This is a genomic window from Vibrio sp. BS-M-Sm-2 (assembly GCF_041504345.1).
Taxonomy (GTDB): Bacteria; Pseudomonadota; Gammaproteobacteria; order Enterobacterales; family Vibrionaceae; genus Vibrio; species Vibrio satsumensis.
The window spans coordinates 3,287,270-3,344,940 of sequence record NZ_CP167894.1 but is presented as its reverse complement, the minus strand read 5'-3'; the positions used below and the strand labels follow the sequence as shown (position 1 = coordinate 3,344,940).

Here is a 57,671-nt window from a genome sequence, read left to right as displayed (position 1 = left end):
TACATAGTTGTATTCATAATCAACCGAATTATCTGTAGCGATTGATTTGACTACAAGGTTGGTCACAGGATCTCCAACCACCCTACCGCTTATATGTCCATTTCTAAGCTTGTATATGGATGACTCCATATCTCTAAGATCGTGTAACACTACTTCGACATTTTCTCCCAAAAAGTCAGCAAGCATATCAACAATCGGTTCATACGGGACTAAGTAGTTCATTAAATCGCTCCATTTCTTTATTTAATAAAAAATTATCACAAAAATTGATCTAATACATTAAATTATAAAAAATTATCCACAAATACCACTTTAGAGATCAGAATCACTGTTTTGGTATAATTTTTTCTCCATAATCACTCCAAATTCAAGTGTCCGTATAATTAATTATTAATCACAATTACTAACAAGAGTGAAACATTATGTTAAAAAAGCTAGAGCCTTACCGCTCATCAATAGTCTTACTATTGGCGCTTATTATTGGCGCAATCTTTGGAATAACCGCACCAGAACTTGCACTTAAGGTAAAACCAATCGGTCAAGTTTTTCTTAACCTTCTATTCATGGTCATCGTTCCTTTAGTTTCACTTAGTGTAATGTCTTCAATTGCGGGCATGACTGATTTAAAGAAACTTGGCAAGATTCTAGGCTTAGTACTGACGATTTCAATTGCAATGGCATTTTTCCCATCACTGGGAATTGTTGGTATCGCTCAGCTATTTGACCTATCTCAAGGTGTGACCATCGACTTAAGCCAAGAATTTACAGGCAGTGCTGGTGGCATGGACTTTGTCAGCATGTTTACGACCAATGACTTTGTGGGCTTATTATCTAAATCGAACATTCTTGCGCTTATTATCATGTCTGTACTGGCGGGAATTGCGATTAGCCAAGCCGGTGAGCAAGGTAAGAAAATTGCTGAGTTAGTTGATGCAGCTAACGCTATAGTGATGAACATCGTTGGCCTTATTATGAAACTCGCTCCTGTCGGCCTTGGCGCATTCTTTGCTGCAACAATGGCATCTCAAGACAGTTCAATCTTAGCTCCTCTTGCTACAGTTATCGGCCTACTCTGCGGATATATGGTTGTTTATTACGCAGTTGGCGCAACTGTCTACTCATACATCGGTGGTGGCACTAATGGCGTTAAGCAGTTCTGGAAATACGCAGCTGCCCCATCAATTACAGCACTAGGCACATGTTCTTCTCTTGGCACTCTACCAGTCACTATCAAAGCGGCTGACAGCATGGGTATCAAAAAAGAAATATACGATATCTGTATCCCACTCTTCGTAAACCTTAATAAATCAGGCGTTGCTATTACTGCGGCAATCAAAGTGGTCTTTATCTACGCAGTTTTAGGGCTTCCGTTTAGTTTTGATGTATTCGTTATGACCATGGTTATTGCTGTGCTATCGGCAATCATCATCGGTGGTGTACCGGGCGGCGCTTTCTTAGGTGAGATTTTCATTGTCACTACGCTCGGCCTTCCACTTGAAGTAATTCCAGTACTCGTAGTAATCGGCACTATATGTGATGCGCCTGCAACAGTACTCAACGTTGTGCACGACATTAACGCAACACAAATCGTAGAACGCTTCATGGGTAAAGAGAAACAGCCTCAAGAACTATCACAACCTGCTGAACAATTGGCATAGGATAAAAAAATGACTAGTAAACATATCGAAACAAAATTAGTTACCGCAGGCCGCAAACCTCGTTTTCAACAAGGTTCTGTAAACGCTGTAGTTCAACGTGCATCGTCACTTGTGTTTAACAGTGTTAAAGAGAAGAAAGACGCAACAGCAAACCGTGCAAAAGGTGAATTATTCTATGGACGTCGCGGCACTCTGACTCACTTCTCTCTACAGGATGCTATGTGCGAGCTAGAAAATGGAGCGGGTTGCGCGCTATACCCATGTGGTGCAGCTGCTGTAACAAATTCTATATTGTCATTCGTTGCCTCGGGCGATCACGTTCTTATGACGGGTGCCGCTTATGAGCCAACTCAAGATTTCTGCAATATCATTCTTAAAGACATGGCTGTAGAAACAACATACTACGACCCAACAATTGGTTCTGAAATTGCTGATTTAGTAAAACCTAATACAAAAGTAGTTTTCTTAGAGTCGCCAAGTTCAGTAACCATGGAAGTTCAAGACATTCCAGCTATTGTCAAAGCGGTTCGCGCTGTATCTGAAGATGTCGTTATTATGATCGACAACACTTGGGCTGCAGGTATTCTATTCCCTGCACTGGAATTCGGTATCGATATTTCAATTCAAGCGGGCACTAAATACATCGTTGGCCACTCAGACGCAATGTTGGGTACGGCCGTAAGCAACGAGCGTTGTTGGGATCGTTTACGTGAGCGTTCTTACCTTATGGGTCAGATGGTCGATGCAGATACAGCTTACACCGCTTCACGTGGTTTACGTACTATGGGAATTCGTTTAGCTCAACACGAGAAAGCTAGTATCGAAGTGGCTAAATGGTTAACGGAGCGCCCAGAAGTTGCAACAGTTAACCATCCTGCACTACCAAGCTGTAAAGGTCATGAATTCTACGTTCGCGATTTCAAAGGCTGTAATGGTCTATTCAGCTTCGTCCTAAATAAAAGACTCAGCCAAGAAGAACTTGAAGAATATTTAGACAACTTTAAGCATTTCTCAATGGCATATTCATGGGGCGGTTACGAGTCGTTGATTCTTGCTAATCAACCTGAAGAGCTGAATGCTATTCGCCCTGCAAACCCTGTTGATTTTGAAGGTACTTTAGTTCGAATCCATGTAGGTCTCGAAAACGTATCTGATCTTATTGAAGATCTAGAAAACGGCTTCACGCGCATTTACTAATTATTTTTCACATCATCACACGATGATATTTTGGAGTTTTCATGGAAATTGTATTCTCGACACAAGCACCTGCAGCAGTTGGCCCTTTTTCTCAAGCTATCAAGTCTAACAGTATGCTTTACCTTTCTGGTCAGCTACCTCTAGACTCAGAAACAATGAAGTTTTCTGCTAGTAACGTGACGGGGCAAGCTGAGCAAATCTTCCGTAATATAAGTTCCGTTATTGCGGAAGCTGGCTGCGAAAAAGAGAGCATTGTTAAAACGACGGTATTCTTGTCTGATATGAATAATTTTGCAGAGTTCAATGCCGCTTACTCTGAGTTTTTTGGCGAACATAAACCGGCTCGTTCATGCGTAGAGGTTGCTCGTTTACCATTAGATGCTCTAGTAGAAATAGAATTGATCGCAGAGCTTTAATTATCATTGGTAACAGAAGATTCATAGCCTCGCAAATGCGAGGCTTTTTCAATCTAGCTGTCTGCTTTACACCATGTCAACACAAGTAACTCGACAACAAAGTTTAGTCCTATCCCCTTACGTTCTAAAATTTCTTGGTTAAGGCAGATTTCACCGCAATAGGCCACTATATGTCCATGCGACATTAAGACTCACTCAACGCATTAATAATGCAACATCCCTTGATGTACCTAAGTTCCTAAAAATAGCTTATGTTCTAACCTATAACGATTAATTACACTTCAGCCCTTGTTTACACTTTTATTGCCTCCATATTTTCCATACAATCCTAAGCGATTATAAATAAAAACAAATTCAATTTCGGAGTCCTCATGAGCGACGTAAAGCACTGTAATTTATTGATTCTTGGTTCTGGCCCTGCTGGCTATACAGCTGCAGTTTACGCTGCTCGTGCAAACCTAAACCCAGTTCTGGTTACTGGTATGCAGCAAGGTGGTCAGCTTACAACCACAACAGAAGTGGAAAACTGGCCGGGTGATGCTGAAGGTTTAACGGGTCCAGCTCTAATGGATCGCATGAAAGAGCACGCAGAGCGCTTTGAAACAGAGATCCTGTTCGACCACATTAACGAAGTCGACCTTTCAAACCGCCCTTTCCGTCTTAAAGGCGATTCTGGCGAGTACACGTGTGATGCGTTGATCATCTCAACGGGTGCATCGGCTAAGTACTTAGGTTTAGAGTCTGAAGAAGCATTCAAAGGCCGCGGCGTTTCTGCTTGTGCAACGTGTGACGGTTTCTTCTACCGCAACCAAAAAGTAGCGGTTGTTGGTGGTGGTAACACAGCAGTTGAAGAAGCACTTTACCTATCTAACATCGCGTCTGAAGTTCACCTAATTCACCGCCGTGACACGTTCCGCGCTGAAAAGATCCTAGTGAAGCGTTTAATGGACAAAGTAGAGAACGGCAACATTGTTCTTCACACTGACCGCACGCTAGACGAAGTTCTAGGTGACGATATGGGCGTAACGGGCGTTCGTATTAAAGATACTCAGTCTGACAAGACAGAAGATATCGACGTAATGGGCGCGTTCATCGCTATCGGTCACCAACCGAACACTGAAATCTTCAAAGGCCAAGTGGATATGAAAGACGATTACATCATCGTTCAGTCTGGTCTGGAAGGTAACGCGACACAAACCAGCATCCCTGGCGTATTCGCTGCGGGTGATGTGATGGACCACAACTACCGCCAAGCAATCACTTCTGCTGGTACAGGTTGTATGGCTGCACTGGATGCTGAACGCTTCCTAGATGGCCTTAACGATAAGTAAATCTGAGATTGCAGATTTGATTATCGGTGCTCTCGCCTCAGTAGATGCAGGGCGTCATCACATTTTGTTGTAAATCCCTAGAGCCCAGTGGTATATCCACTGGGCTTTCTTTTGTATACTAGCCGCCCTCAACAAATAATAATTATCATTAAGCCTTCATAATGGATAAGAAAAAACAACGCAGCTTGAACAAGTGGCTTAAGCAACAGAGTAAGTTAGCGAAACGCTGGCTTATGATTGCGATTAGCCTTGGCGTACTTTCAAGCGTGTTTTTAATTGCTCAAGCAGCTCTTCTCGCCTCTATTCTTCACCAACTGATCATCGAGAATGTCGATAAATCTGAACTGGTTGGTCATTTCGCAGGCTTGGCATTATCGGTCGTTGGCCGTGCGGGCTGTACATGGGGACGTGAAATCGCAGGTTATCGCTGTGGTGAACAGATCCGTGTCTACATCAGGCAACTCATCCTTGATAAGTTACGCGAGTTAGGCCCTGCTTACATTAAAGGTAAACCTGCCGGTACGTGGGCAACGCTGTTGTTAGAACAAGTAGAAGACATGCAAGATTTCTTCTCTCGTTATTTACCTCAGATGTCTCTATCGGTAATGATTCCGTTCATTATTTTGGTCGTAGTATTCCCTGTAAACTGGGCAGCAGGACTGATTTTCTTGATTACTGCTCCACTGGTGCCGATGTTCATGGCACTTGTTGGTATGAAAGCAGCCGATGCAAACCGTAAAAACTTCAAAGCACTGCAACGTCTTTCTGGTCACTTCTATGACCGTTTGCAGTCAATGACAACCATCCGTCTTTTCGACCGTACTAGCGCTGAAACAGAAGTATTGAAAAGTGCATCTGAAGTGTTCAGAACGCGTACCATGGATGTATTGAAGATCGCTTTCTTGTCTTCTGCTGTGCTTGAATTCTTCACGTCTATCTCTATTGCGATGACGGCAGTTTACTTTGGTTTCACCTACATTGGTGAGCTTAACTTCGGTCACTACGGTGCAGGCATTACGCTATTCGCTGGTTTGTTTATCCTTATCTTAGCGCCAGAGTTTTACCAACCTCTGCGTGACTTAGGTACGTTCTACCACGCGAAGCAACAAGCGGTTGGCGCAGCCGAAAGTATTGTCGAGTTCCTAGAAACCGACATCACTAAGGTTAAATCAGGCGACACTCAACTCGATCCGGCTCAAGGCATCAATATTGAAGCTCAAGAGCTGAAAGTGTTGAGCCCTGAAGGTGTTCAATTGGTTGGCCCTATCTCGTTTGCACTGAACACTCGCCAGTCAACTGCGTTAGTTGGCCCAAGTGGTGCGGGTAAAACAAGTTTGATCAATGCGATTCTTGGTTTCATGCCTTATGAAGGAAGCTTGAAAATCAATGGTGTTGAATTACGTGACCTCGACTTAGCCTCTTGGCGTAAAACGATTAGTTGGGTTGGTCAAAACCCATTGTTGTTGCACGGCAGCATTCGTGACAACGTCACTCTAGGTAAACATGATATCACTGACCAAGTTGTCCAAAACGCGCTTGAGCAATCATTTGCTAACGAATTCGTAAACGAGCATGGTTTAGATTACATGATTTCTGATCGCTCAGGTGGCCTGTCTGTTGGTCAATCTCAACGTTTGGCACTCGCTCGCGCAATGATTCAAGACGGCCAATTCTGGTTGCTCGATGAACCCACTGCCAGCCTAGATACTCGCAGTGAGCAGTTAGTGATGAAAGGCATTAATAGCAATATCGAAAGCCGCACAGCCCTGCTTGTGACGCACCAACTTGCTCCTCTTCAATCGGTCGATAACATTCTGGTTATGCGCGATGGTGGTCTTGTGGAACAAGGTCATTACTCTCAGCTTTCAACTGCGGGTGGTTTATTCGAAGAGATGCTAAACGCGAACTTAGCTCAACAAGATAATAAGGGTAATTTAGATGCGTGATTTACTGCCTTACCTGAAACTCTATAAAAAGCATTGGTTTGGCCTATCGCTAGGCATGCTACTGGCTTTTGCTACTCTGTCGGCTTCTATCGGCTTGTTAACGCTATCGGGTTGGTTTATTTCAGCTTCTGCAGTTGCAGGCCTTACGATTGCGCGTGAAACCTTCAACTACATGCTGCCGGGCGGTGGTGTTCGTGGTTTAGCAATGAGCCGTACTGCGGGTCGTTGGGGTGAACGTGTTGTTAGCCACAATGCAACATTCAAACTATTAACTGATCTGCGTATCTTCTTCTTCAAGAAGCTGGCTCCGCTGATCCCAGGTCGTATTTCAAACCTTCGTGACGCTGACCTACTTAACCGCTTGGTTGCTGATGTCGACGCAATGGATCACGTTTACTTGCGCTTAGTAAGCCCTGTGACGGTTGGTGTATTGGGTATCTTCTTCCTGACGCTGTTCTTGATGTGGTTTGATACCTCGCTAGGCCTGATCTTAGGTTCTATCCTTCTGATCATGCTGTTAATTTGGCCTGTCTTGTTCTACAAGCTGGGTAAACGTAACGGTGGCGAGCTTACACAAAACAAAGCAGACCTTCGTGTAACGACACTAGATTGGATTGAAGGCTACAGCGAACTGACTCTATTCGGTGCAGAAGAACGTTACCGTAATGCGATTCTAGAAACCCAACACAAGCTAATGGCGAACCAGTTTGTAAACGCTAACCTAACCGGTATGGCTTCAGCTGCGCTAATGCTGTTCAACGGTTTAACGCTGGTTCTAATGCTTTGGCTTGCGGCTGATGGCGTGGGTGGCAATGCACCAGACCCGTTCATCGCGCTAATGGCGTTCGCAACTATGGCAAGTTTTGAATTGTTAATGCCAATCGCAGGCGCATTCCAGCATTTAGGTCAAACTCTGTCTTCAGCGCGTCGCTTGAATGAAGTCATTCTGTCAGAGCCTGAAGTTCAGTTCGCGGACGAGAAGCTCGACATCAACAAGCCGCTTGATATTACGTTCTCAAACGTGACGTTCAACTACCCTGATTCTGAGCGCAGTGTTCTGAACGCTGTTGACCTAACGATCCCTGCAACGAACAAGATCGCAATTGTTGGTCAAACGGGTTCTGGTAAATCAACTCTGATTCAACTGCTGACTCGTTACTGGGACCCTAAAAAGGGTTACATCTCTATCGCAGGCATTGAGCTGACACAATGGAACGAGTCACAACTGCGTGAATCGATCAGTGTGGTAAGCCAGCGTGTCGACATTCTAAATGGTACTTTGCGTGACAACTTGTTGATTGCAAGACCAGAAGCAACCGATGATCACTTAGCAAATATCCTAAGAGATGTTGGTCTAGAAAAGCTGCTTGAGAATACTGCACTTGATAGCTGGTTGGGTGACGGTGGCCGTCAACTGTCTGGTGGTGAGAAGCGCCGTATTGGTATCGCACGTGCGATTCTTCATGATGCCCCTATTCTGCTTCTCGATGAGCCAACAGAAGGCTTAGATAAGCAAACTGAACAGAGCATCATGGCACTGTTTGAGAAGCATTTTGAAGGCAAGACGGTTATCTTCATTACGCACCGTTTGATTGGTCTGGAATCGATGGATTCGATTGTTCTGATTGAACAAGGCGAGATTGTTGAACACGGCTCCCATGAGAAGCTGTTAAACGAAGAAGGACGTTACTTCCAACTTCGCCAGGCAATCTAGCTCCTTCATAAGTTATAAAAAAAACCATTCAAAGCCCGAGTCCATGCTCGGGCTTTTTTATTGTCTGTGATTCGAGTATCAAGCAGCTGCCGAATGATAACCCTAATAAATAACACCCCAGTCATTTGTAAGCACAATCAATACACAACTTACAATAGCTTACCAAGAGCAAACGCCATTTCTTGTAACATGCAGGCTTTATAGCTTGCAGATAACGTGGTCTCCTATGGTACACAAACTCACTATTCCAACTCTTGTTTTTACAGCGATGCTTACCGCTTGTGGCGGAAGCAACGACGGTAATAACACCAACGCATCAAAGAATGTCATCGACGCATCAAGCGCTAGCTCAGTGGTTAACTTAGGAAGTAATTACTCACTGCAATTCAGCGTAAAATCGATTGCTGCGGGTACAGACAAAAACGTGAACATTGATATTACTCAGTATGGTAATACACAAAAAGCGAGCGGCAATTTCGCGCAAGTTCACGGTATTCCTGAGCGCAATTACAAAACCCAAAACGATGCTGATATTACCTTTTCAGTAACGGCAACAAACTCTGCAGGAAAAACGTTTAGCGTTGAAAACTTCGATATTTACTACGAAAACTTTAACTCAACAACGACACCTGAAATGCTTGCTATCGCAGAGGTCGAAAACAACATAAACAACGTCATTCGATGGAAAAAAGCGGATACAGTGACTATCAATAAGCAGTTCATTATTGATAACAGTGGCATCAAATTTAATATCGACCAAATGAGACCTATGAACCTTTATGTTCGTGTCGGTAACACTTTAAGTAATGGCATTCAATTTGTACCGTACTTCGCTCAAAGTAATTCTGAGGTGTTCGCTCGTGTACCAACTAACGACTGTTCTGTTATCACAAATACCACAGGTGATTTGCTCGCCAATGGCATCAAGCAACGCACATGCGTAGAAGCACACGGTTATAAGATTCCACTGTTGATTGAAGACCAGTCAAAAAATAACGGTGCAGCAAAAGTCGCTCACGTTAAGAACATCATGCAGTACTACCTAGATAGCTTCCCAGCAGAAGTAACTAAGGCTATTTACGACAGTAAAGCTACCATGGGATTCTTTTACGATGATGAGTGGTCTGACAGAGATGGAGGTGACTTCTTAGATGAACATTACCGTTTCCAAGATCTGTTTGCGACAGAAACAACTGACACATCGACTGGCGAAAACAAGCCTGACTTAGTGACTCAAAGAGACGCTGCGTTCGAAGAGATTATTCACTTTGTTCACGATTACGGTGTGATGAACTTAGCGGTACAATCATCTTCATCGAAATGGGGAATAATGCAAAAAGAACTCGATGAGCTCAATGAAAAAGCGATTCTTGCAGACTCTTACTTTCCTAACGGTAAAGACTCAACGATTGTCGAAGCTGATTTAGACGCTGAGTCATACGACCAAGAGTACCTAGCCTACTCTCTTTATGCCTACTACGACCTGAACTATAAGGGTTACAGCGCCCAAGAATTAAGTTCTGCAACTTTCACAGAGCTACAAGCTAATGACCCTGCGATGGTTACATTTATGGAGCAGTACTTCCCTACTCGTGCGGCCCTTAAAGCTAAGTTCCCAGGTTACCCGAACAACTAGCTGGGGTTCATAACTCTGACTAGCACACACAAAAAAGCCGAATGTGGTATTCACATTCGGCTTTTAAATAACGTTCTCGCGGATTAACTTAGTACGTTTTAGGGACCAAATTAATCACTGTTCGCTAAGCGCTTACAGCTTGAAGCGGCTGATTTCGCTTTCTAGCTCGTGAGACAGTTCAGAAAGCTGCGCAGCTTGCTCTGCAGCTTGGTGTGCTTCGTCCGCTAGCTCGTTAGATACGTCACGGATTCCCTCAGTGTTACGAGTGATCTCAGACGTTACAGACGCTTGCTCTTCTGCAGCTGAAGCAATCTGTGTCGCCATGTCGCTGATGCGTTCAACAGCAGCATGGATTTGCGTCAGGCTTGCAGCCGCTGAGTTCGCGTCATCAACACTTGTTTCAGCAAGTGTACGGCTATCGTTCATGATGTTAACCGCTTTGCCTGTTGTACCTTGTAGCAACTCAATCGTTTGTTGAATTTCTTGCGTTGAACCGTGTGTACGTTGGCTCAGAACACGAACTTCATCCGCTACTACCGCGAAACCACGACCTTGCTCACCGGCACGCGCTGCTTCAATAGCGGCGTTAAGTGCAAGTAGGTTCGTTTGTTCAGCGATACCTTGAATGTTAGACAGGATAGCGTTGATGCTGTTGCCGTGCTCTTCAAGTTCTAGAATCACGTTGGTTGCAATTTGAACTTCTTGAGCAAGGTTTTGGATAGAGCTTTGCGTCTGTGTCACCTGACCAGTACCGTGCTCACACGCACCAACCGCTTCAGATGAATTCTGAGCTGTGTGGTCAGCGTTGCCTGCGATTTCTTGTGTTGCAGCAGCCATTTCGTTAACGGCTGTTGCTACCATGTTGATCTCGTCTTGTTGCATTTGGATACGAGCACTACGTTCTTCAGCTTGAGAAGCCGTTTGACGTGCTTGGTTGCCTAGCGCAGCAGATACTTCGCTTAGTTTGATCACCATGGTGTGCATATTGCCCACAAAACGGTTGAAGTTTGCAGCAAGCTGACCAATTTCGTCGTCGCTCTTAGGCTCAAGACGTTGAGTAAGGTCGCCCTCACCTGAAGCAATTTCTTCAAGAGCAGCTGAAACACGGTTTAGGTCGCGGAATAGGAAGCTCACTAACCAAGACACAAGTACGATTACAATTAGCGTGATAATTACAGCAGTGATGATCAGCTGAGTAAGTAGCGTTGAGTGGTTCGCTTCTTCTGTTGCTTTGTCCATCTGAACCGCGAAGATCCAGTTACTGTTAGGTACCTTCGTGAAGTAAAGCAGCTTCTCAGCACCGCGCTCTTTGATGATCTCGATACTACCCGTACGCACTGCGTTCTCGATAATAGGCATAGAGATGTCATTAGAAAGTTGGCTTACCGGCTTCAAGCTTAATGCTGAATCTGGGTGAGCTAGGAATGTGCCGTCAGAGGCATCAATTAGCATTGCGTATGCATTGTCACCAACATCAAGACTGATTACATCGTTAACCAATTGGTCAATAAGTACGTCTGCACCAACAACACCAACAAGTTGGCCGTTGTGGCGAACAGGTTCTGCAATCGTTACTAGAAGCGCTTTAGTAATCGCATCTTGGTAAGCAGTGGTGATGATTTGCTTACCTGCAGCGTTTGCTTCTTGGTACCAAGGACGTTGACGAGGATCGTAATCTGCACGATTACGTTCAGGGTGTGAACGGTACATCCCGCCTTCTGGAGTACCTAAAAAGATATCGTCAAAGCCACCCGCTACACGAGCTTGCTTGAGGAAAGGAACAACATCACTTTCTCGTGAAAACTCATTAAATGCTGATGCGATATCGGTACGGATATCAATCCAGTTCTTAATACCTTCAGATGCTGCTTCAGATACGCTTTCAGCTCGTAGGTATACGCCATTACGAGTCTGTTCAAATAATTGGTTTGCTGACAACCAAGTCAACGCTGTAGCCATAACGACAACAGCAGATAGGCTAGCACCTATCAACTTCTGCTTTAGTGTTAGTTTCATGTCAAAGTTTCACGAGTGGTGGGAAATCCCGCGCATACTACCCAATATCAGTATTAAATTCGAGCGATTTCACAATTTAATATCGGAATATAATTTTAAGCAAACCATAAGCTTACCTAATGTCAATTCCTTGGCTTGTCGCCAAATTTAAGGCGCTATTTACTATGTGATTATTAGAAATAATGTCAGATTTAGTACGGTAAAAAAACAAAAAGGCAGAAGAGTTTCCTCTTCTGCCTTCATATTATTTACCGCTCTACTGCGTATAAATTGCAGTAGATTTTAGCTTAGAAAGCCTAGCGTTTTTCTGTACGCATACCCATTAGCAAGCTCACACACATCAGTAATAGAATGATGGTGAATGGCAATGCCGTCGAGATTGCACCCGCTTGTAGAGCTTGTACTGCTTCAGTACCACCAACCCACAATAGAGCGACAGCAATCGCACCTTCAAGGAACGCCCAGAACACACGTTGAGGCACAGGCGTATCAACTTTACCACCCGCGGTGATGCTATCGATTACTAGAGAGCCTGAGTCAGACGATGTAATGAAGAAGACTAAAACCAATACAACCGCAATGATTGAAAGCAGAGTACCAAATGGTAATACATCAAACATTTGGAACATCGCTAGCGATACATCGGTTAAACCTTCTTGACCAAGAATACCAATGTTATTCACGATTTGGTCAATCGCCATACCACCAAACACTGACATCCAAATGATAGTCACGGTAGTCGGTACAATCAGTACTGCTGTGATGAACTCACGAACCGTACGACCTTTAGAAACACGAGCGATAAACATACCTACGAATGGTGACCATGAGATCCACCAAGCCCAGTAGAATACAGTCCAACCGTGTAGCCAAGCTTCATCTTCACGGCCGTGAGGGTTACTCAGCGGAATGATGTTTTCGATATATGCCATCAATGTTGTTGGGATTGAACCCAGCGTCACTGCATAACCGATTAGCGCAACTAAGATCAGCAGTAAGAAAGCTACTAGCATATTGATATTACTGATAACTTTAACGCCACCATCAATACCACGAAGTACGGAGACAACCGCTAATAAAGTCACCACTGTAATAACAATGACTTGCAGCCCTAAGCCCGCTTCAATACCGAATACATGCTGAATACCACTTGCCGCTTGTTGTGCACCTAGGCCAAGCGATGTCGCCAAACCGAATAGGGTTGCAAGAACTGCAAGAATATCAACAATGTGACCTGCCCAGCCCCAAGCTCTATCACCTAAGATTGGGTAAAAGATAGAACGAATTGAAAGAGGTAATCCCTTGTTGTAAGAGAAGAAAGCAAGTGACAATGCCACTACACCATAAATCGCCCAAGGGTGCAGTCCCCAGTGATACATGGTTGCACCTAGTGCTAGCTTAGCCGCTTCTGGTGTATTCGCTTCAACACCTAACGGCGTTTCATACCAACCTGTGTAGTAAGCAGCTGGCTCCGCCACACTCCAGAACATCAAACCGATACCCATACCTGCAGCGAACAGCATGGACAACCAAGACATGAATGAGTAATCAGCGGTTGCATCAACGCCACCTAGGCGGATTTTACCAAATGGAGAAACAATCAAGCCCAAGCAAAAAATAACGAAAATGTTACCGGACCAGATGAACAGCCAATCAAATGAATTGATAATTTGCCATTTAACACCATCTAGTGCTGCCTTTGCTGAAGCGGTATCTGTAAGTAGAACACCGATCAAGAATAAGGCGATAAGTCCCGCACTGATACCAAATACTGGGTTATGAACATCAAAACCCCATTTTTGGACGTTATCTTGACCAACAGTGTAATCCGTACTGTCGATACTGTATTTATCTATACCTTTAGTCATTATCCCTCTCTACGGAATACTAATAGGGTCTATTGACCTCGTATCCCTTACTTACCTGCGACTTAATTACAAACTCGAACATACAATCCAAGTAGTACAAGTTGTTGTCACAATAATTCAAATACTTGGATGTCTGAAGTTTAGCAGGTTAACTTGTTGTTTTCAGTAAACCAGAATCGGTTCGATGAAATTACAAACAAAATTCACGTAATTACTCAAGTTTATGACGAAAAAAAGGCCGACTATGCCGACCTTTTTATCAAAAATACTTTTAACTCAAAGCATTTTGATGCTTAACCAATTGATTTTCAGTTCGTAAACCTAACAATAAGCTTAGGCACATAAGCAATAATATGAAAGCAAATGGTAGCGCCATTGATACCGTTCCAGCTTGTAATGCTTGAATAGATTCCGTGCCACCAACCCACAATAGAACCGCTGCAATCGCACCGCCCATCAACGCCCAAAATACGCGTTGTGGAACAGGGGCATCGACTTTACCGCCAGAGGTAATACTATCGATAACCAATGAACCTGAATCAGACGAGGTGATAAAGAACACCATAATCAACCCAATCGATACCACTGAAAGCACAGAGCTCATTGGCAGTGCATCGTAAGTATGGAAAAGAGAAAGTGTAATATCTTGCAGACCATTCACACCAATCTCACCCACCTTGTTCGCCACTTGATCAATCGCGATACCACCAAAAATAGCCATCCAGATGATGATTACGGTCGTTGGGATGAACAATACAGCAACGATGAATTCACGAATCGTACGACCTTTAGAGATACGAGCGATGAACATGCCTACGAATGGAGACCAAGACATCCACCACGCCCAGTAGAATACCGTCCAACCTTGCATCCACGTTTCATCATCACGACCATGAGGATTACTTAAAGGAATGAAGTTTTCAATGTAGCCCATTAGAGCGGTTGGGATAGCTTTAATACCCGCCATGCCACCAGCGATGGTTACGAAGATAAGCAAGCCCAAAGCAACCAGCATGTTGACGTTACTTAGTACTTTTACGCCACCATTGATGCCACGAACAACGGACATTGTTGCTAAGAAAGTGACCACTGCGATAACAACCAGTTGCATGCCAATACCGCCATCGGTACCAAATACATGGTTAATACCACTTGTTGCTTGTTGAGCACCTAAACCCAATGAAGTCGCAAGACCAAACAGTGTTGCAAGCACAGCAACGATATCAACAATATGACCAAACCAACCCCAAGTTCTATCACCTAAGATAGGGTAGAAAATAGAGCGGATTGATAGAGGTAAACCTTTATTGAAGGTGAAGAAGGCAAGCGCCAAAGCAACAACAGCGTAAATCGCCCAACCGTGAAGACCCCAGTTGTAGATGGTCGCGCCGAGCGCTAACTTCGCCGCTTCAGGAGAGTAAGCTTCAACACCTAATGGCGTTTCATACCAGCCAGTGAAGTAAGCCACTGGTTCAGCAACACCCCAGAACATTAGGCCAATACCCATTCCCGCGGCGAATAACATCGACATCCAAGATAGGTTTGAGTGCTCTGCTTTGGCATCATTGCCACCAATACGTATCTTGCCATACGGGGAGACAATGAGGGCAAAACAGAAAATAACGAAGATGTTTGCTGCCCACATGAAGAAACCATCGAAGTTACCGATGACTTTCCATTTGATTCCATCAAGCGCCGCTTTTGCGGTTTCAGGGTCTGAGACTAGAAGTGCCAATAGGAAGATAATGATCGCCCCTGCACTGATTCCAAATACTGGGTTATGAACATCAAAACCCCATTTCTGAACGTTATCTTGTCCTACTGTATAATCGGTATTTTCAATACTATACCTATCTTTTACAGGCTCCATGCTTCCTCTCTAATTTGCAGCGCACTGTTTGCAACATTGCATTCGGCGCTTAAATTTCGAAATGAAGAATATCAACCTGTCGCAAAAATACTAAAAAAACCTCCATAAAGGAGGCCTAAATTGCACATTTAGTAATTAAATTACACATTTAATGTAATTTAGCGTAAGATCAGTCCACAAGCCCGGAGCTGACTGCGTATTTAGCAAGCTCTGCTGTAGAGTGAATGTCCAGCTTATGCTTAATATTCTGTCTATGGGTTTCGACCGTTCGATAGCTGATATTCAGTGCCTTCGCGACCTCTTTACTGCTCTCCCCTTTTGCGACTAATTTCAGCACAGCCTCTTCACGTCTGCTCAATGGATTCTTCACAGATGGCGTCGGAGTAATCGGCTGAGTAAACAAATTCTGCGTTACTTTTTCACAGAAATAGGTTGAGCCTTGATTGACCGTTTTGATTGCCTGCACCATTTTTTCAGCCGAAATCTCTTTCAACATATAGCCGACCGCACCCGACTGCATCACCTTCATAATGTATTCACGGTTGTTATGCATGGTCAGCATCAACACCTTGGCTTCAGGGTCTTCTTCTTTAATCAGGTGGGTCGCATCAATACCATTCATGATGGGCATGCTGATATCCATCAACACCACATCAGGGCGCAGCGTTTTCACCATCTCAACCGCTTCTAATCCGTTACTGGCTGTGCCTATCACGCTAATATCAGGCTCGAGTTCTAATCTCGCCATAAAGCCATCCAGTACGACTTGGTGATCGTCAGCAATCACAACTCGAATAACTTCACTCATTCACTAATCCTTCTAGTGTCAGTAACACCGTAATTTCCGTTCCGAAACCAATCTCACTCATCAACTCAAAATCACCGCCAATGAACTCCACTCGCTCTCTCATGTTACGCAGCCCGATCCCTCGTTTTTCCATCGCTTTATAGGTATTGAAACCGACACCATTATCTTGGATAAGCAGTTGCAACACGTTACCAATTTGCTGGGCGATAACCGTTACTTTGGTCGCTTGTGCGTGTTTCTCTATGTTATTCAGGGACTCTTGTACCACTCGATACAAGGTCGTTGCAGCTTCTGATTTTAACTTACCCGGTTGAGTGCTAAATAAAGTTTCCACCTCAATGCCGGAGTGCGCCTGAAAATCTAATAACAACGAAGACAATGCCGCTTCTAAGCCTATGTCATCCAGTGAACTTGGGCGAAGTTGATGTGAAATGTGCCTCACCTCTTCAATCGCTCGCATCAGTGAGTGCTGTGACTTATTCAAATGTGCTTTAAGGTCTTCGCTTTGTAGCTTATTACCGAGTAGCTCTAAGTGGCAACGACTCGACACTAATAATTGATTAATACCATCATGTAACTCACGCGCTAAGTGTTTCTTTTCGTCCTCTTGAAACATCACCGTTTTATGTGCCAGTTCCTTCAAATTGTTATCGGCAATGCGATGTTCATGCATGTTGATGGCTAAGGTAAGCACGATAATAACGGCGACCGTCACGCTCAAAATCACCACAATCGAAAAGAACGTGGTTTCAATGTTCTTGTTTATTGCGGCCTGCATCGAAGCCACTTCTTGATGCACATCTTCGATATACAAACCGGTGCCAATCATCCAGTCCCAACGCTCTAGCCAAGCGGCGTAGCTCAACTTAGACACCACCTCACCCGTCGAAGGCTTTTGCCACAAATATTGGTGAAAACCACCTCCGGTTTGCGCCTCTCTTAACAGAGCTTCTATCAGAAAGTCGCCATCCTCATCTTGCAGTTGCAGTAAGTTTTGACCTATCAACTCTGGCTGTATTGGATGAACCAAGTTGGTCCCGTGGCGATCATAGGCGAAGAAATACCCATCAGAGCCATATCTAAGTTTAGACAATATGGTTCGAACTTCTTTTTTGGCTTGAGCTTCTTGGATATTTGGATCGTTATAGATGTGTTCTATGGCATCGAACGCAAGGTCAACCGTGTCTTTGAGGGCGTTTTCGCGCGACTTGATTAGGCTATCTCTAAAGATCTCAACTTCTTTATCACCCAATGTCTTGGTTTGATGTAACGAGATCCAGCTGATACTCGCCGTTACGAGCAGCAACGGGAGCAGTGTCAGCAAAATCAGCTTGGCTTTTAGAGGCATTCCTTTCCCTCACAAAAAACGGCTTACTGAACATCAATAAGCCGTTTTACTTTATCAATTTATAGATAGTCGTTGAAACATATCATTCACATTCTAGGCTTCACTCACATTCCATAGAAAGAAGGGAAAGCGAGAAGTGATCCAAGTACGAGGATTTGAATCAGAATGAACGGCATCACGCCACGATAGATGTCCTTAGTCGTCACGCCTTTTGGTGCTACCCCTTTTAAATAGAACAGACTAAAACCAAATGGCGGCGTTAAGAAAGAGGTTTGTAGGTTCATCGCGATAAGGATAGCGAACCATGTCATGTTGATGCCCATCAGTTCAGCAACTGGCGCAATGATCGGCACGATGATGAAACAGATCTCTACGAAGTCGATAAAGAAACCCAAAATCAAAATCACCAACATAGTAATGATCAGGAAGCCCCATTTCTCACCTGGCAGTTGTAGCATCCACTCTTCAACCAGATAGTCACCACCCGTGTAGGTAAACGCCATCGAGAACGCTGTTGCACCCAACAAGATAGCGAATACCATCGCCGTGACTTTCACCGTCTCTTTAGACGCGTCATACACCATCGACCAACTGAATTGACCGTATAGCAAAGCAAGTACCATCGCACCTGCACCACCGAGAGCAGCAGACTCTGTTGGCGTAGCAACACCCGCAAAGATTGAACCCAGTACCACTATGATTAACGCGAGAGGTGGAAGAATCGCTTTAAGTGCATCTAACACTTCTTGCTTACGGCTGATTGAATCATCTCGCTCAATTGGTTGAGCCGCTTCAGGGTGGAGCTTAGCGTATATCAAGATATAAAGGATGTACGCGCCAACTAACATCACGCCCGGCCAAATTGCGGCTTGGAACAAGTCACCAACAGGCACGCCAAGAACATCGCCTAATAGAATCAACACGATAGATGGCGGGATGATTTGCCCTAACGTACCAGACGCACAAATAGTGCCGCAGGCTAAGCCTTTATCGTAATTGTATTTGAGCATTACCGGCAATGAGATAAGTCCCATTGCAACAACAGAAGCACCAACGACGCCAGTAGAAGCCGCAAGCAGTGAACCTACTAGTACGGTTGAAATCGCGATACCACCACGAACACCACCAAACAATCGCCCCATAGACTCAAGCAACTGCTCAGCAAGCTTGGTCTTTTGCAGAACAAGCCCCATGAAAACAAACAATGGAACGGCCATCAGCACCGTGTTTTCCATGATTGATTGAATTCGATATGGCATGAAGGCAAACATTTCGATGCCCTCAGCCCAAACACCAAAGATTAACGCGATACCACCAAAGGTAAACGCTACTGGGAAGCCAAGTAAAAGTGCAAACAAGGCTACGAAAAACATTACTATTCCAATCATGTTCAGCCTCTACTTGTTCTTTGTATGAATATTGTTTGCATGGATAAGGTGCGGATTAAAAATCTTGTTCAGTGAATGCAGGATCAAACCTACGCCACTGAGTGCCATTAAGAAGAATGACAACGGGATCATGGCTTTGATGATCCAGCGATACGGCAGGCCACCCGGATCGCCTGAGGTTTCACCAAGTTCATAGCTCTCTTTGGCCACATCAATACCAAACCAAGCTACCAGCAAACAAAACGGCAGTAGGAAGATAAGCGTACCTAACAGATCAATAATGGCTTGCGCTTTAAAGCTCAACTGCTCATAGAACACGTCGACTCGAACATGACCACCCGCTTTGATGGCATATGGCACACCTAATAGGAAAACGGCAGAGAACAGATGCCATTCCATCTCTTGGAAGGCGATAGAGACATCGTTGAATGCATATCTCATGACAACGTCATACACGACGTTGGCGATCAGTAAAATAAACAACATACTGGAAAGCCATCCCAGTGCATCACCGATACGATTAAACAGGCGTTCAATATAAATTAGACTTCGCATTCCCGACTCCATGGAATTTGAAAAGACATCGCGCAGTACAGCTAACCCAACTAAAAACGATTCAGTTTATAGCTAGCAATAGGCACGACGTAGAAAGGGTTCTTGGGCATTTAATTATTATATTTAAAATGAACCCTCGGCTTATTCGCTCTTAAATACTCAATAAGAAAAGCGTCGGGTTCATTTAGATTCAGTTCAACAAGGGGCGATTATTTCGCTTGGCTATTTAGGTAAGCTCTATGTGAAATATCCGTCCATGAGCGCACTTGCTCTAGGTAACTTGCTTGTGAAGCTTGGATCTCTTTCGCCAATTCATCTTTCTCAGCATGTGCAGCAAGTAGGCGATCGTTCGCTTCTTTCAGTGCAGACATAACCGCTGGCGGGAAGTCTTTCACTTGTACATCTGGGTACTCAGTCTTCATTGAAACCCAGTTCTTACCACTTTCGTGCGTAGCTTGTGTGTACATGTCGTAAGCCGCGGTACGCATTGCAACACGTAAGATTTCTTGTAGATCTTCAGGCAGCTTGTTCCAAGTGCGCTTGTTCACTAGGAATTGAAGCTCTGAGCCCGGCTCATGCCAACCTGTGTAGTAGTACGGCGCGATTTTGTGGAAACCCATACGCAGATCAAGTGATGGACCTACCCACTCTAGTGCATCAATCGTGCGACGCTCTAGAGACGTGTAAAGTTCACCTGGGGCAATATTCGTCGGTTTAGCACCTAGCTCAGCAAGAATCTCGCCGGCAAAGCCTGGGATTCGCATTTTCAGACCTTGTAGATCTTCAACGCTGTTGATCTCTTTTTGAAACCAACCACCCATCTGAATATCTGTGTTACCACCTGGGAACGACATCAAGTTGTGTGGAGAGTAAACTTGCTCCATCAACTCCATACCACCACCGTGATAGAACCACGCGTATTGTTCTGCTGGCGTCATACCGAAAGGCATAGAAGTGAAGTAAAGAGTGTTTGCAACTTTACCTTTCCAGTAGTAAGAGCCTGAGTGACCCATGTCGTATTGACCAGACTTAACCATGTCAAAAACGCCAAGAGGGGCTTTGTGTTTGTTTGCTGAATCGATTCTGATTTGAAGTCGACCATTCGACATCTTCTCAGCCATCGCTGCCATGTTCTTAGTTGCATCACCGAAAACTGGGAAGTTTGGTCCCCACGTTTCTGCAAGCTTTAAACGGTAAACCTTATCAGCGGCTGTAGCACCAGTAGCGACCAAAGCTAAACAAGCCGCAGCGGTTACTGCAACGTTTTTAAAAACTCGTGTGAGGGAGTTAGAAATGAGACTCATGTTCACGTCCTTTGTTGGGTTAACACTCTTTCTATGAGTATTTTTTATGATTCAACATAAGAGTGCACCGTGATGAGGTAACAAGATATCAGGGAGAGCACGCACGACAGGCGTACACAAACTGCGTATTAGACCAAAGGATTACGTAGAACTACGTAGGAGATGATTGAGTGATGTCGATTTTAAAGGAATCACCTTATTCACTAGAGGAATGTTTATTGATAAATACCTAAGTATTAATAATTAAATACCGTTAACAATTGATTGCCATTTCGTGATGAGGCTCTATTCTCACCACACTTCAAATACGCACCTAAATGCACTCAATCCGAGAAAATCATAATTTCAGGGAATCAGAAAACCTACTTTGATGCTTATTGATTTAAAACATAGGACTCGCGAAAGACAAACTAAAAACGTAAGGCGTCAGTCAATTGGAAATAAGGCTTCTGGGGTTGATTTTAATTTGGGTTTGAATGTGAATATGGGATTAGGATTAGGATTAGGATTGGCATAATCCGACAAATACAAAAAAGCCTCGAAAATCGAGGCTTAAAAACTTAACGAAGCGAATAGAATCCCAAAGGATTAGATAGCTTTGTAGATAACCTTGTTACCTGCTAGCTGCTCTTTCGCTACTAGGTTTTCTTCAAGAAGTTTTTTCAATGCGCCTGTTGCCCATGAAGCTGCTTTCGCGTCTTCTTGACCAGCTGCTAGGCCGATACCTTTAGGGTTAATGCCTTCAGCATTGCTAACAACGATGTCTAGAACTTGTTGTTGCTTAGGAGTCAGTGCTACTGCAACTTCTTTAGTTGCTGCTACTGCTTTTTCTACCGCTGGTTTTGCTGCTACAGTTTTTTCTGCTACAACTTTCTCTGCGACAGGCTTCGCTTTTTTCGGCGTTGCCACTGCTTTAACTACAGCCGCTTTAGTGCGTTTCTGCAGTTTAGCCTGCACCTTACGCTTATGAGCAAGTCTCATTGAATATTTCTCCAGTTCACTGCTCTTTTCGCAGTGGTGAAAATTTGAAGCGCGATTTATACCAAAAAACAGGAGCTATTTGTAGAGTGAAGCGTCGAAAGTCGACGAAAAATACCGATATTGTCTACTAGCGTCTATTATTTAAACATCGACTTATCAATTCAGGGTCATATACACTGGTTATCCATCCAGACAAAAATATGAAAACTTGGTGTTGCCTATGGACACTCGTCACCTTACTAATTTCTCTTTGCCTTCATTCACTCGCTCGTACCGTATCCTCGCCGTTATTTTAGGCTTCATTTGCTTGATCGTTGCGCTCTACAGTGACAACCCAAAGTTACTGATCGTGGGTGCTTTTTGCAGTATTGCCCTTCTGGGAACCGGCTACTATTTGATGCTGCGCAGCCGAGTGATGTTCACACTCACCCCGACTCATTTTCAGCAGCATTTTTATAAAGGGGGCTGGGTCTTAAAGTGGAACAACATCCAAAAAATTGGGCTTTGCACCTATGAACAAGATGGCTGGCACCAACCTTTGCCTTGGATTGGTATCAAGGTTAAAGATTACTCGCCCTACCTCGATTCGATCTGCCCCAAAATCACCTGTGAGTTATTACTCAGCCAACGAGCACTTTTGTATCTAGGAGCCAAACAAGCGGGTAAAGAGTCAAACTTTGAAGATATGGTTCTCGACTCATCGCATTACCATACGCGCTGCACTGAGAACGGTTGTGTGGAACTGAGCCGATATAAAGAGTTAAAAAATACTGAAGAGGTAAGCTTCAACGATAGCCAAACACAGACGACCTCAGAATCATCTGATGAAACGAACAATCAAAGCACGGTGATTAAAGACTATTCTGGATTACAGGCGATGCTTGCCAACAGGATGAAGTATCAAAGGGGCTTCCACGGTTATGATATTTTCATATCAACTCAAGATTTAAATATGAGTGGAGAAGAGTTTGTTGGACTGGCTCGACGCTACTTGGCTGCTGCTGAACGCCTTTCTGACTAAGGGTTGCCAGTAAATTCGCGCGCAATAAAAAAGCTTAGCTTTCACAACAAAAGCTAAGCTTCATTTTTCAATCAATCGACACGAACAACTGGTCTTTTAATCAAAGGCTTAATTAGTACAGAGGCATTTCATCTGCTACGAACGGGTTTGATGCGCGCTCGCGACCGAATGTCGATTCAGGACCATGACCCGGAACGAATGTTACGTCACTGCCTAGTGGCCAAAGCTTTGTCTTAATTGAAGCGATAAGTGTATTGAAATCACCTTGTGGGAAGTCAGTACGACCAATTGCGCCGTTAAACAATACATCACCCACAAACGCTAGACGTGCTTGCTCGCTGAACAGTACAACATGGCCTGGAGTGTGGCCCGGCGTGTGAATCACGTCGATCACTTGATTACCAAACGTGACTTTGTCACCCTCTTCTAACCAAGTGTTTGGTTCAAAGGCTTTACACAGTGGAAATCCAAACATTTGGCTTTGATTCTCTAGACCTTGAAGCCAGAAGTTATCGGCCTTATGTGGACCAACAATATTCACCTTTAAGATCTCAGCAAGTGGTACCGTACCACCAACATGATCTAAGTGACCGTGCGTCAGTACCAAGTTCACCACTTTAACACCTAGCTCTTCAATGATCGCAGCTAGTTGTTGAACATCACCGCCCGGATCGACAACGATGCCTTCCATTGTCTCATCACACCACACAATTGAGCAGTTTTGAGAGAAAGAGGTAACAGGTACAACTTGATACTTAAGAGACATATACAAACCTTAGAGGGCAAACTGAAATTTGGGCAAACTATGACATTGGATGTCTACTTTGACAAGTACCTAGCATTCGCTCGCAAACTCAACCTAACTCTACCAGCTACGTACTGGGCCAGTATCGATATGGATAAAGTTGCTACGTGCATAATAACCAACACCACCGGCATTCAGGCTTTTGGCTACGTCTCTTAGCTCTTTCAGATCGACACCATCGATACGAAAATCGATCGCTTTACCAAGCATGTGATAACTCTTCTTCGCCACGCCACTCGATTTTGAGCGCAATGCTTCATTGGTCGCTGGAGAACGGTAACCAGAGATGATCTGGACTTCTTTTTGAATACCTAACACGTTTTGAATCTGAGTGATCTGATCAAACAGGTTTTTATCCATTGGATGAATTTCATTGCGGCGGAAATCGCGACATAGCTTGCTAAGACGTGCCATCTCGTCACCAACATAGTTAGTACCATCGAAATAACAGGTCTCTAATCTTTCACCGGTGTGAAGGTTATTCATGCTAATCGTTCTTGGTTGATCCGGGTATGAAGCAAAAGCGATAGAAGGTGTAATTGAGGCGATAACAGCGGTACCACCAGCGTAAGTCAGAAACTGACGGCGAGAAAATAAACTTTGAGACATACAGCAAAAAAACCAATTAGATCGAACGAAAAATGCACGATACATAATGGAAATTGCTGCGTCAACGTACTAAAACCGCTCAAAAGGTTAGTATTTGTAACCTTTACGCGGTTAGTTATTGATCCACATTATAATTTTATCAATAGAGGCTTAGTTGTCATTTTTTAGTCAAGATCACCTTTATTGAACACATTTCAATCAACCACCCTCTTTATCATATTGGTAGATATCGCCACGGTACTGTATGCCCCCTTCTTCAAACAACACGGTTTGATAGATGATATGCACAGGAATTCGCTTTTTGAGGCGAACCTTAGTGTTCGGAGCAAGGTCATCATTTTGGTTCGGTACTTTCCTTACCTTAGTGGCAAACAATAACTCAGCAAGTTCTTCTGCATGTTCGACACGTATGCAACCTGAGCTATAAGCACGGAAGTCATCATTAAACAGACCTTTACTTGGCGTATCGTGCAGATAGATCGCTCTTTTGTTAGGTGTGTTGAACTTGTACAAACCTAATGCATTACTCGAACCCGCCTGTTGACGCATTCGATATGGGAATGAATTGAAATTGATGGTCTGCCAATCTATCTCGGTGGTATCGACCGTTTCCATGGTACGCCAGCCATCAATGACTTGGAAGTTGTGTGTCTCTAAATAGCTTTCGTCCGCTTTTACTTTGGGCAGGATATCTTTGACCATGATTTTCCATGGCACATTCCAAGTCGGGTTTAGAATGACAGAATCGAGGTTTATCTCTAAAAGCGGGGTTTTTCGCGATTTTCTTCCCACGACGACCTTAGACTCAAATACCTCTTCGCCGTCTTCCCAATACTTCATATCAAAGCTAGGCACGTTGACGACAATGAGAGAGTCTCTATTCCTTGGCCACAAGCGAACACGCTCTGCATTCAAAGCCAAAGAGCTCAATCGATCATCGAAGCTCATGTTGATCCACTGGATCGTGTCTGGCCCAATAATCCCATCCGCTGTTAGGCCGTGCATGCGCTGGAAGGACTGAATCGCCGCTTGCAGCTCTCGATCAAACACAGGGAAATCGACAGCAATCATAGAGGTATCTACGCCAACCAACGCAATGCGCTCAACAAGAACCGCTTTGTCTGAAAGCTTATCCCCCAAGCGTTTTAAGCCTTTCTGTCTGTACCGCTCAATATCGAGTTCAGACGCGGTTTCTAACACGGAATAGGTTGCTTTGAATTGGTCAAAATCCCCTACTGGCGGTGCGTAAGACAACACCATCTCCAATAAGTAATCATTGGCGACACTGCTTTTTAGTCTCATCAAAATATGGGGGGACGGTGGAGGTAATTTGGAATGCAGCTTACCTGAGAAATACCACTCCTTACCGGCAAATGGTGCGTTTTCAACATAGCTTAAATAGTAGATAAAGGTGTCGGTGAGTAAGATGTCCAACTCTTGCCATTGTGCATGGGATTGATAGTGACGGATTTGCTTGAGTTGTCGTTCAAAGAGTGGTGCCATTTGTGCTTGTTCGAGCAACGACAATTGAAATTCGAATGCCTTAACAAGTTCAGGCGAATCCCAAAGAATAGGGAGAGGTGAGTCTTGATAAATGCTCTGGGTTAGTTCGGGATAAATCAGCATGAAAGATAGCTCTGAATCAGCCGGAAAGAAACGACCTTCATCAGAACTCGTATAGCTCCATGTGTGCACAGAAACTAAAACTAATAACCCACAGAAGTATTTCGCGAACATGCTTAACTCCATCACCAACCATCCCATAAGTATGGCAAAGAAATGGGAGTAAGCATGTTATTTTTAAGAGGCTTTATGAATCAGATTGAGCTCCAATGGTTATCCCATTGGATCGATGATTGCTGAGTTGATTTCTCATAAGGCTTGCGCTGACTAACCACACTTCCCGCCCCAGAGCTTAATCTAAATTCCCCATCAAGAAGCACAGCACCGGAAGCATCAGACAATGCCGATAGCTCTACTAACTCTTTGGTTTCTTTAGACCAAATACCGTAGCAATTACCTCGTGGTGAGGTGGCGATAATCCAATCATCGGATGCTGCGATACTTGCAATGTAGTGATTAAATCGCGCCCATTGCTCCGGCTCCGCATTCAGTGATTCAAACTGCCCACCTTTGATGTGCATCGCCAAAAGTGAAGGATATTCATCCGGTTCGCCGCGATATTGCTGGCCACAAAGTACAGTCTCTGCCCCATCATGCGCTAAGTGTCGAATGCTTAACTTCTTATCCAACAATTCAACCTGATCAAGCAGCTCACCTTGCGATGAAACATAGCTCAAACTAGGCTGCATGGAATCCAAGTTTTTCGGTGTTCTGCCATCAGTATGAACACCACCAACGCCGATAGCAAGATTACCATCAGGCATGATAATCACCTCGTGAGGGCCAATACCAAAACCGGTAAATTCTTCGACCTTACGATACCCTTGTGCGACATCGTAGACGCCAATCACGCCTTGACTGGTGTCGGTTTTCCCTTCAGTGGCATACAATAGTGTGCCGTCTAATGAGTAAACGCCATGACCATAGAAGTGGCGGTTGTTACCTTTCACCACCATTTTGATCTGCTGACCGTTTTTGTAGTCAAACACCATAAAATAGTCACCAGGACGACGAGCAAAAACCACCGCATGTGATGAGGTTGGGCAGATTGCGACGCCATGGCCACGCTCAGGGATAGGTAGCTGGCTCAGTGGCATGCCATACTCATCAGCCACAACCGCGGAATACTGGCCTCGACCATTAAGCGCACAACCAATCAACTGAGGTTTATTCGATGCGCTTTCACCTGAACGGCTAGCACACCCGAACGGCAGCACAGGCACAGCAGCACACCCAAGTGCTGCTTTCAGTAAGGTTCTTCGTGTAGTATCAGTCACCATCGGTAGCATTAAATCCTATTACCACGCTCAGCTCTATCGCCACTTCTTCATGAATCAGGTACTTCAAACGTTCTAGTTTGTTGTATTGAGTCAGCACCTCGCGGTAGCCCTCTTTGCTCTGCAATAACTCAAACAAGCTTGAGTCTGTAGGCCAAGTATCTAGCGTCAATGTGAACTGGTCAGCAACGCGATCAGCTAGGTCGTTTAAGCCCTTCTCTCTCAACAAGCCGTCTAGGCCATTGCCACCGGCAAGGTACAAATTCTGAAGTGCTGCTACATTGGCTTTTAGTTGAGTCATCGAGGTTTGTGCACGCCATGATTCTGAGAAATAAGGACGAGGGTGACCGATTTTCGCCATCGGGCGACTCAGCTTCTTCATGCTGTAATCAAGTTGGTTGGTCAATAAAGCAATATATTCAGACTCCCAACGAGTCTCGTCTAGCGCTAACCAAGGGTTAACTTGCCAAGCCTCAGCGATAGAAGCAGATTTCATAGCCAAATTCTGTGCGATAGCTTGTGAGGATAGACAGCCTAATACTTTGTCTTGAAGCAGTGACGATTGCTCGTCATAAAGCGACCACTCTAACGCGCCTAGCCCTTGCACTGTCACACTCTGCTGAGCAATTTCGTCTTGAGACCAAACTTTATCTTGCTGAGTCAGCTGACGCATCTTAAGACCCGTCGTGTTCTTTTTGTCTGGCCAGAATTGAACATTCCAGCTCTCTTCAAGCGCTGCTGTTGGGCCTCTTTCTTGCCCTTGCAATGCCATCCAGCTGTTCATTGTGATCTGCCATTGATCTTTCAAAGCGTCTAACTCAACGTTATCCGTTTCACAGTAACCTTGCATCAGAGCTTCTAATTCGCTCGATTGCTTCGCGAATAGCACCGCAGAATCAAACTCTTGTCGATAAACACTGCGACTAATATGGGCTGTAGTGTCTGCTTGATAAGACACACCGTTAACCTCAGATGAAGCGGCTTGCTCACCCGATGATTGGCAGCCTGCCATAATTAATGCCGACAAAGGCATTAACAAAAATTTATGTGTCATGCTGTTACCTTACTTCCTAATTTTTCTTTTAATTATATGAGTTCATTAAATGCGAAACGACCGCTGGCCTCGTATTGCTACAAGTTCAGCGGTGCTAAGTGGTTTAATAGCGGCTTTCTTAAGTCATTAGCCGTTAACTAAACTGAATTCAACTCAGCTTATAACGAGTTTAAGAACGCCAATAGTGCTTCACGCTCGCTGCTACTAAGAGCTAAAACGTTTTGTTTCGCCATTTCTGCTTCTCCACCGTGCCAAAGCACCGCTTCCATAACGTTTCTTGCGCGACCGTCATGAAGTAAGAAGGTGTGACCATTCACTTCTTTGGTATAGCCTAATCCCCACAATGGCGTGGTGCGCCACTCTTGACCGTTTGCTAGATACTCTGGGCGATTGTCGGCTAAGCCTTCTCCCATATCGTGCAGTAACATATCGGTATATGGGCTGATTAGCTGTTTAGACAACGCAGGTAAGCCTTCACGTTCTGCTGTGCGAATTTCAGCTTGGTGGCAACTTTGGCAACCAATATCTTTAAACAGTTTTTTACCTTGAACAACCGCAGGCTTATCAACGTTACGACGAATTGGAACCGCCAAATGCTGCGAATAGAACTCAACAAAATCTAGGATATTATCGCTGACTTCAGGTTCACCACCATTTGGAAAATCATCACAGGTTGATTGAGCTGATGTGCAGTTTTCGTTCGGGAACAAGCTGCTTGTTAAGCCCAAATCGCCGTTAAATGCTGCAGCATTTTGTTGCATTAGGTTTGGCTGTCCGGCTTTCCAACCAAATCGACCCAACGCCATTTCGTTTGTTTGAACATCAAGAACGTAGTTGGCTTTGCCTGTTACGCCTTGGCTGTCCGCAGCTTGTTGCTTCGCGAAGCCAAGGATCGTTTCTTTTGAAATGCTCTCAAGCAGACCTAGGCCGATCATTGGTGGCGCAACACGAGCCGAAAATTCTGTTTTAGGGTGCATTTCACCAAACGCGAGTTCAGTGATTTTTAATGTTGGTTTACGTAGAGTAACAACCGTGCCGTCTTTGAATTCAACAGGAACATCGGTGTAGCTGATGTTCACTTTACCCTCTGGTTCCACACCTTGAAGCGCGAAATCTTGTAGCTGTCCACCGTAAGTCGGTTCTGGAATGCCACCATCGCGAATAAAGGCTTGTCTCTGCTCTGGTGTTTCAGCAGGAATACTCAAGCGAACCAGCATAGATACCGCGTTCTCATCGCCTTTTTCTGGCGCGTGGCCACGACCATCTTTGATGTGACAGTTTTGACAACCGTTGGTGTTGAACAATGGGCCCAATCCATCACGTGCATCGGTTGATGATGGTGCAGGAACCCAAGGGTTTCTGAAGAAGCTGTTACCTACGCTGAAATCTAAGCGTTTGCTCATTGGTAGGTTGGCAGCAGGAAGAGAAAAAGCGTTTGCTCCCTCTTTCTTCACGGTTGTTTTGCCACCTGAGTAGGTTTCATGGGCATGTAATGGAGCTAAGAAAAACAGTGCGGTTAATAGTGAGGCTGAGAGATACGACTTCATACATTGCCTTGCTGTGTTTTTGATTTTAGTTTTTATGTGGGAGTAACTTTCATGAGTAACAAACAATTAAGGGCTCAATGAGAGCCCTTTATGATTTTCGTCTCGGGTTCTTAGAACTCGTGATCAGCCGTGTCTGGGTTAAGGCTATCAATGCCAATCACACCAGCAGCACGCTCAATCGCAGCCGTTTGAGACACTAGCGCAACAATCGTTTTGTTTACTAGTGCGTTACCCGCAGCGTTGTCAGCAGCAATTAGCTGATCGAAATGCTGGTTGTTTTTCTCTGCAGAAACAACAAGCTGGCCAACTTGTGCACGTGCTAAGTCAAACTGCTTTTGGATCTCTTTCGCAGCTTGCTCATCTTTTTGCTCTACTAGGTCAAACAGGCTAGGACCTGAAAGCAGAGTACCGTCTTCACGCTTGTATAAACCCGTATAAACGTTGTAGATACCTTGCTCGTTGTAGTAGTGAGAGTTGTGCGTGTTATCAGAGAAGCAATCGTGCTCATCTTCAGTAGAGTTAGCTTCTAAAGCCACCTTCATACGCTCACCAGCAAGCTCACCAAGAGACAGTGAACCCATGCCGAATAACATTTTACGTAGGCCGTTTTCGCTAGATTCAGAAAGCAGTTCTTGACGGTAGTTACCTTTCTCGCCTTCAGCCCACTGCTTTTCCATCCACTCTAGGTCTTGGATAAGTAGCTCAGCAGATGCTTTTAGATATGCGCCACGACGGTCACAGTTGCCGTTAGTACACTCAGCACCAACAACGAAATCAGTGTAAGCACGCTCACCTGCACCGCTGTTTGTGCCGTTTAAATCTTGGCCCCAAAGTAGGAATTCAATTGCGTGGTAGCCAGACGCTACGTTCGCTTCAGAACCGCCGATCTCGTTCAAGTCAGCGATTAGCTCTGGAGTAATGTTAGTTGCATCAACAGTAGTCTGACCAATTTGGAAAGTCTTGTTAGCCACGATGTTTGCGCTAGCGCCTTCGTTACCAAGCTCATATTGGTAATCAGAAGATACGTAGTCAATCAGGCCTTCATCTAGTGGCCATGCGTTCAGTTGGCCTTCCCAATCATCAACAACAGCGTTGCCGAAGCGGAATACTTCTGACTGTTGGTAAGGTACGCGAGACTCAAGCCAAGCTTGTTTTACTTGTTCGAAGTTACCAGCAGAAGGAGAAGCTAAGAAGGTATCAATAGAAGAGTTCAACGCTTTTGCTGTAATTACTGAATCTGCAAACACGGCATGAGCAATATCTGCATAGTGTTCTACAACTTGATCTTGAGTTACTGCTGCAAAAGAAGAAGCAGAGGCAAAAATGAGTGACGAAGTTACTGCTTTTGTCACTAAAGATTTAATGGTCATGAAGCATCCTTGTTGAGCTTTAAATTATTATTCGTAGTAATAGTGCAAACCATTATCATTTGCACTACGGATTTGAATAATACAAACTTACAATTTTATTGCAAGATAAATACAAAAAAACCTCACATATGTGAGGTCTTTAAACATTTTTATGTTAAGCGCAACAAGCAAGCGAATCAGATATCTAGGTTATGCTTACCGTGTGAAACTTTCGCCTTCAGATAGCTTTCATTACCCGATTTGATATGAGCAGAGGTGTTCACCACTTCTTCAATCTCAATACCAAAAGATTTAAGTTCATTGATTTTCTTAGGATTGTTGGTCACCAAACGGATTTTTGTGGTGCCTAAAGCGCGTAACATTTCCGCTGCTTCAGTAAAATCACGTAAGTCATCACCAAAGCCTAAGTGGTTGTTGGCTTCGTAAGTGTTCATACCTTCGCTTTGCAGACGGTATGCATCGATTTTGTTGTATAAACCAATACCACGGCCTTCTTGGCGTAAGTAAAGAATCACGCCGCCCGTCTCACCCATAATTCTAATGGTTTCGTCTAGTTGCTCGCCACAGTCACAGCGAGAAGAATGGAAAACATCTCCAGTAAGGCACTCAGAGTGCATACGAACTAGAGGTATGTCTTGTGTCTTATCTGCTGATTTAAATATCACAGCAACATGCTCTTTGTCTGTTTTCAATCCATGAAAAGACAGAAGTTCAGCATCAATACTGCTTGTTACCCCTACTTTGAAATCTATTCTGGCACGCACTTCCGCCATAGCTATACTCACTTGAAAATTCGATGTGTTTAACGACACTACATTATATGTCTAGGCAATATTTTGTAGCTAACTATCTAATGATAGACACTATGAGGCTGTTAACAATTTTTTTCAAGGTCGACTACGCACAAATTGTTATATTATAACAATAATTTTTCAGGTAACAAAAAACCCCACATTGGGATGACCAACATGGGGTTATAAATTAATCAGTTGCGGCTAAGACTACACTTTTTACAGAACGTTCAACTTACTTGAGTTTGCTTCCAGATGACAAGTTGAACCCAAGCGTTTTCTAATTCAGCTAACTCTTCTTGAGTGAGCGTAGAAATGCTCGATTTCGCACTGTATTTTTCTGCCCATTTGTCAGAACGGACATGAGTATGGAACTCTTTCTTTAAATTTGAGATTACGTTATCCACAGATACATCCTTATATAACAGTGCTTAGCCTTTATAATCCTTTAATGTTACAAAATACAGGTCAATTGGTAAACAGTAATACATAATTTTTATGAGCGCTTTCTAACACTTTTTACTGATAAATATATAAATAAGAGAAACAATAGGCTCGGAAGTAGCCAAAGTAATAAGTTTGAAACACTCATTGCCGGTTTATAGAGCACAAATTCACCGAACCTTTCTGTCATATATTGAGTAATTTCATTATTACTCTGACCTGCTTTCACCATATTGAATACAACGAGGCGCAAGTCTTTTGCTATCGGAGAGTTCGACTCAACCAGATTTTGGTTCTGGCATTGCGGACAACGTAGCGTTTTTGCCAATGTAATAGCGCGCTGCTGCTGTTCTGGGTTTTCAAACTCAAAGAGTTCAACTTGAATACTCGTATCCTTATTGCTGGCTGTAAACAAGTCTTCCGCCAAAGTCGGAAAACTAACAGACATAAGCGTAGACAGCATAACGAGCGTTTGTATTAAAGACTTCACCATAGATTCACACCATCAAAATACATCGCAAGTTCTTCTTGCCATACAGATTCATTGACCACGCCCAGTAACTTCTTAATGATTTGGCCATCAGCGTCGACCAGATACGTTTCAGGGGTGCCAATTACGCCCAACTCTAATGCTAGCTTACCTTGAGGATCACTGATCACCGTTGAATACGGATTGCCGTCGTTCGATAGCACATTAATTGCTGCCGCAGAGTTATCTCGATAATTGAGCCCAACAATTGGAATGCCTTTGTCATGAAGTTTGAGCAAAAAAGCATGTTCGGTTTTGCAGATACCGCACCACGACGCCCATACATTTACTAGTTGATAAGGATGCTGAGTAACATCAGTCAACGTAATTTTCTGTTTGCTACTGATGCCTTCGCTATTGGCTAACGCAGTAGACACGAATTCTGGAAATGCCCTCTTCTGCTCCGACACAGTCGTGGATTGCTGCTTATTATTGAGTGCAAAGGCAAACCCCAACACCATCACTAATGCCAAGACAATTAACGTGATGAGCTTGTTACGAACGCTGGTATGCATACTGTGACGCCTTAACGGTTTTCTTTTTACGATGAGTTAATGAGAGTAAAGCGCCGAGAATGGAGAGCAACCCACCAAACCAAATCCATCGTGCATACGCCTTGTACTGAACACGGAATGCATAGCCTGTTGAGTCTACTTTCTCTCCCATGGTGATATAAACATCGCCATGCCAGAACCACTTCATTGCGGGCTCACTCATGTTCATGACTCGAACTTGGTAGTGTCTTCTTTCCGGCGAAATAGGAAAGCTCTGCTCGCCAGACTCTAGGTTGAGTATCGCCTTCTCTGCGGTAAAATTTGAAGCGACATACAGCTCAGTATCACGATGAGCAAGCGTCCAATCCATGAACTCGACTTCCGCTCCTGGGCTTAACTTATAACTGCGCTCAAACGAGTGGTAGCTATTCATGGCAGCACCTACCGCTAATACCGCAACCCCGACATGGGCAAAGGTCATCACCCAGACTTTGCGTTGGAACTTGGAACTGTGCGTTACTGCCAAGCCATAAACGTGAGTGAGTAAAACCCAAAATGCGAGTGACCATGTCATCAGAACCATCACTTGAATCTTGTCTACTTGCAAAACGTAACAGGCGGACCCGAGACAAATAGATGCTAGAGTTATCAACATAATAACGCCTTTCGACGCTTGAGGCTTAATACTCAACAAAGGGGCTAAGCCTACGACGGCCAACGCAAGCAACGCCAAAGGTGCAATCAATAGATTAAAGTAAGGCGCACCTACCGATATGTTACCCAGTCCAAGCAGTTCAAATACCATTGGATAAAATGTGCCGAAAACGACCACGGCTGTTGCGAGAACAAAAATGAGTACCGCGACTAAACTCAAAAAGCTCTTACTGGTGAAGCTGGTAATAGGGCTTGATTCAAAAGACTCCCCTCTAACGATAAGCAGAGAAAATGAGCTCACCAGTACCAAAACCAATATAAGCAGCAGTGCGATACCTTTGGTTGGGTCAACAGCAAAAGCGTGTACCGATGTAAGTACGCCAGAACGAACAATAAAGGTGCCTAAGATACTCAAACAAAACGTAATAAAAGCAAGACTAAGAGACCATTTCAGTAGTTGTTGTTTGCCCTTTGCAACGCCTAGGCTGTGCAGCAAAGCGGTCGAAGTAAGCCACGGCAACAAGCTGGCATTTTCAACAGGATCCCAGAACCACCAGCCGCCCCAACCTAATTCGTAATAAGCCCACCACGAACCAAGAATGATCCCTGCGGTTAAAAAGATCCAAGCAACCAAACACCAACTGCGACAATGGGCAACCCAATCAAACTCGATTGGATCTACCAGTAAGGCTGCAACGGCAAACGCCAACACCACAGAAAAGCCGACATAGCCAAGATAAAGTAATGGAGGGTGAAAAATCAGACCGACATCTTGCAGCATTGGGTTAAGGTCACGCCCTTCTAGCGGCAAAATCGAATTCATTTCAAATGGGTTTGATGCGAATAAGGTGAACCAAGCAAATATCGCGAGCAGTAGATTCATTACCCACAACACACGGCTTTGATATTCATTCGAATAGTGTTTTTGTAAGGCGATCACGCCAGACCAGACGCTGATCGTCAGCACCCAAAATAACAAGGAACCTTCATGGCCAGCCCATACGGCTGCGAGCTTAAAAAATGAGGGTAATTGAGTATTTGAATGCTCAGCGACATAGAGAATAGAGAAGTCATCACTGACAAAAGCATAGCCAAGCAATGCGACAGAAGTGAGAGAAAGCAATGCACTTGAAAGAGAGAAACTGCGGATTAAACTTATATTTTGCGTCCGTTTGTTTAGCATTTGATAAAACGAATGCACACCAATAATGCTACTGAGTACAGCAACCAACACTAAACTAAACAGCCCCAAAGAACCGACCATATCACCTCAATAAGGCTCCGCTAGAGCAGAGCCGATCTGAACACGCATCTCATGTTTACTAAAAACATGTTCATTAATAAGCAGATGTTTATTATCCGACATCTGCTCACTAATAAACTTGCGCGAAATTAAGCTATCGTTAACTGCCCTGCATAAAGGACAAAAGTTCGCAGCATTAATACACCCATTAGGCTTAGCGAAGTCACAGAAAAAATATACACCGAGCTATGGCGGATTGAGGTTGGTGTCACTGCATTGAGCAACAACGGTAAAACCATGCCGACACCGATGACGCCGTACCAGAACCAACTCGCCCAGAAACCACTGCCAATTGCGTTCCATACTGCTTGCTCACTTTGACCACCAGCGAAGATAAGCCCAGTAAAGAAAGTAATTAGAACAAACAACTCAAACATCACGACTGGACGTTCGAATCCGTGAATCCATGAAATAGTCGGGCTATGAGGTGATTCTTTAAAGACCAGCACACCAAATAAAATACACGCCGCCGCTCCCGAAGATAAGCTCGAGAATAAGAACAAAATCGGCAGCACTGGGTTATTCAATAGTGGGAAAGTATTTAAAGCTGAAAGCAAGAATCCGGTATAAGCGGCAAGCATAAGAGCAAGAACAGCTAAGAATATTTCCAGAGCATTCTCAAACACTTCTAATTTGCCAATCCAATTACCGACAAAATCAAGTCGCCCTTTTAGCCATGCTTGATCATTCAAGAACACGACTATTTGATCTCTAAATATAATGCCGATCCAAAGGAATAAGATCACCATATATACTTGGAATAAGATCACACCCATCGACATCACAGACGTTGGATTATAGAAGATCATGATCTTCCAAAAGGATAACGGTTTTGTCAGGTGGAAAACTAAGATAAGCAGACCTGAAATGATCCCAAATGGCGCAAGAAAAGCCGTGGCCTTTAACACACCATTATGAGCAGGATCGCCTTCAATAACCTTACGCTTTAGGTAAATGGAGATCATTACGGCACCCGCCGACATCCCCGCGAGAAATAGATAGATTGCTATAATCCAATCCCATACCACGGTACCAGACTGAAAAGCTGCGTCCCATGCACTCATAATCAAATCTCCCCTTTTTGGTGTGGTACTTTATAGAGTTTTGGCTGAGTACCTAGATAAGCTTTATCTCTGTAAACCACCTCAGATTGAAGCACCTGGTTTATCTCACTCTCAGGGTCATTTAGATCGCCAAATACTAGTGCCTTGGTCGGGCAAGATTCGACACAAGCAGGCAACTTCCCTTGTGCAAGATTGGTATCACGACAGAAGTTACATTTATCAGCCGATTTGTTCTCTGGGTGGAAGAAACGCACTTGATACGGGCACGCTAACAAACAGTAACCACAACCGACACACTTCTCTTTATGCACATCAACAATGCCAGTTTTTTCATCTTTATAGGCCGCGCCTGTTGGGCATACCATCACGCAAGGCGCGTTATCACAATGTTGGCAAGAGTTACGAGTAAAACGGTAATCAACATTTGGATATTCGCCTTGGGGTTCGCTCTTAATAATTTCTAAGCGCGACACGCCTTCAGGTACTTTATTCACTTCACTGACACGCTTCTGTACAAGCAGTACAACCAATACACGCGGTTTCGTCATGAATCATTCCATAACGTTTAGCACCATCTTCTTGAACATTGGCCAACGTTTTACGACTTGTCACCGCCGCAGTTCCCGCTACACCCGTGGTAAAAATAACGGCACCAGCGCCTGCTAAAAAGTTTCTTCTTGAGCAGCTCATAGATTACTCCTCTTCTTTCTTCTGGTTGAAGTCTGAATGGCAATCCACACACAGCTTGATGGTTTGCTTTTTATCTAAGCCCAACACCTTTGCTTCAGTCGCATGAACATCATGGCAGTTTGAACACGTTAAGTTTTGCGCGTGAACATCGTGGGTCCAACTCGCTTCGCGCAGATCATCCGGTTTGTGACAATCTATACATTGGCTATTGGCATCTAAAATTAAGCTAGGGTCTAGGAATACCTTTTCGGTTCCCGGTTGTGATTGAGCCGCGCGATACTTCACCACTTCAGGCGCACCTTCACGGTGATCGGGGCTAATAGAACTATGACAGTCGGTACAATTTACTTCACGACCAAGTAAAGCGTGTGCACTTTCACCATGTGAACCCAATACCGTTTCTTTTGAATCTTTATGGCATTGAACACACTTGTAGTCTTTGTCACGTATTAATTCGACTTCATGTCTTGTTGACTCTCCTACTTGCGTAACAGCAGGCTCAGCAACAGCATGAATGGAATAACCATAGAGGCAGAATGCTAGAAGGGATTTAAGCATTATGACTATGGCCAATTTAATATTGCCCATTTTATCCTTTCCTTATACCGGCATTATTTAACTCTCAACTAAATAATATTCCGGTTAAACAAAAGTACCCTTAAACGATATTATTATCGTTTAAATGATATCAATTCTTATTTTGGATAAGCCACAACGCTTTCTACAGTTAGAATATACCTCTAATTGGGTAATACGAAATTTGAATGGGTTAATCTGTGAAGACAATCACCCTATTTATATCATAGCCAATTCAGGTAATTGCTTGTTATATATGATAATAATTCTCAATTAATCTCTAACAAATGCAACCGACAATACCTCTTTAGGGTTATATAAACTTCAACGTGATTGAAGTCACTACCATTAATTGATCTAAAACAAGCAATACTCAACACGTAACAAAATGTGTTTGTTTATGAATTAATATAAACAGGAATTCTCCAGTTCTTAATTTGAATAGCAAACTCACAACGCTTGGTATAAAAATCAGTATATTGGAGATATCACTGTGAAAAAGCATTGGATACGTAATTCGGTCACAGCACTATTAATGGTTAGCACATCACTAGCAAGCGCGACCAGTTTTGCTGCGTCTGAACAAAAAGAAATTGGCGATCCTCGTAACGACCAGTTCGAGCAAAACCACCCAGATCAATATCATTCATGGAGACAGACCTCAGAAAGCGAAGCCATTGAAGATGCACTAAAAGAAGATCCAAATATGGTCATCCTATGGGCTGGCTATGGGTTTGCAAAAGATTACAACAAAGCCCGTGGGCACTTTTATGCCCTTGATGATGTACGACAAACACTTCGTACAGGTGGCCCAACTGACGAAAACTCTGGTCCAATGCCAATGGCATGTTGGAGCTGTAAGAGCCCTGATGTAGCACGTGTTATCGAAGAGCGTGGCGAAGATGGTTACTTCGAAGGTAAATGGGCGCGTCTTGGTAGTGAAATCACTAACCCTATTGGCTGTGCCGACTGTCATGACACACAAAGTGAAGGCTTTAAAAACGGTGAGCCTGCGCTGAAAGTGACTCGTCCTTATGTAGAGCGTGCATTCGAAGCGATTGGTAAGAAGTTTGAAGACCAAGGTCGTTTAGATCAACAAGCTTCCGTTTGTGCTCAATGTCACGTGGAATACTACTTCACAGGGCCAACAAAAGGCGTGAAGTTCCCTTGGGATAAAGGGACTCGTGTTGAACAAATGGAAGAGTATTACGATGACATTGGCTTTAAAGATTGGACGCACAAAGTATCTAAAGCTCCAATGCTAAAAGCACAGCACCCTGGCTATGAAACATGGCGTGAAGGTATTCACGGCAAAAACAAAGTGGCTTGTGTTGATTGTCATATGCCGAAAGTGACCAAAGAAGACGGCACCGTTTATACCGACCATAAAGTGGGTAACCCATTCGACCGCTTCGAAGATACGTGTGCAAACTGTCATACTCAGTCTAAAGAAACTATGCGTAACATCGTTTCAAGCCGTAAAGCGCAAGTGCTAAACATGAAGCTGACCGCTGAGAAACAAATCGTTGCCGCTCACTTTGAAGCCGGCGCGGCATGGGAAGCAGGTGCGACAGAGCAAGAGATGGAGCCTATCCTACTGGATATCCGTCACGCTCAATGGCGTTGGGACTACGCTATTGCGTCTCACGGCGTTCATATGCATGCACCTGAAATCGCTCTAGAAGTGCTAGGTACTGCCGTTGACCGCGCAGCAGATGCTCGTACCAAGATTGTTCGTCTACTGGCGAAGAAAGGCATCACTGATCCAATCGAGATTCCAGACATCTCGACAAAAGAAGCGGCTCAAAAAGCGCTTGGAATGGACATGGATAAGATGAATGCTGAGAAACAACACTTCTTAGACACGGTTGTTCCTAAGTGGGAAGAGCAAGCTGAAAAACGTGAAGCCAACTACGAATACTAGTTTCTTCAATTAGACCATTACGTAAAAACCAGTCACACTATTATTGTGTGGCTGGTTTTTTTAGATTTTGGGGCAATACACATCCATATCTCCTCCCCGATCCACTCGCCAATTCAAGGAATAGATAATGAAAACCTTACTTTCACTTTCAGCATTATGTATCGCACTACTCAGTTCAGGCGTTTACGCCTCTGAGCGTGCTGAGACAGGATGGGAATTAATAGAGAAAGGCGCATTATTGGTTGATGTCAGAACACCTGCAGAGTTCAAACAGGAGCATCTGGACAACGCCATCAACTACCCTCTTTCTGAAGTCGCTACTCACTTCGCTAAGATAGATAAAGACCAACCGATCGTTTTGTATTGCCGCAGTGGTAACCGTTCAGGACAAGCCTATCAATTCTTACGAGCTCAAGGGTTTACTCAAATCCATAACGCTGGTGGGTTAATCGAAATGCAAGAAAGCCAATAACTTGAGAGATTAATGGCTTTAGAGGCTAATCGCTTCAAAGGTAAGTCGTTTCAAAAGCAAATCGCTTCAAAGACAAATAGCTTCAAAAGCTAATCAGGAAGAACAGCCTATTAACCAAGCCTAGCGGATCATCTGTTTGGCTTGGTTGATCGAATGAATAATCGAAACACGATCAATCCCTTTTTGATTGGAATCGAGGATTTGAGTCCAGGCATCAATCGCTTGTTGATAGCGCATGCTGATGAAGTGATCGGTCGCAATCAGCATCAATGCCGTACGATCGTTGGGATCAAGCTGTATTGAGTGATCCAACAACGCATTCACGTCATCGCTCATCGCTTGGGAGCTAAGATAGTAAAGTGCGGTTGCTTTGGCAGCATAAAGGCCCGATGGTGCTTGAGGATCTAATCGAATCGCGTAGTCATAACAAGTATACGCTGCATCAAACTCCCCTTTCTGCATATACACACCACCAAGCTTAAACCACAAGTCAGATTGATTCGGGTCTTGTTTGAGGCTTTGTTGAAGCTCACCTTCGAAATCTGTTGCCGTGTAACTATTGCTCTCATCTAAAGGAAGTTGAGGTGTCTCCTGTTTCAGTTGAGACCAAACAAGCACACTCAGAGCCACTGCAGTAAGGGAAATCACCACATTGCCTTTTAGATGACTGCCATTGTTGCTCGCGGCAATAACGACCACGATCAAAAACAGGCTCATTAGTACTAACGCAACCAACAACCAGATGTCCATTCCACACTCCTTTATCAACCCTTTAAGTTTACCACTTTCCCAGTCAGGCAATATTGATCGAGACTTAGCTATTAGGATTTACGCGATCAGAATAAACGAGCAGACAATAAAAAACCGAGCACTTAGGCTCGGTTTTTTCAATGGTAAGCTTAATTACTTAACGTAATCGAGATTACTCAGTATCTTGCTCGTTATCACTTTCAGAGTCAGAAGCATCTGATGCTTGCTCTTCACTTGATTCAGAAACTTCAGTGTTGATAGTTTCAGCATTTGCTTCTTCAGCTTCGCCTTCTACAATCTCAGCTTCTTCTACTTCGTCGATACGTTGTAGACCTACAACATTCTCGTCATCAGCAGTACGAATCAGTGTTACACCTTGAGTGTTACGACCAACTTGGCTTACTTCCGCTACGCGAGTACGTACTAGTGTACCTGCGTCGGTGATCATCATCATCTCATCGCCTTCTTCAACTTGAACAGCGCCAACAACTGGGCCATTACGTTCAGAGACTTTGATAGATACTACACCTTGCGTTGCACGGCCTTTCGTTGGGTACTCTGCTAGCTCAGTACGTTTACCGTAACCGTTTTGAGTCACAGTTAGGATATCGCCTTCGTTAGAAGGAACAATCAGTGAAACCACTTGATCGTCTTCTGGAAGCTTCATACCACGAACACCAGAGGCAGTACGGCCCATTGCACGTACTTTGTCCTCGTTAAAGCGAACAACTTTGCCCGATTTAGAGAACAGCATGATGTCGCTATCACCGTTAGTGATATCAACGCCAATCAGTGAATCGTCGTCACGTAGGTTAACTGCGATTAGGCCGTTAGCACGTACGTTTGCGAATTGATCCAGTGATGTCTTCTTAACTGTACCGTCACCCGTAGCCATGAAGATGAATTTCTCGTTAGAGAACTCAGAAACAGGCAGGATAGCCGTAATACGTTCACCTTCTTCTAGAGGAAGAATGTTAACGATAGGCTTACCACGAGCAGTACGACTTGCTAATGGTAGTTGGTAAACTTTCAGACGGTATGTCTTACCACGAGTAGAGAAACATAGGATGTTATCGTGAGTATTAGCAACAAGCAGACGCTCAATGTAATCCTCATCTTTCATCTTAGTTGCACTCTTACCTTTACCACCACGACGTTGAGATTCGTAGTCGCTTAGGATTTGGTACTTAACGTAACCTGCGTTAGAAAGCGTTACTACAACGTCTTCTTGAGCAATCAGCTCTTCCATGTCGATGTCATGAACTGCCGCTGTGATTTCTGTACGACGCTCGTCGCCATAGATTTCACGTACCGCTTCAAGTTCTTCACGGATAACTTCCATCAAACGCTCAGTGCTTGCAAGAATGTGCATTAGCTCAGCGATTTCTTCTAGAAGTGCTTTGTACTCGTCTAGAATCTTCTCATGCTCAAGGCCTGTTAGGCGGTGAAGACGAAGTTCTAGAATAGCTTGTGCTTGCGTTTCCGTTAGGAAATATTGGCCATCACGGATACCGTATTGGTCTTCCAACCAATCAGGACGAGCTGCATCAGTACCAGCGCGCTCAAGCATTGAAGCAACGTTACCAAGATCCCAACCGCGTGCGACTAGGCCAGCTTTTGCTTCAGCTGGTGTTGGAGCGTTACGGATAAGCTCAATGATTTCGTCGATGTTAGCAAGAGCTAGAGACAACGCTTCAAGGATGTGTGCACGATCGCGCGCTTTCTTCAGTTCGAAGATAGTACGACGTGTAACAACTTCGCGACGGTGGTCTACGAAGCACTTAAGCATGTCTTTGATGTTGAACAACTGTGGTTGACCGTTATTCAACGCAACCATGTTGATACCGAAAGTCGTTTGCAGTTGAGTTTGAGCGTATAGGTTGTTTAGAACCACTTCGCCTACTGCATCACGCTTACATTCAATAACAATACGCATACCATCTTTATCAGATTCGTCACGCAGTGCACTGATGCCTTCTACTTTCTTATCTTTAACCAGTTCAGCAATCTTCTCGATCAAACGAGCTTTGTTTACTTGGTAAGGGATCTCAGTAACGATAATGGTTTCTTTACCATTCTTCTCTACTTCGATATCCGCTTTTGAACGCATGTAAACCTTACCGCGGCCAGTCTTATAAGCATCAACGATGCCTTTACGACCACTGATAAGTGCTGCTGTTGGGAAGTCAGGACCAGGAATGTAGTCCATTAGCTCATCAATAGTGATCTCTTCATTATTGATGTAAGCCAAACAGCCATCAACAACTTCACCAAGGTTATGTGGTGGAATGTTGGTAGCCATACCTACTGCGATACCAGAAGCACCGTTTACCAATAGGTTAGGAATTTTTGTAGGAAGTACTGCTGGAATTTGTTCTGTACCATCGTAGTTCGGTACGTAATCCACAGTTTCCTTATCAAGGTCAGCCAGTAGCTCGTGCGCAATTTTCGCCATACGAACTTCGGTATAACGCATTGCAGCCGCGGAGTCGCCATCGATAGAACCAAAGTTACCTTGGCCATCAACTAGCATGTAACGCAGCGAGAACGGTTGAGCCATACGAACAATTGTATCGTATACAGCGCTATCACCATGCGGGTGATATTTACCGATTACATCGCCTACTACACGAGCAGACTTTTTATATGGTTTGTTCCAATCATTACCTAGTACATTCATCGCGAACAAAACGCGGCGGTGTACTGGTTTTAGGCCATCACGCACATCTGGAAGGGCACGACCAACGATGACGGACATCGCGTAGTCTAGGTATGAACCTCTAAGCTCATCTTCAATATTTACGGGCGTGATCTCTTTCGCTAGATCGCTCATAGAGCCATTTTCCCTCTATAGTCAGATCGTATTTTTGAATACGTATAAGACCGAAAAATATAACACAAATTTACCTACGGAGGCATCACTTTCCCTCTCCTTTTACCATCTTGTGACCCTTGTAGCCAATCAATTGATGAGAAATTGCACCTCCGCATCATATCTTGCTGAAACATGGTCACTTTACATCCAATAAACTAGCAAAATTGTAGATCTTCTGGTCAGCGCGAAAAGGCAAGTTATAATGCCTGCAATTTCATGGATGCATTATTTAACTTGGAAATGCCGATTATGACTAAATCACAGAACGTAGACCCAGCAGAAATCAAGAAATTCGAAGACATGGCGTCACGCTGGTGGGATCTAGAAGGCGAATTTAAGCCGCTACATCAAATCAACCCACTGCGCCTAAACTACGTGTTAGAGAAAACTGAAGGCCTGTTTGGCAAGAAAGTCCTCGATGTTGGCTGCGGCGGCGGTATTTTAGCGGAAAGCATGGCTGTTGAAGGTGCAGTCGTGACTGGTCTAGACATGGGTAAAGAGCCGCTTGAAGTAGCACGCCTTCATGCACTGGAAACTGGCACAAAGCTCGATTACATCCAGAGCACTATCGAAGATCACGCAGAGCAGAACCCACACACTTACGATGTGGTAACGTGCATGGAAATGCTTGAACACGTTCCTGACCCACAATCTGTTATCACTGCCTGTTCGAAATTAGTGAAACCGGGCGGCCATGTATTCTTCTCTACATTGAACCGTAATTTCAAATCTTACTTGTTTGCGATTGTCGGTGCAGAGAAGCTATTGAAGATTGTTCCAGAAGGCACTCATGAGCACGAGAAGTTCATTCGCCCTGCTGAACTTATCAAGATGGTTGATAACACTCCGCTGCAAGAGTTAGGGATTACGGGACTGCACTATAACCCTCTTACGGACACTTACCGTTTAGGCCAAAAAGTCGATGTGAACTACATCGTTCACACACAAAACTTTGGCTAAAAAATATCGGTAGGTCTACCGTAAAACCTTTTGTAAAAAAGACGAATGAAAAGAGTTGCAATTACCATAACTTTGCGACTTTTTTCAGTCTAAATTTCGTGCGCCAGCTTCCATTTTGACCACCTCGATTTAAATTTAATCGCCCAAAATCCATCGCCCATTTTGCTCAAAGATCAAGGGATTTTTTTTATTGGCGAGCAAAATTAAAGCATCATCAAAAGCCGACTTTTATACAATCAAGTCACATCTAACCTCATCAGTTAGTGGTCACTTACAGTTTTTTTTCAATCCACCACTTATCCACAAGCAACCCCATTTCTTTACCTTGAAAAATATCAGTTGTAGCACTATCTTGTAACCCAACAAACAAATGACCCCTATATGTTGTGTTTGAACTACAATATATGGGTAGACCAAGATCACAAAGCCGAAACGTAATTTACAAAAATTACACAGAAATACACAAAAACACGGCCTTGTTCAGTTTTGTTAGGGAAATTAAGCAGAATGAACCAACAACTTACTGTTACCAAGCGTAACGGGCGCAAAGAAACGATCGATCTAGAGAAGATCCATCGCGTGATTACATGGGCAGCTGAAGGCTTGCACAATGTTTCTGTATCACAAGTAGAATTGAAAGCTCACATTCAGTTTTACGATGGCATCACCACTACTGACATTCATGAAACTATCATCAAGTCAGCAGCGGATTTAATCTCTGAAGAGACTCCTGATTACCAATATCTAGCAGCACGTCTGTCTGTATTCCACCTACGTAAAAAAGCGTACGGCGAATACGAGCCGCCAGCACTATATGACCACGTTGCAAAACTGGTTGATATGGGTAAATACGATAGCCACCTTATGGAAGACTACACGAAAGCTGAATTCGAAGAGCTTGACGAGTACATCGACCACAAACGTGACTTAGACTTCTCTTACGCAGCGGTTAAGCAGCTCGAAGGTAAATACTTCGTTCAAAACCGTGTAACGAAAGAAATCTACGAGAGTGCTCAGTTCCTTTACATTTTAGTTGCCGCGTGTTTATTCGCTAAATACCCGAAATCGACTCGTCTTGACTACATCAAACGTTTTTACGACGCATCGTCTACGTTTAAGATTTCTCTACCTACACCGATCATGTCTGGTGTACGTACGCCTACTCGTCAATTCAGTTCTTGTGTACTGATCGAGTGTGGTGACAGCCTTGATTCAATCAACGCAACAGCAAGCTCAATTGTTCGTTACGTATCTCAACGTGCTGGTATTGGTATCAACGCAGGTCGTATCCGTGCGCTTGGTTCTGAAATCCGTAATGGTGAGGCGTTCCACACTGGCTGTATCCCTTTCTACAAATACTTCCAAACAGCAGTAAAATGTTGTTCTCAAGGTGGTGTTCGTGGTGGCGCAGCAACAGTGTTCTACCCATTGTGGCACGGTGAAGTTCAGTCTCTATTAGTACTGAAAAACAACCGCGGTGTTGAAGAGAACCGTGTTCGTCACATGGATTACGGCGTACAGCTGAACAAGCTTATGTACTCTCGCCTAGTTCAAGGTGGCAACATTAGCCTGTTCTCACCTTCTGACGTACCTGGCCTTTACGATGCGTTCTTCGAAAACCAAGACCGTTTTGAAGAGCTATACGTTAAGTACGAAAACGATCCTTCAGTGAAGCGTGAAACAGTAAAAGCGGTTGAGCTTTTCTCTCTGCTAATGCAAGAGCGTGCTTCTACTGGTCGTATCTACATTCAGAACGTTGACCACTGTAATACACACAGCCCATTTGATTCTGAAGTAGCCCCTGTTCGTCAATCGAACCTATGTCTAGAAATCGCGCTTCCTACTAAGCCACTTTCTAACGTAGAAGATGACGAAGGCGAAATCGCACTATGTACACTTTCAGCGTTCAACCTTGGCGCAATCAATGAACTAGACGACTTAGCTGAGCTTTCTGAGCTGGTTGTTCGTGCTCTAGATGCACTTCTTGATTACCAAGACTACCCGCTTCCAGCAGCGTACAAGTCGACAATGAACCGTCGTACTTTAGGTGTGGGTGTAATCAACTACGCATACTACCTAGCGAAGAATGGTGTTAAGTACTCTGATGGCAGCGCGAATGGCCTAACTCACCGTACTTTTGAAGCAATTCAATATCACTTGCTAAAAGCGTCTGTTGAACTAGCGAAAGAGCAAGGTCGTTGCCCATCTTTCCACGAAACCAACTACGCGAAAGGCCTACTGCCAATCGATACTTACAAAAAAGATATCGACTTAGTATGTGAAGAGCCACTGCACTACGATTGGGATACTCTACGTGAAGAGATCATGGAGCACGGTCTGCGTAACTCTACGCTAACTGCGCTGATGCCTTCTGAGACATCGTCTCAAATCTCGAATGCGACTAACGGTATCGAGCCACCACGTGGTTACGTATCAGTGAAAGCATCGAAAGACGGCATCCTTAAGCAAGTTGTTCCAGATTTCCTAAATCTTAAAGAGAACTACGAGCTACTTTGGAACATTGGTTCTAACGACGGTTACTTACACCTAGTGGGTATCATGCAAAAATTCGTTGACCAAGCTATCTCTGCAAACACTAACTATGATCCAAGTGTTTACGACAGCGGTAAAGTACCAATGAAGAAGCTGCTTCAAGACCTACTAACAGCGTACAAGTACGGTGTTAAGACGCTTTACTACCATAACACTCGTGATGGTGCTAAAGACGACCAAGGCGATGCAGTTCAAGTGCCGGAAGAAGATTGTGAAGGCGGCGGTTGTAAGATCTAAACCGCAATAAACATTAAGACCCCAGAGAAGAGTTATCTTCTCTGGGTTTAAAGCATTAACAGGGTCCGTTTTATTACGGGTCTTTAAAGGATTTGAGGCATTTATGGCTTACAGTACTTTTTCTCAGACTAAAAATGACCAACTAAAAGAACCAATGTTCTTGGGTCAGTCAGTTAACGTTGCACGTTACGACCAACAAAAATTCGAAATTTTCGAAAAGCTTATCGAGAAGCAGCTTTCTTTCTTCTGGCGCCCAGAAGAAGTAGACGTGTCGAGCGATCGTATCGACTACAACAAACTTCCTGAGCATGAAAAACACATCTTCATCTCTAACTTGAAGTATCAAACGCTTCTAGATTCTATCCAAGGTCGCAGCCCTAACGTTGCCCTACTTCCATTGGTATCTCTACCAGAAGTGGAAACTTGGATTGAGACATGGTCTTTCTCTGAAACGATTCACTCTCGCTCATACACGCACATCATCCGTAACATCGTGAACGATCCAGGTGTAGTATTTGATGACATCGTTGAAAACGAAGAGATCCTTAAGCGTGCTAAAGACATCGCTTTCTATTACGACGACCTAATCAAGCTAACGGCTGACTACCACCGCTACGGTGAAGGCAACCACAGCATCAACGGCGAAGACGTTAAGATTTCACTTCACGACCTGAAGAAGAAACTTTACCTATGTCTAATGTCGGTAAACGCGCTAGAAGCAATCCGTTTCTACGTTAGTTTTGCTTGTTCATTCGCGTTCGCTGAGCGTGAGCTAATGGAAGGTAACGCTAAAATCATCAAGCTAATCGCTCGTGATGAAGCACTTCACCTTACTGGTACTCAGCACATGATCAACTTGCTACGTAACGGTCAAGACGACTTCGCATTCATGCAAATCGCTGAAGAGTGCAAGCAAGAGTGTTTCGACCTATTTAAAGAAGCAGCAGAGCAAGAGAAAGAGTGGGCAGAATACCTATTCAAAGACGGCTCTATGATTGGTCTAAACAAAGACATTCTTTGCCAATACGTTGAGTACATTACCAACATCCGTATGCAAGCGGTTGGTCTAGGTACTGCTTACCCAGCAGCAACATCAAACCCAATCCCATGGATCAACGCGTGGTTATCTTCAGATAACGTACAAGTTGCTCCACAAGAAGCTGAAATCAGTTCTTACCTAGTTGGTCAAATCGACAACGAAGTAAAAGCTGACGACTTTGAAGGATTTGAGCTGTAACGTATGAACACTATAAGTTTGAACAATAAGCAGTTCACTTCTGAAGCCAACGACACCATTCTACAGGCTGCGGAAAAGGCTGGGGAATCTATATACTCAGAATGTCGAGGCGGGTTTTGTGGCGCTTGTAAGTGCAAACTTAAATCAGGAGAAACTATCGGCGTGAGAGACACAATCGCTTTCTTGCCTGAAGGCTACGTACTGGCTTGCAGTGTCAAGGCGAATAGCGACCTTGTTTTAGAGCTCGATTACTGACATACACGTGTTACCCTTACACAGACGCCTCAGCTTTTCCTGGGGCGTTTTTTTCATCGATGTCAATAGATAATGTGACAGCATTGAAATTGCCTTCATTGAACATTTACTCAAGCCGCAATCAAGTCAATACACCGATCTTTTGCCTATCTATTAATGTAAGGACCCTAATTTAAGTCGCAAAAATAATCTGTAGCTCTCAAAGCCCCACTATTTCACACGTAAAATCCTCCCGAAGCATAGAAGTAATTTATGGTATTTCGCATAACTGATTAGTTCAATTATAAAATAATCGAGGTTGACAGCGCCTTAGAGGCTGCCATAACAGTAACAAGCAATGTCAGATGAAAAAATGCCTCCCAAAGAACTACGTGGCTCATCTGTGGTTTGTGCTTTGAGCGCTCTCTATGAAGAGGATGTCGGTTGACAATGTCTGACCATAAATATTAAGTATTGGTACACCAATAGACAAATGGGAAAGCAACGTTTGAGCATTTTTACACATACATGTTTTACCCTATGCTCAAATAGTTATGTAACTATCATTAGACAAACTAAAAAATTTAACAAACTGACGGCCTAACTAACGAGAAATCCGAGTATCAAATAATACTCGGATTTGAGCGTTCTAAGCCGCTCGTTTGAACCCTATTTTTGTTTAATAGGTCAACATGCGTCAGGGAACTCTCATTTACCTACTAAGAACTTTGCTGTACTGAACACCATCGCCCAAAACAACCAATACGAAGAGTTTCATTAAAAAGCATAGAAAACCTTTATAATACTCCCTTGATCTAGGTGAATAAAAACAACAACTTCTTTACAATTTCTGAGGGATATCTTTCTGATGTGAAACTGAAGAATTTCTAACCAAATCCTGAGCAAGCTTAGCGACCATTGGGACACCGTGGAAAAAGCCTTGCTGGCCATACCCTCCTATAGCTTCAAGTAAATTAACCGTTTCCTGGTCTTCAACTCCTTCGTAAATAATACGAGAGTTTTTGACAGACGCGAGCTTCTTTGCTTCATCAATAAACTGTTTATAATCTGCATTATGGCCGAATCCCCAAGTGATTTTCCTATCAATTTTGATTTCGCTTATTGGGAGTTGCATCACTCTTTCAATGTTAGAACCTAACACGCCAAAATCATCAATCGACACATCAAAGCCATGTAAGCGCAACTTAAGAGTATTCGCTAATAAATCTCGTGCAATTTCAGGAACAAGACGATTCTCTGTAATCTCTATGACAACTTTATGATCTACACCCGACTCGTAAATAGCAAGGATATCATTCAGAATATCATCATCAGCTAATAAACTTGGTTCAACATTGATAGAGAATGTTAAAGACTTGTTTAAGTATTTAAAGTGAGTTTTGTAGTCCTGAATAAACTTTTTTATTACCACGCTAGTAAACGTTTTTTGCTTACCTAACTTTTCAATCATAGGCAAAAAACAACTTGGCTGAAGCAACTCTCCACTTACATCGGACCACCTAGAAAGAACTTCAAAACCAAAAACAAGTTCAGTATCCGAAAAAACTTGCGGTTGGTAAACTAAGCTAATTGGAAAGTTATCGTCATGAATAGCCACGCTTTTCAAGGCTGGCTTTGGTTTATTTACCTCTAGCTCTTCGAGAGTTTTTTTAACTAAAACTGCAATTTGGTCAAACCATATCGGTTTTTCTAACGATGCTACGATATCCAGCTCATAAAGCTTTCCAAGCATACTTAGTGAGCTAACAATCGACTTATCTAACCCAGAAGTTATGATTATTTTTGCGCTAGTTCCATTTTTAGATAGAATACTAAGGAGTTCAAACCCATCACCGTCAGGCATCATGATGTCCATAATAATAAGGTCAAACTCATTTACCTTTACTTTATCGGCGGCTTGATAAGCATTCGCCGCGAACGTGATATTATGTTTAATATCAATGCTACCAACTGCATTTTTTAATACCTCACGTGCTAATGCAACATCGTCCACGATCAAAATTGATTTACTCATCTTCACCCCCTTTGTAACTTACTATTAACTGCATCCAAGTTCGCTGCGACTTAATCTGCTTTGCATCAGTCATCATATACTTAGCTTTTATGTCTCCACATTTTACGGTTTTATACTCAAAACCCAAATGAAACAAAAAGTCGAACATACGCTTATTATTAATAAATATGTGCAAACCTTTATTTGGATTAGGGCTTTGTAAGTATTTATACGCTTCTCGAGCTAATGTATCGATAATCGAAAGTTCACTCGTACAATTGAATGATAGAACCAAATGTACGCCCTCTTCTATCTTAATTAGATCAGACATATATTCTTCTAACACACTCTGGCTTAAAGTTAATATGTGACCAACTAATTGCCCGTGTGAAACAATTAGTATCAACTCACCTGAGAACTCTTCAATTAAGTTTTGAAACATCGATATCTTGGAGGAATATTTACTTAGTTCTCTCTCAAATAGAATACTCTTTTCGAAGTCACATACCAAATCAATCAGGTTAACGTAATTCTGAAGTTCAACTATATTACTAGAGTTAATGATAATTGTTTCAGTTATAAGTGTGTCGTTACTATCAGTATATCCATTACGACTTAATTTATTAAGAAAATTAATATCTACATTTGACGAGAATTCACTCTTCCAAACATCGAAAACATCAATACCAACAAGATCAAGTAATTCATTTTGTCTTGTTAAATGGGGCTTTGTCACACCACGTTCCCATCGACTCAATGTAACAACATCTAAATTACTGAACGTGGAATTACTGCGCTGAACTAAGTCGACGAAAGCAGTCTGTGATAACCCGTTTCTTACTCTAAAATTTTTTATTATTTCACCGAACATTTTTATTATCTGTTGTTGAGACATAGTACATTTTCAATTATAAATAAGTAAATGCTAAGGGCAGACAAGAAACTATAAAATCAAAGGTGCCCAGTGAGAAATGAAATAGCCCCCTGTTAGTAGTCTACTGATAGACGTAAAGTAATTAAAGTTACCCTATACCTTTGGAAAGGACACAGTTCAGCGTAACACCCAAATCATGTCGGTTGAGGGGCTTAGTTAAATAACAGTGAAAATAGTTTTCCATTTTCGATTTTTCGCTCAATGTCGCTCTCGCTGTCACGGCTATAATCGGTAACGAAGGGTAAGCAGCCTGTAGTTTTTTGGCCAACTCAATTCCATCCATTACAGGCATAGATATATCAGTCAATACTATATCGACCTTCTGCTCAGAGGCGATCTGCAAGGCTGCCAAACCATTCTCTGCACCAACGCACGTAAATCCCAGCTCGCGTAGGTGGTACTCTATAACTTCACGATTAAAGTCAACATCGTCAACTATCAAAGCTTTCTTACCTAAAAAAATAGACTTTACTTCTAATGACTTATCATGTTTAACGTTTCCCTTGAGAGTTCGAAGAGGGCAAAATTTTGGACTTTCTAATACCGGAACACTCAACTTAAACTCTGTTCCAACACCTACCTGGCTTGAGACTGAAACCTTTCCCTTCATTAACTTGATAATTTCGTGGGTAATTGCTAAGCCTAAACCAAAACCAAATTGCTGATCTTCATCGTAAACTTGCTCAAAATCGTTAAATACCTTTCCTAACTTGTCATTAGGTATACCTATACCAGTGTCAGAGACCAAAATAACTAACTCGCCATTGCGAATATTGCTATGTATTCTTACTGAACCCTCAAAAGTAAATTTAACGGAATTAGAGACAACATTAGTAATGCACTGCTTAAACCTAAGTTCGTCTAGATATAATAATGTGTCACTTTCTATTTCATTAACCACCTCTAGCTTTAGACCCTTTTCTTCTGCTAACGGCGCGAACGTATGCTCAACTTCATCTAAGGTGCCCGCAATGAGTGTTGGCTTTGGCTTTATGCTATAATTCGAAGCTTTAACCCGCTCAAAATCTAATAAATCATTAACAATATTAAGTATCGTCGTACTCGCATTAGATATACCTTTTAGCTGATCCCTAGACTTAACGCTAAGATCTGTGTCACTTAGCATATTTGTATAGCCAAGTATGGCATTAAGGGGGTTCGGATTTCATGCGAGACATTAGAGAGTAAGATCGATTTTTGCTTATTTGCGTCTTTTGCTTCATTAGCCGCTAGCTTTGCTTCTGTCGCAGCAAGCTCATACTGATGGCTCCTCAATTCGACTTCAGTTTCTAAGCCTGAAATAAGAGTTTTAATTTGTTTCCCGGCTTCTGCGTAGGCATACGAAAGCTGCCTCATTTCGGCGCCTGCACCCTCTACGATGAGAGTCGCTCGCTGAAAATCACCCTCTTTGAGCGCACTTGCCTGTTCTATAAGGCGCCCAATTGGCAACGTCAAACATTTTATGACTATCGTATTGATCCCAAGAAACATCAATAGCAGTGCTAACGTAGTGAACGAGAAAGCTTTTAGCAACGTGTCGTCGGCACTCATAAGAGCTTTCTTTGTTGTCTCGTAAGTAGAACGAACGACTGATTCAGGTGTAACCAGAATAATGCGCCAGCGCGTCAGTTTATTTTGCCTAAACATAACGTTATATAATTCTTTACCATTATCAACGATAAGGCTCCCTTCAATGTTGTTCATGACATGTGAATATACAGAATCCCCGCCCGCGCTAAGCTGCATGACACTCAATAAGCGTATAGGATCCTGTTTAAGGTTCGATGTAAGTAACTTACCCTGACTATCTAAAAGAAAATACCGAGGTTGAAAGTAATCCTGTACACTGTTGGAAGTGAGGGAACCAGAAAAGTACTCCAAATTAAGTTCAAACTTCAGCAGTGCTCCTGGGTAATTAGAGGGGAATGTATATAAGTAATAATTACTCACGTGATTATCGCTAATGCGCTTTTCAACTAACATATCTCGAAATCTAGTCAAACCTCTGGTTGTAGCAGAGTGTTCAGACTGAATAAACCGACCATCAATCAGTTTGATTTCTTCTCGATTTTTAATATTAACAAAACTAACACTTTCTATGAACGGTTTCAGGTCTTTGTTGATGGTCATTAAGCTTTCTTTAAGGTCGCCACCAGTATCAGTTATTGGTAATTTATGAAAGTTATCAGACAGATAACGAATATGCTCTGTTATCCATTCAGCTTCTTTAGTTAAGCTTAAACTATTTGCTTGTAAAAAGCTTAATAGTAACTTTTCATTATATACGACGATGCTTTCTTTTATCTTCTCGAACTGCCCTCCCGATGTAACATTAACAATATAGCTAGCGGCATAGGTGAGAACGCTCGCAAACAACACCACTATGAGCGCATTCGCTTTAATTAACTTGTACTTTAAAGACAAATTTCACCCTCTCTAACTTCACATGATTGCAGCATATTTCTGACTATCTCTGCTAATGCCTTTCTCGTGTTAATATAGCTTAATAGTTCATCATAAATCTCAACTTGACCACAAATATACGCAGCCTCATTAAACCCCATAGCGCTTGCTATTCCTTTTATTTTATGTGCCAACTCTTTGTTGGTTAACTTATTATGACCTACTTCTTCGATGATCTTTCTCAAGCTCGTAACTGCAGTCACACGGAATGCTTTGCCCATTTTTGAGTTACAATCCACACCAGTAGCTCTTAAAAAAATCTCGTTGTCAATTTTGTACATACAAAACACCTGCATCTGAACATTGTCAGTTATACTTATTAAGCCAATAATCTAAAGCCGGTTACGTTTATAATCTCTCAATCAGCCAATGCCTAGGGGCATCCCAAAAAAAACAACATCGCGAATGCTCTGTAATTACCGATATTTGATTTGGAAAATACATTCATTGTCGAAACTATTTAATGAAAATATTATGAATTACTCTTTCAGAACAACGTATATACACCTTAAGGAAATAGGTGATGTGACTGTGAAAAAACTATTTTTGGTGTAAACGCTTTTTACATTGATGGTATTTACCAATGGTTTATAAAAACAACATACCATATCTAAGGGCAGAAAGAAGCCAAGAACAATACTTCCGTAAAAAGGCTACACTGCGCTATCCGGTCGAGAGTTAGGACTTAACCACCCTGCCGACTTCTATCAACTACCCCAACAACCTTGGAGCAAAAACTCACTTTTGCTGTGTGAAGTTGCTGTCACATTAGAGCACCTAAAACAGTGTTACCCTGATTGTGAGACGACTCCCAAACCATTAGTCGATTTACCAAACATTCACCACAAAACCCAAAAAGCTCTGATGAAGGCTGGCATACACTCCTCCGAAAAACTAAGGGAGTTCGGCTCTATTAAAGCGATAAAAGCCATCATGCACCACACTCATCACAAGCCAACAATCGAACTTTTATGCTCATTAGAGGGTGCGATTCAAGGTGTTCATCGCTCAATGCTGACAACTGAAGTTAGGAATGCGCTAAAAACACAGTATTTCAACTTGTAAACTAAACACAAAAACCATCTCCATAGGCACTTAATTTTTTTATTTCTTTCGGGCGCCATATACATAATGCCCTATTAGGGCCTAATTATTACTAATATTTACACTAAAGTGGTGTGACAAAATGAACATTGAGTTAATAAAAGGTCCATTAATACTAAAAATCACTCCGAATGAAAATACATCAACGTGTATAAGTGTTCGCTTAACATTGAGTGAATATTTAATCGTCGAAAAATTGATAGATAGCCAAGGCACGCATATATCTAAACGAGAACTCATTGAAACAGGATGGCCCCATTGTATCGTCTGTGATAACGCATTAAACATGGTTATTATGTCTTTAAGACGAAAACTAGCCAGCATAGATAAAACAATTGAAATTAACACTATACAGCGATTCGGTTACAGCCTGAACGTAGTACAAACTGAAGACCCATAACCATAACTACGCTAGCACCGACTTTATTTCGTAAGTTTTATAGCTCTTATAGGAGATTAAATTTATTAAGTATAAGTAAAATCATTATTGTAAACAGGTTCCCCTGACAAAAGCGGTCACCCCTATCTATCGGATAAGCTTAAGCGCCCATTAACGGTATCGAACCAGAAATGCCCGAAATGCCCGAAATGCGAATAATAATTAATCCTAAGAAAACAAGCCAAATGGATTAAAGGCAACGCGAGTTACTTTTGGTCGCATCAAGGCTACCCTAAGAATGTGAAACCACTTTATTTGATAGAGCAGGAAAGCCCAACTGGGATAATGTGAGATGATTGATTTATAAATACCTATTGCACGATATGATAAAAACATCACATTATTTACCTTGTTTTTTTGATGGTAAACTCCTCTTTGCCATCTATTGATTTACCTATTCAGTGTGGTGTGTTTTTTTAAACGCCAGAAGAACTTGAAAGAAACTTGAAGCTCATATCGCTACAAACGAAGCTCTATTTGTATCTTGCATTGGCTTTGTTTCCTAAATCAGGGAACTAAATCATTAACCTACGATCTGATCAGCTAAGTTCACTCAAGTACTTAGACCAATGGCCAAGCCTCGCTACAAAACAACTAACTGGAAGCAATATAACCAAGCTTTAATCAATCGTGGTTCACTGACATTTTGGATTGATGAAGAGGCAATCCAACACAGGAAACAGGTCAAACAAGGCAACCGTGGAAGGCCTCGTTTGTTTAGTGACTTAGCCATTACGACGGCTCTTATGGTCAAACGAGTATTTTCAATGCCGTTGAGAGGTCTGCAAGGATTCATCAATTCTGTTTTCAAGCTTGCTCAATTGCCGTTGTCATGTCCTCATTATTCATGCATTAGTAAGGGAGCCAAAACGGTCAACGTCACGTTCAAGCCCAAAACGAAAGGAGCTATCCAGCATTTAGCCATTGATGCGACAGGCCTGAAGGTCTACGGCGAAGGCGAATGGAAAGTCAAAAAGCATGGCACAGACGGGAAGCGTCGAGTCTGGAGAAAGCTACATTTAGCGGTCGATACAAACACGCATGAAATCATTGCCGCTGAATTAAGTTTATCGAATGTAAGCGATGGAGAAGTACTTCCAAACTTACTCAAACAGACCCGCCGAAGAATCAATGAGATATCTGGCGATGGTGCTTACGACACAAGGTTGTGCTACGAAGCTATTCGCGTAAAAAATGCTGTTCCGCTTATTCCACCGAGGGAAGGCGCAGCCTTCTGGGAGCAAGGTCATCCCCGCAATCTAGCGGTCGGCTGTCAGAAGCTATATGGTTCAAATAAGCATTGGAAAAAGAAGTACGGCTACCATAAACGTTCGCTCTCAGAGACGGCGATGTTCCGTGTGAAGAAACTGCTCAGCGGTACATTAAGTTTAAGAAACTACAATGCACAGGTTGGTGAGACTTACGCCATGATAAAAGCGCTAAATAAGCTGACAGGATTAGGTATCCCTAAAGCGCGTTTTTAACTAAAACCGAATTAGGAAACAAAACCTTGGTGCGGACGGAACTGGCAATAATAGTCAATAATGTATTGAGTAATTTCTTGTTACGCCTCTGCAAAACTCCGATA

Annotated in this window: 48 protein-coding genes and 2 pseudogenes (2 of these 50 running past the window's edge); 17 read left to right on the top strand and 33 right to left on the bottom strand. The window is 43.2% G+C overall.

Going from position 1 to position 57,671, the window contains the following annotated elements:
- A protein-coding gene (locus AB8613_RS15270) for a transcriptional regulator (RefSeq protein ID WP_372384066.1) crosses the window boundary here: on the bottom strand, window positions 1–222 show its start. The gene continues 408 nt to the left of window position 1, outside the view; the window shows 222 of its 630 coding nt (coding positions 1–222); the start codon lies at window positions 220–222; its stop codon lies off the left edge, out of view.
- A gap of 200 nt (window positions 223–422) precedes the next feature.
- Between AB8613_RS15270 and AB8613_RS15265 the strand changes: the two genes are divergently transcribed.
- The 7 genes from AB8613_RS15265 to AB8613_RS15235 all read left to right on the top strand — a co-directional run bounded on the left by AB8613_RS15265 (window position 423) and on the right by AB8613_RS15235 (window position 9,898).
- The gene (locus AB8613_RS15265; RefSeq protein ID WP_372384065.1) at window positions 423–1,658 is read left to right on the top strand and encodes a dicarboxylate/amino acid:cation symporter; all 1,236 of its coding nucleotides are present in this window, start codon (window positions 423–425) and stop codon (window positions 1,656–1,658) included.
- 9 nt (window positions 1,659–1,667) lie between these two features.
- Entirely contained in the window at window positions 1,668–2,855 is a 1,188-nt protein-coding gene (gene metC, locus AB8613_RS15260) for a cystathionine beta-lyase (protein WP_372384064.1), read from the top strand.
- 41 nt (window positions 2,856–2,896) lie between these two features.
- Window positions 2,897–3,271 (top strand): RidA family protein, encoded by a 375-nt coding sequence (locus AB8613_RS15255; protein ID WP_372384063.1) that lies wholly within the window; start codon window positions 2,897–2,899, stop codon window positions 3,269–3,271.
- Between the two features lie 371 nt (window positions 3,272–3,642).
- Entirely contained in the window at window positions 3,643–4,602 is a 960-nt protein-coding gene (gene trxB, locus AB8613_RS15250) for a thioredoxin-disulfide reductase (protein WP_008223323.1), read from the top strand.
- Window positions 4,603–4,763: 161 nt separating this feature from the next.
- Window positions 4,764–6,548: a cysteine/glutathione ABC transporter permease/ATP-binding protein CydD gene (gene cydD, locus AB8613_RS15245; RefSeq protein WP_372384062.1), complete on the top strand. Its 1,785-nt coding sequence runs from the start codon at window positions 4,764–4,766 to the stop codon at window positions 6,546–6,548.
- Window positions 6,541–8,262 (top strand): cysteine/glutathione ABC transporter ATP-binding protein/permease CydC, encoded by a 1,722-nt coding sequence (gene cydC / locus AB8613_RS15240; protein ID WP_372384061.1) that lies wholly within the window; start codon window positions 6,541–6,543, stop codon window positions 8,260–8,262. The genes cydD and cydC overlap by 8 nt, the downstream gene beginning before the upstream one ends.
- A gap of 226 nt (window positions 8,263–8,488) precedes the next feature.
- The gene (locus AB8613_RS15235; RefSeq protein WP_372384059.1) at window positions 8,489–9,898 is read left to right on the top strand and encodes a hypothetical protein; all 1,410 of its coding nucleotides are present in this window, start codon (window positions 8,489–8,491) and stop codon (window positions 9,896–9,898) included.
- 132 nt (window positions 9,899–10,030) lie between these two features.
- Here the strand turns inward: AB8613_RS15235 and AB8613_RS15230 are convergent, their stop codons facing one another.
- The 9 genes from AB8613_RS15230 to AB8613_RS15190 form a co-directional block, all read right to left on the bottom strand.
- Window positions 10,031–11,914 (bottom strand): methyl-accepting chemotaxis protein, encoded by a 1,884-nt coding sequence (locus AB8613_RS15230; RefSeq protein ID WP_123283373.1) that lies wholly within the window; start codon window positions 11,912–11,914, stop codon window positions 10,031–10,033.
- Between the two features lie 296 nt (window positions 11,915–12,210).
- Window positions 12,211–13,782 (bottom strand): BCCT family transporter, encoded by a 1,572-nt coding sequence (locus AB8613_RS15225; protein ID WP_048659559.1) that lies wholly within the window; start codon window positions 13,780–13,782, stop codon window positions 12,211–12,213.
- A gap of 271 nt (window positions 13,783–14,053) precedes the next feature.
- Complete coding sequence (locus AB8613_RS15220; protein WP_108020607.1) at window positions 14,054–15,652, bottom strand: BCCT family transporter; 1,599 nt, start codon at window positions 15,650–15,652, stop codon at window positions 14,054–14,056.
- Between the two features lie 169 nt (window positions 15,653–15,821).
- The gene (locus AB8613_RS15215) at window positions 15,822–16,460 is read right to left on the bottom strand and encodes a response regulator transcription factor (RefSeq protein WP_327783718.1); all 639 of its coding nucleotides are present in this window, start codon (window positions 16,458–16,460) and stop codon (window positions 15,822–15,824) included.
- Window positions 16,453–17,808 (bottom strand): cache domain-containing protein, encoded by a 1,356-nt coding sequence (locus AB8613_RS15210; protein WP_060982443.1) that lies wholly within the window; start codon window positions 17,806–17,808, stop codon window positions 16,453–16,455. The genes AB8613_RS15215 and AB8613_RS15210 overlap by 8 nt, the downstream gene beginning before the upstream one ends.
- Before the next feature lie 104 nt (window positions 17,809–17,912).
- Entirely contained in the window at window positions 17,913–19,196 is a 1,284-nt protein-coding gene (locus AB8613_RS15205) for a TRAP transporter large permease subunit (RefSeq protein WP_123309824.1), read from the bottom strand.
- A gap of 9 nt (window positions 19,197–19,205) precedes the next feature.
- A complete protein-coding gene (locus AB8613_RS15200) occupies window positions 19,206–19,751 on the bottom strand; it encodes a TRAP transporter small permease subunit (RefSeq protein ID WP_017060958.1) in 546 nt (181 codons plus the stop codon).
- Window positions 19,752–19,960: 209 nt separating this feature from the next.
- Window positions 19,961–21,055: a TRAP transporter substrate-binding protein gene (locus AB8613_RS15195; RefSeq protein ID WP_372384058.1), complete on the bottom strand. Its 1,095-nt coding sequence runs from the start codon at window positions 21,053–21,055 to the stop codon at window positions 19,961–19,963.
- A 588-nt stretch (window positions 21,056–21,643) separates the two neighbouring features.
- A complete protein-coding gene (locus AB8613_RS15190) occupies window positions 21,644–22,036 on the bottom strand; it encodes a hypothetical protein (RefSeq protein ID WP_004733388.1) in 393 nt (130 codons plus the stop codon).
- 220 nt (window positions 22,037–22,256) lie between these two features.
- Between AB8613_RS15190 and AB8613_RS15185 the strand changes: the two genes are divergently transcribed.
- Window positions 22,257–23,057: a DUF2982 domain-containing protein gene (locus AB8613_RS15185; protein WP_048664740.1), complete on the top strand. Its 801-nt coding sequence runs from the start codon at window positions 22,257–22,259 to the stop codon at window positions 23,055–23,057.
- Between the two features lie 112 nt (window positions 23,058–23,169).
- Here AB8613_RS15185 and AB8613_RS15180 read toward each other — a convergent pair whose 3' ends face one another.
- From AB8613_RS15180 to nrfB, 15 genes and pseudogenes are all read right to left on the bottom strand, one after another.
- Entirely contained in the window at window positions 23,170–23,823 is a 654-nt protein-coding gene (locus AB8613_RS15180; RefSeq protein ID WP_010438163.1) for an MBL fold metallo-hydrolase, read from the bottom strand.
- Between the two features lie 99 nt (window positions 23,824–23,922).
- Window positions 23,923–24,471, bottom strand: a complete 549-nt coding sequence (locus AB8613_RS15175) for a YcbK family protein (RefSeq protein WP_048659567.1) — start codon at window positions 24,469–24,471, stop codon at window positions 23,923–23,925.
- Window positions 24,472–24,669: 198 nt separating this feature from the next.
- On the bottom strand, window positions 24,670–26,208 hold the full coding sequence (locus AB8613_RS15170) for a murein L,D-transpeptidase (RefSeq protein WP_372384057.1): 1,539 nt from the start codon (window positions 26,206–26,208) through the stop codon (window positions 24,670–24,672).
- A gap of 80 nt (window positions 26,209–26,288) precedes the next feature.
- The gene (locus AB8613_RS15165; RefSeq protein WP_285953959.1) at window positions 26,289–27,374 is read right to left on the bottom strand and encodes a DUF1513 domain-containing protein; all 1,086 of its coding nucleotides are present in this window, start codon (window positions 27,372–27,374) and stop codon (window positions 26,289–26,291) included.
- A complete protein-coding gene (locus AB8613_RS15160; protein WP_372384056.1) occupies window positions 27,364–28,425 on the bottom strand; it encodes an imelysin family protein in 1,062 nt (353 codons plus the stop codon). The genes AB8613_RS15165 and AB8613_RS15160 overlap by 11 nt, the downstream gene beginning before the upstream one ends.
- Before the next feature lie 158 nt (window positions 28,426–28,583).
- Window positions 28,584–29,972, bottom strand: a complete 1,389-nt coding sequence (locus tag AB8613_RS15155) for a di-heme oxidoredictase family protein (RefSeq protein WP_372384055.1) — start codon at window positions 29,970–29,972, stop codon at window positions 28,584–28,586.
- Window positions 29,973–30,082: 110 nt separating this feature from the next.
- Complete coding sequence (locus tag AB8613_RS15150; RefSeq protein ID WP_372384054.1) at window positions 30,083–31,342, bottom strand: imelysin family protein; 1,260 nt, start codon at window positions 31,340–31,342, stop codon at window positions 30,083–30,085.
- Between the two features lie 176 nt (window positions 31,343–31,518).
- A complete protein-coding gene (gene ribA, locus AB8613_RS15145) occupies window positions 31,519–32,115 on the bottom strand; it encodes a GTP cyclohydrolase II (RefSeq protein ID WP_009848836.1) in 597 nt (198 codons plus the stop codon).
- 248 nt (window positions 32,116–32,363) lie between these two features.
- Window positions 32,364–32,540, bottom strand: a complete 177-nt coding sequence (locus AB8613_RS15140) for a hypothetical protein (RefSeq protein ID WP_060982434.1) — start codon at window positions 32,538–32,540, stop codon at window positions 32,364–32,366.
- A gap of 89 nt (window positions 32,541–32,629) precedes the next feature.
- A complete protein-coding gene (gene nrfF, locus AB8613_RS15135) occupies window positions 32,630–33,070 on the bottom strand; it encodes a heme lyase NrfEFG subunit NrfF (RefSeq protein ID WP_372156434.1) in 441 nt (146 codons plus the stop codon).
- Window positions 33,064–33,621 carry a DsbE family thiol:disulfide interchange protein gene (locus AB8613_RS15130; RefSeq protein ID WP_327783713.1) on the bottom strand — a complete coding sequence of 186 codons (558 nt, stop codon included), beginning with the start codon at window positions 33,619–33,621 and terminating at the stop codon, window positions 33,064–33,066. Before AB8613_RS15130 ends, nrfF begins: the two co-directional genes overlap by 7 nt.
- Window positions 33,602–35,518, bottom strand: a complete 1,917-nt coding sequence (locus AB8613_RS15125; RefSeq protein WP_372384053.1) for a heme lyase CcmF/NrfE family subunit — start codon at window positions 35,516–35,518, stop codon at window positions 33,602–33,604. Before AB8613_RS15125 ends, AB8613_RS15130 begins: the two co-directional genes overlap by 20 nt.
- Before the next feature lie 128 nt (window positions 35,519–35,646).
- Complete coding sequence (gene nrfD / locus AB8613_RS15120) at window positions 35,647–36,621, bottom strand: cytochrome c nitrite reductase subunit NrfD (RefSeq protein ID WP_029222016.1); 975 nt, start codon at window positions 36,619–36,621, stop codon at window positions 35,647–35,649.
- Between the two features lie 2 nt (window positions 36,622–36,623).
- Window positions 36,624–37,311: pseudogene (gene nrfC / locus AB8613_RS15115) on the bottom strand (cytochrome c nitrite reductase Fe-S protein).
- 3 nt (window positions 37,312–37,314) lie between these two features.
- On the bottom strand, window positions 37,315–37,899 hold the full coding sequence (gene nrfB, locus AB8613_RS15110; RefSeq protein ID WP_146489871.1) for a cytochrome c nitrite reductase pentaheme subunit: 585 nt from the start codon (window positions 37,897–37,899) through the stop codon (window positions 37,315–37,317).
- Between the two features lie 481 nt (window positions 37,900–38,380).
- On the opposite strand from nrfB, the gene nrfA reads away from it, so the two are divergent.
- Window positions 38,381–39,811 (top strand): ammonia-forming nitrite reductase cytochrome c552 subunit, encoded by a 1,431-nt coding sequence (gene nrfA / locus AB8613_RS15105; RefSeq protein ID WP_372384052.1) that lies wholly within the window; start codon window positions 38,381–38,383, stop codon window positions 39,809–39,811.
- Between the two features lie 127 nt (window positions 39,812–39,938).
- Window positions 39,939–40,283 carry a rhodanese-like domain-containing protein gene (locus tag AB8613_RS15100; protein WP_372384051.1) on the top strand — a complete coding sequence of 115 codons (345 nt, stop codon included), beginning with the start codon at window positions 39,939–39,941 and terminating at the stop codon, window positions 40,281–40,283.
- 120 nt (window positions 40,284–40,403) lie between these two features.
- On the opposite strand, the gene AB8613_RS15095 is transcribed toward AB8613_RS15100, so the two are convergent.
- Both AB8613_RS15095 and gyrA read right to left on the bottom strand, forming a co-directional pair.
- Window positions 40,404–41,033 carry a tetratricopeptide repeat protein gene (locus AB8613_RS15095; protein ID WP_146489869.1) on the bottom strand — a complete coding sequence of 210 codons (630 nt, stop codon included), beginning with the start codon at window positions 41,031–41,033 and terminating at the stop codon, window positions 40,404–40,406.
- A gap of 172 nt (window positions 41,034–41,205) precedes the next feature.
- Window positions 41,206–43,866 carry a DNA topoisomerase (ATP-hydrolyzing) subunit A gene (gyrA, locus tag AB8613_RS15090; RefSeq protein ID WP_060982425.1) on the bottom strand — a complete coding sequence of 887 codons (2,661 nt, stop codon included), beginning with the start codon at window positions 43,864–43,866 and terminating at the stop codon, window positions 41,206–41,208.
- A 258-nt stretch (window positions 43,867–44,124) separates the two neighbouring features.
- Between gyrA and ubiG the strand changes: the two genes are divergently transcribed.
- The 4 genes from ubiG to AB8613_RS15070 all read left to right on the top strand — a co-directional run bounded on the left by ubiG (window position 44,125) and on the right by AB8613_RS15070 (window position 49,150).
- The gene (ubiG, locus tag AB8613_RS15085) at window positions 44,125–44,868 is read left to right on the top strand and encodes a bifunctional 2-polyprenyl-6-hydroxyphenol methylase/3-demethylubiquinol 3-O-methyltransferase UbiG (protein WP_186728010.1); all 744 of its coding nucleotides are present in this window, start codon (window positions 44,125–44,127) and stop codon (window positions 44,866–44,868) included.
- Between the two features lie 507 nt (window positions 44,869–45,375).
- Window positions 45,376–47,658, top strand: coding sequence for a class 1a ribonucleoside-diphosphate reductase subunit alpha (gene nrdA, locus AB8613_RS15080; RefSeq protein WP_146489867.1), 2,283 nt, complete (start codon window positions 45,376–45,378; stop codon window positions 47,656–47,658).
- 103 nt (window positions 47,659–47,761) lie between these two features.
- Window positions 47,762–48,895 carry a class Ia ribonucleoside-diphosphate reductase subunit beta gene (gene nrdB / locus AB8613_RS15075; protein ID WP_372384050.1) on the top strand — a complete coding sequence of 378 codons (1,134 nt, stop codon included), beginning with the start codon at window positions 47,762–47,764 and terminating at the stop codon, window positions 48,893–48,895.
- A 3-nt stretch (window positions 48,896–48,898) separates the two neighbouring features.
- Window positions 48,899–49,150, top strand: a complete 252-nt coding sequence (locus AB8613_RS15070; RefSeq protein WP_372384049.1) for a 2Fe-2S iron-sulfur cluster-binding protein — start codon at window positions 48,899–48,901, stop codon at window positions 49,148–49,150.
- A gap of 820 nt (window positions 49,151–49,970) precedes the next feature.
- On the opposite strand, the gene AB8613_RS15065 is transcribed toward AB8613_RS15070, so the two are convergent.
- The 5 genes from AB8613_RS15065 to AB8613_RS15045 all read right to left on the bottom strand — a co-directional run bounded on the left by AB8613_RS15065 (window position 49,971) and on the right by AB8613_RS15045 (window position 54,821).
- Entirely contained in the window at window positions 49,971–51,164 is a 1,194-nt protein-coding gene (locus AB8613_RS15065) for an EAL domain-containing protein (RefSeq protein ID WP_372384048.1), read from the bottom strand.
- Window positions 51,157–52,038: a helix-turn-helix domain-containing protein gene (locus AB8613_RS15060; protein WP_372384047.1), complete on the bottom strand. Its 882-nt coding sequence runs from the start codon at window positions 52,036–52,038 to the stop codon at window positions 51,157–51,159. Before AB8613_RS15060 ends, AB8613_RS15065 begins: the two co-directional genes overlap by 8 nt.
- Before the next feature lie 127 nt (window positions 52,039–52,165).
- Window positions 52,166–53,203 (bottom strand): ATP-binding protein, encoded by a 1,038-nt coding sequence (locus AB8613_RS15055; RefSeq protein ID WP_372384046.1) that lies wholly within the window; start codon window positions 53,201–53,203, stop codon window positions 52,166–52,168.
- A complete protein-coding gene (locus tag AB8613_RS15050; protein ID WP_372384045.1) occupies window positions 53,197–54,501 on the bottom strand; it encodes a hypothetical protein in 1,305 nt (434 codons plus the stop codon). The genes AB8613_RS15055 and AB8613_RS15050 overlap by 7 nt, the downstream gene beginning before the upstream one ends.
- Window positions 54,492–54,821 carry an Hpt domain-containing protein gene (locus AB8613_RS15045; protein WP_372384044.1) on the bottom strand — a complete coding sequence of 110 codons (330 nt, stop codon included), beginning with the start codon at window positions 54,819–54,821 and terminating at the stop codon, window positions 54,492–54,494. Before AB8613_RS15045 ends, AB8613_RS15050 begins: the two co-directional genes overlap by 10 nt.
- A gap of 583 nt (window positions 54,822–55,404) precedes the next feature.
- Here AB8613_RS15045 and AB8613_RS15040 point away from each other — a divergent pair.
- The 3 genes from AB8613_RS15040 (at window position 55,405) to AB8613_RS15030 (ending at window position 57,567) form a co-directional block, all read left to right on the top strand.
- Entirely contained in the window at window positions 55,405–55,605 is a 201-nt protein-coding gene (locus AB8613_RS15040; protein ID WP_372384043.1) for a TfoX/Sxy family DNA transformation protein, read from the top strand.
- Between the two features lie 121 nt (window positions 55,606–55,726).
- Complete coding sequence (locus AB8613_RS15035; protein ID WP_372384042.1) at window positions 55,727–56,044, top strand: transcriptional regulator; 318 nt, start codon at window positions 55,727–55,729, stop codon at window positions 56,042–56,044.
- A 608-nt stretch (window positions 56,045–56,652) separates the two neighbouring features.
- On the top strand, window positions 56,653–57,567 hold the full coding sequence (locus AB8613_RS15030) for an IS5 family transposase (RefSeq protein ID WP_372384041.1): 915 nt from the start codon (window positions 56,653–56,655) through the stop codon (window positions 57,565–57,567).
- Window positions 57,568–57,650: 83 nt separating this feature from the next.
- Here AB8613_RS15030 and AB8613_RS15025 read toward each other — a convergent pair.
- Window positions 57,651–57,671, bottom strand: a pseudogene (locus AB8613_RS15025) (IS3 family transposase) (its annotated part continues 992 nt past the right edge of the window); the annotation flags it as partial.

Bases quoted from the DNA above. Each gene is read 5' to 3' on its own strand.
- ubiG (WP_186728010.1), top strand. From the start codon at position 44,125: ATGGATGCATTATTTAACTTGGAAATGCCGATTATGACTAAATCACAG.
- AB8613_RS15150 (WP_372384054.1), bottom strand. From the start codon at position 31,342: ATGACCATTAAATCTTTAGTGACAAAAGCAGTAACTTCGTCACTCATT.
- ribA (WP_009848836.1), bottom strand. From the start codon at position 32,115: ATGGCGGAAGTGCGTGCCAGAATAGATTTCAAAGTAGGGGTAACAAGC.
- AB8613_RS15220 (WP_108020607.1), bottom strand. From the start codon at position 15,652: ATGGAGCCTGTAAAAGATAGGTATAGTATTGAAAATACCGATTATACA.
- AB8613_RS15165 (WP_285953959.1), bottom strand. From the start codon at position 27,374: ATGGTGACTGATACTACACGAAGAACCTTACTGAAAGCAGCACTTGGG.
- AB8613_RS15160 (WP_372384056.1), bottom strand. From the start codon at position 28,425: ATGACACATAAATTTTTGTTAATGCCTTTGTCGGCATTAATTATGGCA.
- cydD (WP_372384062.1), top strand. From the start codon at position 4,764: ATGGATAAGAAAAAACAACGCAGCTTGAACAAGTGGCTTAAGCAACAG.
- AB8613_RS15225 (WP_048659559.1), bottom strand. From the start codon at position 13,782: ATGACTAAAGGTATAGATAAATACAGTATCGACAGTACGGATTACACT.
- AB8613_RS15070 (WP_372384049.1), top strand. From the start codon at position 48,899: ATGAACACTATAAGTTTGAACAATAAGCAGTTCACTTCTGAAGCCAAC.
- AB8613_RS15265 (WP_372384065.1), top strand. From the start codon at position 423: ATGTTAAAAAAGCTAGAGCCTTACCGCTCATCAATAGTCTTACTATTG.
- AB8613_RS15065 (WP_372384048.1), bottom strand. From the start codon at position 51,164: ATGAGTAAATCAATTTTGATCGTGGACGATGTTGCATTAGCACGTGAG.
- AB8613_RS15195 (WP_372384058.1), bottom strand. From the start codon at position 21,055: ATGAGTCTCATTTCTAACTCCCTCACACGAGTTTTTAAAAACGTTGCA.
- AB8613_RS15255 (WP_372384063.1), top strand. From the start codon at position 2,897: ATGGAAATTGTATTCTCGACACAAGCACCTGCAGCAGTTGGCCCTTTT.
- AB8613_RS15230 (WP_123283373.1), bottom strand. From the start codon at position 11,914: ATGAAACTAACACTAAAGCAGAAGTTGATAGGTGCTAGCCTATCTGCT.
- AB8613_RS15045 (WP_372384044.1), bottom strand. From the start codon at position 54,821: ATGTACAAAATTGACAACGAGATTTTTTTAAGAGCTACTGGTGTGGAT.
- nrfD (WP_029222016.1), bottom strand. From the start codon at position 36,621: ATGAGTGCATGGGACGCAGCTTTTCAGTCTGGTACCGTGGTATGGGAT.
- AB8613_RS15030 (WP_372384041.1), top strand. From the start codon at position 56,653: ATGGCCAAGCCTCGCTACAAAACAACTAACTGGAAGCAATATAACCAA.
- AB8613_RS15185 (WP_048664740.1), top strand. From the start codon at position 22,257: ATGGACACTCGTCACCTTACTAATTTCTCTTTGCCTTCATTCACTCGC.
- gyrA (WP_060982425.1), bottom strand. From the start codon at position 43,866: ATGAGCGATCTAGCGAAAGAGATCACGCCCGTAAATATTGAAGATGAG.
- AB8613_RS15040 (WP_372384043.1), top strand. From the start codon at position 55,405: ATGAAGGCTGGCATACACTCCTCCGAAAAACTAAGGGAGTTCGGCTCT.
- nrdA (WP_146489867.1), top strand. From the start codon at position 45,376: ATGAACCAACAACTTACTGTTACCAAGCGTAACGGGCGCAAAGAAACG.
- AB8613_RS15170 (WP_372384057.1), bottom strand. From the start codon at position 26,208: ATGTTCGCGAAATACTTCTGTGGGTTATTAGTTTTAGTTTCTGTGCAC.
- AB8613_RS15125 (WP_372384053.1), bottom strand. From the start codon at position 35,518: ATGGTCGGTTCTTTGGGGCTGTTTAGTTTAGTGTTGGTTGCTGTACTC.
- AB8613_RS15035 (WP_372384042.1), top strand. From the start codon at position 55,727: ATGAACATTGAGTTAATAAAAGGTCCATTAATACTAAAAATCACTCCG.
- nrdB (WP_372384050.1), top strand. From the start codon at position 47,762: ATGGCTTACAGTACTTTTTCTCAGACTAAAAATGACCAACTAAAAGAA.
- AB8613_RS15190 (WP_004733388.1), bottom strand. From the start codon at position 22,036: ATGAGACTTGCTCATAAGCGTAAGGTGCAGGCTAAACTGCAGAAACGC.
- AB8613_RS15215 (WP_327783718.1), bottom strand. From the start codon at position 16,460: ATGAGTGAAGTTATTCGAGTTGTGATTGCTGACGATCACCAAGTCGTA.
- AB8613_RS15055 (WP_372384046.1), bottom strand. From the start codon at position 53,203: ATGCTAAGTGACACAGATCTTAGCGTTAAGTCTAGGGATCAGCTAAAA.
- AB8613_RS15130 (WP_327783713.1), bottom strand. From the start codon at position 33,621: ATGCATACCAGCGTTCGTAACAAGCTCATCACGTTAATTGTCTTGGCA.
- AB8613_RS15100 (WP_372384051.1), top strand. From the start codon at position 39,939: ATGAAAACCTTACTTTCACTTTCAGCATTATGTATCGCACTACTCAGT.
- AB8613_RS15095 (WP_146489869.1), bottom strand. From the start codon at position 41,033: ATGGACATCTGGTTGTTGGTTGCGTTAGTACTAATGAGCCTGTTTTTG.
- AB8613_RS15210 (WP_060982443.1), bottom strand. From the start codon at position 17,808: ATGCCTCTAAAAGCCAAGCTGATTTTGCTGACACTGCTCCCGTTGCTG.
- AB8613_RS15200 (WP_017060958.1), bottom strand. From the start codon at position 19,751: ATGCGAAGTCTAATTTATATTGAACGCCTGTTTAATCGTATCGGTGAT.
- AB8613_RS15235 (WP_372384059.1), top strand. From the start codon at position 8,489: ATGGTACACAAACTCACTATTCCAACTCTTGTTTTTACAGCGATGCTT.
- trxB (WP_008223323.1), top strand. From the start codon at position 3,643: ATGAGCGACGTAAAGCACTGTAATTTATTGATTCTTGGTTCTGGCCCT.
- AB8613_RS15205 (WP_123309824.1), bottom strand. From the start codon at position 19,196: ATGATTGGAATAGTAATGTTTTTCGTAGCCTTGTTTGCACTTTTACTT.
- AB8613_RS15180 (WP_010438163.1), bottom strand. From the start codon at position 23,823: ATGTCTCTTAAGTATCAAGTTGTACCTGTTACCTCTTTCTCTCAAAAC.
- metC (WP_372384064.1), top strand. From the start codon at position 1,668: ATGACTAGTAAACATATCGAAACAAAATTAGTTACCGCAGGCCGCAAA.
- AB8613_RS15155 (WP_372384055.1), bottom strand. From the start codon at position 29,972: ATGAAGTCGTATCTCTCAGCCTCACTATTAACCGCACTGTTTTTCTTA.
- nrfB (WP_146489871.1), bottom strand. From the start codon at position 37,899: ATGGGCAATATTAAATTGGCCATAGTCATAATGCTTAAATCCCTTCTA.
- cydC (WP_372384061.1), top strand. From the start codon at position 6,541: ATGCGTGATTTACTGCCTTACCTGAAACTCTATAAAAAGCATTGGTTT.
- nrfF (WP_372156434.1), bottom strand. From the start codon at position 33,070: ATGGTGAAGTCTTTAATACAAACGCTCGTTATGCTGTCTACGCTTATG.
- AB8613_RS15175 (WP_048659567.1), bottom strand. From the start codon at position 24,471: ATGTCTCAAAGTTTATTTTCTCGCCGTCAGTTTCTGACTTACGCTGGT.
- AB8613_RS15060 (WP_372384047.1), bottom strand. From the start codon at position 52,038: ATGTCTCAACAACAGATAATAAAAATGTTCGGTGAAATAATAAAAAAT.